Origin of the sequence: Micromonospora sp. CPCC 206061, from assembly GCF_036906915.1 — a bacterium.
In the GTDB taxonomy this organism is placed as follows: domain Bacteria; phylum Actinomycetota; class Actinomycetes; order Mycobacteriales; family Micromonosporaceae; genus Phytohabitans.
The window spans coordinates 171,182-222,012 of the sequence record NZ_JBAKHX010000003.1; the positions used below are offsets into that span (position 1 = coordinate 171,182).

Consider the following 50,831-nt stretch of genomic DNA (forward strand, 5'->3'; position numbering starts at 1 on the left):
GCTGCTACTTCCACCGCCCCGGCGCCAGCCGACGCTCGGCTTCCGGCGGCCCGTGGTCGCGGTCCTCGACACCGGCTGTGGCCAGCATCCATGGCTGAGCGAGGGTGTGGTCCGTGACCTCACGATCACCGACGCCTCGGGCACGACCACCGTCGGCTTCCCCACGCCCGACCCCGAGACCGACGGCGACCTGACCGGCGGGCTCGACGGCATCCGCGACGAGTTGTCCGGGCACGGCACGTTCATCTGCGGGTTGGTGCGGCAGACGTGCCCTGACGCCGACATCCTCTCGGTGCGGGTGGTGCGCTCAGACGGGTTCATCTGGGAGTCGCAGCTCGTCGAGACGCTGGGGCAGGTATACGAGCTGGCCCGCAGGCACGCGGCCGGCGAGCCGGGCGGCTACCCGATCGACGTGGTCTCGCTGTCGCTCGGCTACTACCACGAGTCCCCGCAGGATGCCGAGTTCGACTCTGTGCTGTACGAGCTGCTACAGCGGCTCGGCCGGCTGGGTGTGGCCGTGGTGGCCTCCGCCGGCAACAACGGCACCGACCAGCACATGTTCCCGGCGGCGTTCACACCCAACGACAAGGGTCCGATCTTCGCCTGCGACGACGACTGCGTCCAGGTGATCAGCGTCGGTGCGCTCAACCCGGACAGCACGGTTGCCATGTTCAGCAACGGCGGGCCGTGGGTGCGGGTCTGGGAGCGCGGTGCGGCCGTGGTCAGCACCATGCCGGTCAACTTCGACCATGCCCTGCAGGCGCAGGCGGCCACGCTCGACCCGAGCGGCCTGCGGCGCGCCACGCTCGACCCGGACAACTTCACCGGCGGCTTCGCGATCGGCAGCGGCACGTCGTACGCCACGCCGGTGGTGGCCGGAAAGATCGCGCAGCGACTGATCGATCAGGCCGCCGCTGGTGGGATCACCATGGACGCGACCGGCGACCTTGCTGTCCAGCGTGGACGGTCCGTAGTCGACGAGACGCTGCGCGTGCACGACGAGTGGCTGGCCGACCAACTACGGCACTGAAAATCCTGGCAGGCACCGTGCCATGATTTGGGCGTGTCAGCCGACGCCAGCCATCGCGCGCCCTCAGCCGCCGAGCTGCACCGGCAGGCCCTCCGCGAGACCGAACGCGGGCGGCACGCCGCTGCTCGGCGGCTGTTGCGGTCCGCGCTGCGACGGCGGCCCGACCCGGTGGTCCGCGCGCACATCCTGATCACCCTGGCCTATCAGGAGGCGGAGCAGCGCAGCCTGGCCGCTGGGCTCGCGATGCTCGACGAAGTCGACGCGGTGCCGGAGCTGCCGCCACACGTCGGCGGCCTCGCCGCCGGGCAGCGCGGCCTGATCTGCATGCGCGCTGGCAAGCCAGCGGAGGCGCTGGCCGCGTACGACGCGGCGCTCCGGTTGCTCGACGAGTCGGTACCGCAGGAGCTGTGCCGACCACTGCTCAATCGGGGCATCCTGCACATGCAGATGGGCACGCTCCGGCTGGCACGTGCCGACTTCGCCCGATGCGCCGAGATCGCCCGCCGGCATGGCCTCACCATCATCGGAGCGAAGGCGTCGCACAACCTCGGTTACCTGTTGTTGCTGTCCGGCGCGCTGCCCCAAGCACTGCGCGAGATGGACGCGGTCGCCTCCGCGCTCAGCAGCCAGTCCCCGACATACGCGGCCGTCTACCACGTCGACCGCGCCCAGGTACTGCTCGCGGCCGGGCTGTGGCGCGAGGCGGACGACGACCTGGGCCGGGCGGCGGAGCTCTTCCAAGCTGGGCGTATCCGGCAGGACCAGGCCGAGGCGGAGTTGGCGCGCGCGCAGGTCGCGCTACTCGAAGAGCGGTTCGCTGACGCGCGCCACCTCGCTGGGCGGGCGCAGCGGCGGTTCGCCAACCGGGGCGCCGACGCGTGGGCGCTGCTTGCCCAGCAGGTCGCGCTCGCCGCGGCGGTCGGTGAAGGGCGCGGGGTGCCGGCAGCCGCCGCCGAAGCGGCCAGGGTCGCCGCCGCGCTCGCCGCCGCCGGGCTCGGGGATGACGCGCGGCGAGCCACTCTCACCGGTGTTGCGGCGCTACTGTCCACAGGGGACTTCGCCGCCGCGCGCGAGGCGGTCGGCGACGCGATCCAGTTGCGCCGCAGCGACCCCATCGCCACCCGGTTGCAGGCCCGATCGGTGCGGGCCATGCTGGCCGAGGCCGGCGGGCGGCCTCGGTTGGTCGAGGCGGAGCTGCGCGCCGCCCTTGGCGACCTGCACCGGTACCAGGCGTCGTTCGGCAGCCTTGACCTGCAGACAGCGGTCAGCGGGCACGGCCGCCGGCTCGCCGCGCTCGGACTGGCGCGGGCGCTCGCCAGTGGACGGCCCGCGACGGTCTTCGGCTGGGCGGAACGGGCCCGCGCCCTGTCGACGCGCCTGCCGCCGGTGGTGCCGCCGGCCGACCCGGAGGCGGCCCAACTCCTGGAGGAACTGCGGCACGCGCGGGTCGAGCTGCGCATGCAGGTGCTCGCCGGCCAGCCGGCCCGCTCCCTGTACGCCCGGTGTGCCCGGCTGGAGCGGCTGATCCGGCAGCGCTCCTGGTACGTGTCTGGCCCCGGGCAGACGATCGCGCCGGCACCGCTCGGCCGGCTTCAGGACCGGCTGGCGGCCGCCGACGCCACGTACGTCGCGCACCTGCTCTCCGGCGGCCGGCTCTACGCACTCGTCGCCGGCCCACGGCGCCGCACCGTCCTCGACCTGGGTCAGGCGGAGCGCGCCATCGAGCTGCACCGCCGCCTGCGCGCCGACCTCGACGCGCTCGCCACCATCAACCTGCCCGAAGTCGTGCGCGCCACGGTGCGCGCGGCCAGCCGCACGTCGCTGCGAGGGCTCGACGAGCTGCTGTGGCAACCGGTACGCCGGTATCTGGCCGATGGTCCACTGCTTCTCGCGCCGGCGGCCGGGCTGGTCGCAGTACCGTGGACGCTCCTGCCGACCCTGCGCGGGCGCCCGGTAGCGGTCGTCGGCTCGGCCACCGCCTGGCTCGCGGCCCGCGACCGGGCCACACTGCCCGAACACCCCGTGGTGGGCCTTGCCGTCGGGCCGCGCGTCGCGCGCGGCGCGGAAGAGGCCAGGCTCGTCGGCGCGGTGTGGTCGGACGCCCCCGCTCCGCCCGGGTCCACCACGTCAGAGGTACGGGACACCGCCCTCGCCTCGGACGTGCTGCACGTGGCCGCGCACGGCGTTCACGAGCCGGACAACCCGCTCTTCTCCCACCTCGAGCTTGCCGACGGCCCGCTCTTCGGTCACGAGCTGCACCAACTCCCGAGCCTGCCGGCGCACGTGGTGCTGTCGGCGTGCGAGCTGGGGCTTGCTCGGGCCCGCCCCGGCGAGGAGACGCTCGGCATGACCGCTGCTCTGCTGCACGGCGGTGCCGGCAGTGTGGTCGCTGGGGTGGCCCGGATCGCTGATTCGGTCGCCTACCAGGTGGGGCCGGCCCACCACGTGGCGTTGCGTGACGGCAGCTCACCGGCGGCCGCGCTGGCCGTCGCGATCGAGACCGCGGCGAAGACCGAGGAGGACCCGGCGCCGCTGGTCTGCTTCGGTGCTGGCTGGTGAAGTTCGCTCATGACAGGTAAGAGAACGCAGGCGCTTATCCGATACATCTCGCGTCGGACATCAGGTAGCGTTGCGCGCATGGCACACGCCCTGATCAACGGAGCCCTCGCCGCCGGTGCGGCCGCGTGGGGTCTTTCCGTGGTGACCAGGCTGCGGCCGGGGCTGCTGGCCCTGGTCTGATCTTCGCCACCCTCTACCCGCGCGCGTCCGCCCGGGGCCATTCCGCTTGTTCGCGTTGGCCCTTGCCTGGGAGAGGACGCCCACTGTGGCGCGGAACACCTATCGAATTCGCAATGAGCGCGCGCGTGCCCGCCGCGCATACTCGCAGACCTTCCTGACCGACCGCGGTGCGCTCGGCCAGGTCGTGCGCGCCGCCCGCCCGGCGGAAACCGACCTGGTGCTGGAGATCGGCGCCGGCGCGGGCCACCTGACCCGGGAACTCGCCCGGGTGGCCAACCGTGTCGTCGCGTACGAGGTCGACCCCGATCTGGCCGCCGGTCTCGACCCACCGTCCAATGTGGTGCTCCAGCAGCGTGACTTCCTGGCCGCCCGGCCGCCCCGGGAGCCGTTCGCGGTGGTGGGCAGCATCCCGTACGCGCTGACCGCCAGGGTCGTCGAGTGGTGCCTGCGTGCTCCGACGCTGACCTCGGCCACCCTGGTCACGCAGCTGGAGTACGCCCGCAAGCGCACCGGCGACTACGGCCGCTGGAGCCGGCTCACGATCGAAACCTGGCCCACGCACCGGTGGGTGCTGGCCGGGCGGATCGGGCGGCACAAGTTCCGGCCGGTGCCGCGGGTCGACTCGGGCATCCTGCGGCTGGAGCGGCGGCCGGTGCCGCTGGTCGAGCCTCGCCTCCTGGGGTCGTACCGCCGCCTCGTCGAGCTGGGCTTCAGCGGCGTCGGCGGCTCGTTGCACGCGAGCCTGCGCCAACGCCATCCGGCCCGTCGCGTGGACGCCGCTTTCCGCGCGTGCCGCTTGGACCCGGGCCTGGTCGTGGCCTACGCCTGGCCCGAACAGTGGCTGACCTTGTTCCGCGCCCTAGCCCCTTGACGCCCGGTCGCGCCCGCCCGTCCGGTCGCGCCTCTCCACGTCCGCACGACGCGTCGCCCCGCACTCCGCGGCGTCGCGGCGTGGCGCCCCCGCGGCCGCGCGGCGTGGCGCCACGCTCTCCCCGCCGATCAAGGGCAAACGCACGTGGTTCGATCTCTTTTCCGCGTGCATTTGCCCTTGATCGATGGAGACCTCCTTGATCGACGCCGCCGGCGCCGCGCAGGCTGCGCGGAGGCCCGGCGTGCGGAGTGCGGTGCGTGCGGAGTGCGGTGCGTGCGGAGTGCGGTGCGTGCGGAGTGCGGTGCGTGCGGAGTGCGGTGCGTGCGGAGTGCGGTGCGTGCGGAGTGCGGTGCGTGCGGAGTGCGGTGCGTGCGGAGGCCGGGCGTGCGGAGGCCGGGCGTGCGGAGGCCGGGCGTGCGGAGGCCGGGCGTGGAGAGGCGCGACCGGACGGGCGGGCGCTATCGGGAGGACTTGCGGACGCCCGGAAGGGCGCCGGTCAGCGCCATAGCGCGGAAGTTCAGGCGGGACAGGCCGAAGCGGGTCAGTATCCCGCGCGGCCGGCCGTCCAGCGTGTCGCGGGAGCGGAGCCGGACCGGGCTGCCGTCGCGGGGGAGGCGGCTGAGCGCGCGCACGGCCGCCTCCCGGGTGAGCGGGTCGGCGACCGCGCGCTTGAGGGCGGCACGCCGCTCGGCGTACCGGATGACCATCTCCTCGCGGCGGGCCTGGCGTGCGGTGAGGCTCCGCCGCGCCATCAGCGCTCCTCGCGGAATTCGACGTGCCGGCGTGCCCGCGGGTCGTACTTGCGTAGGGCCAGCCGGTCTGGGTCGTTGCGCCGGTTTTTGCGGGTGACGTACGTGAACCCGGTCCCCGCCGTGCTGCGGAGCTTGACGACCGGGCGGGCTTCGTTGCTGCGGGCCATGCGCTTAGTATAACGAAAACCGTTTTCAACAACTAGGAGGCGCCATGCCCGCCGTCACGGTGCTGTCCGGGTTCTCGCCCGCCGCCACCCACGCCGTCGCCCGCACCCTGCTGGCGGACGACCCGCGACGGATTCTGATCCGGCACGACCTGACCGGCGTGCGCGACGGCGTCGTGCACCGGATCGTCCGCACGGCGCGCGAGGTGCTCGAAGATGAGCAGGTCACGCTGGTGCACGGCTGCGTCTCCTGCACTCTTCGCGAAGACGTGCTGCCGACGCTGGTGCGCATGGCCCGCGCGCACCCCGACCGCGACCAGGTGCTCCTGCTGCCGGAAGCGGTCGAGCCGGAGGCTGTGGCGGCCGCCGCCCGGTGGTGCCTGGTCGACGGGGCACTGGTCACCGATCACGTGCGCTTCGACTCGCACACCACCGTGGTCGACGCGGGGCGGTTGCTCGACGACATCACCAGTACCGACTCGCTGAGCGACCGGGCCCTGCATGCCGCCGATGATGATCACCGCGCGGTCGCCGACGTCGTCGCGCGCCAGATCGAGTACGCGGACACCGTCGTGATGTGGGGCGAGGCGCCGGATGGGGCGTTCGACGGCGCGCGCCTCGCCGTGCTGCTGCAACGGCTCGCGCCGTGGGCGACCCACGTGCCCGCGGCGGGGTTCCGGCCCGAGGCGCGGCACCGCCCCGATACGCCCGGCGTGCTGGCGCGCGGGCTGGAGGGGTACCCCGTGGGCGTGCACGAACCGGTGGCCGACTGCGGCGTGGTGTCCGTGCTGTTTCGGGCGCGGCGACCGTTTCACGCTGAGCGCCTCAATGACGCGCTCGGCGCGATCGTCAGCCCGACGCTGCGCGGTCGCGGTCACCTCTGGCTGGCGAACCGGCCCGACACCGCCATCGCCTGGGACTCGGCTGCCGGTGGGCTATCGATGGGTTCGCTCGGGCGCTGGCTGGCCGCGCAACCCGAGGAGCGCTGGGAAGAGGCGAGTGAGGGCCGGCGGCTGGCCGCGGCGGTGGAGTGGGATCCGTATTACGGGGACCGGGGCAACCAGCTCGCGTTCGTCGGGCTGGGCCTGGACGCGGCCGAGCTGCACCGGCGCCTCGCCGCGTGCCTGGTCACCGACGACGAGCTGGCCGCCGGGGAGGACACGTGGATGACCTGGGCCGACCCCTTCGCCGGGTGCCTGCGGGTGGGGGAGAATCCGGTTCGTGACTGACGATCCGTACACCGTGGTCTGGTCGGAACATGCCGCGCACCTGCACGTCGTCGCACGGGAGGAGGCGGGCTGGTACGCCGAGGTGGCCCAGGCGCTCATCCGCCCGCGCGACATGCTGGCGGTCGACATCGGCTGCGGCGGCGCGGGCATGACCAGGGCGATGGCAGCCGTGCTCGGCGCGACCGGCCGCGCGGTCGGGGTCGACGGCGACCGGGCGATCCTCGACGCCGCCAGGTCGGCGGTGCCCGACGCGCAGTTCCTACATGCCGATCTCGACGGCGACCTTGCCGACCTGCGGGCCGAGCTGGGTTCCCCGGCCGACCTCGTGTGGGCGTCCGCGTCCGTGCACCACGCGGGCGATCAGCAGGCCGCGGTCGACGCGCTGGCGACGCTGCTCGGGCCCGGCGGCCGGCTCGCGCTGGCCGAGGGCGGGCTGCCGCCCAGGCATCTGCCGTGGGACGTCGGGGTCGGCGAGCCCGGCCTGGAGATCCGGTTGGACGCCGCGCAGGACCGCTGGTTCGCCCGGATGCGGGCGGCTCTGCCCGGCTCCCGCCCGATGCCGTACGGCTGGACGGAGGCGCTGCGGCGCTCCGGGCTGACACACGTGACCACGCGCACCACCCTGGTGGAGCGGGTCGTTCCCTTGTCCAAAGAGGACGTCGAGCGGCTGCTGGACCGGCTCACCCACCGCGTGGACCGGCTCCGCCCGGCCGACCTGCTCGCGCCGGAGGACCTGGCGGCGTGGGACCGCCTGCTCGACCCAGCCGACGAGGCGTGGCTGGGCAACCGCACCGACCTGTCCTGGCTGGACGCCCGCAGCGTCCACATAGGAACGCACCCTTAGGGTCGGGCCAGGGCCAGCCAGTCGCCTGCCGTCACGTCGGTGTCGGGTGGGACCAGCAGGCGGTCGAGGGTGCCCGGCGACGAAGCGGTCAGGTCCCACACCGCCCCGCTCGACAGCCGCACCCGGGCCAGCGGCACGCCGGCCAGGTATGCCTGGCCGGGCGACACCAGCCACCGCAGCAGACGCCCCCCGCCGGCGGGAATGTTCCACGACAGCGGCACCGTCGGCTCGGGTGACGTGCGTGCGGACACCCGGCGCTGACCGCTGACCGGCACCCAGCGTGCGGCGCCGCGCACCGTCGCAAGCTCCGGGTCGACGACACGGCGTAACGGCAGCCCCAGCCCGCGCTGGAGCAGGTCGGCCACCGCGGGCATGCGGGATCCGCCGCCCACCAGCAGCGCCGCGGTGACGTCGTGCACCGGTACCCCCAAGCGGGCGAGCAGGTCGGTGCAGCAGGTCGCCGTGCGGCTGAGCAAGGGTGCGGCCAGCGTCGACAGATCCTCCTGCGACATCCGGTACGCGGGCGTGTTCGGCATCAGGAAGTCTTCGACCACGGCCGCGTCGCTGAGCTGGTGCTTGACGCGCTGGGCGAAGTCGGTAACGGCCATATCCAGCCGCAGGGTCGCCGGTGTCGACGAGCCGGCCGCGGAGGTGAGCGGCGCCAGCCACTGCTGGCCGTCGGTGCTGATGCGCCGGGCGAGCAGCGCGTCGATGTCGTGACCACCGCAGTCGTCGAGCGCGGCGTGGCCGAGCACCTCGTGCCAGCGAACACCGATGCGCACCAGCGCCGTGTCGAAGGTGCCGCCACCGAGGTCGTACACGAGCACCAGGTCGCCGGGGCGAAACGGTGCCCCGGCGATCGGTGCGAACGCGGCGGCTACTGGCTCGGGGAGTAGCTCGATCGTCTGGAACCCGGCGGCCTCAGCGGCGGCCACCATCCGGGTGCGCCGCACGTCGCTGTGTTGGCTGGCACTCTGCGACAAGTCGCCGCACGCGCGGGTCCCGGGGCCTGAGAGGCGGCTCCTTTCTTCGTCGCCGCGCTCCTCGGTCCAGTCGCCGCCGGCCCCGAGACCGCCATAACTGGCCGGGACGGTGAGGACCGCCCGGTGGATTGGTGCCCCGTGGAGGCGTTCCGCCTCGGCGCGCAGCGTGGACAGGACCGCGACGACCTGTTCTACCGGCCGGAACCGCCGAGGGCCCAGCAGCACAGACGTGTCGTCCGCCAACCCGCGCTTGAACCCGGCGGCGAACGCCTCCGGGTCGGAGCGCTTGCGCCGTTCGGCGAGGGTGCCGACGAGCATCTGCTGCCCGTCCCAGAAGACCGCGGACGGCCATGTGGCCGCGCCGGTCATCGGCTCGGGCACCAGCACCGTAGTGTCGCCCGTGACCACGGCGGCCGCCGACGAGGTGGTGCCGACGTCGACGACCAGGACGGGCGGCGCCGTGCCGTCAGAGGTCCCAGACATCGACCACGCTCCGATCATCGGACTCCCACACCGCCAGCAACTGGCGGGCGTCCGCGCTGAACCCGGCCCGCACCCGCTGCCCTGGCGAGCCCTGCACGCGGAGGACCTCATGGTCGCTGGCCACGTCGTGGACGACCAGCACGGCGGTGCCGTCGGCCGTTTCGCCGGCGACGAGGCGCAGCTGACCGTCGGGGCAGGTGGCCGAGGTGGCGAAGGCGTCGGAGCCGCTCCGCGCGGCGTACCCCGGATTGCGGCGCGTCCACGCGTCGTCGGTGACCTTGTCGAGCCGGTCACCCGTGCGCAGGTCCCACGTGGTGATGGTCGACCGCCGGTATCGACCGACGACCTTACCCTCGGCCTCGGTGGCGAGCCGCCACTGAGCCTCGTCGACGAGCACGTTCTCAGGCGTGCTCGGGTCGCGGAACCGGGTGGCGAGCGTGCCGCTTTCGAGCTCCCACACCGAGACCCAGCCGTCCGCGTCCCACGCCACCAGACACAGCCGCCCTTCCGGCCCGACGAACACCTGCCCACCGCGCGGCGCCGCGTCACCCGGCGGCGGGGTCAGCTCGCCGACCACCGCGCCGTCGTCGACGCCGCGGACCCGCACGTACCGCCCGGCGGCGTCGCACTCGACGAGTCGCTGCCGGTCGGGCGCGAGCAGCCACGAGCCAACGACGTCGAGCCGCTGCCGGTGCCCCGGCGGCTGCTCGGCCAGCGCCTTCGGTGACTTGGCGGCGGCTGCCACCAGTACCGGACCGACATGGTCGCCGACGGCGGCGCGATGCGCGAGCAGCGTGCCCGCCTGCGGCGCTATGAGATCGAAAACCCGCTCGTCCGGCGTGCGCACCTGCGCCACCACCTCGCCCGCCTGATAGGAGTGGCCCTCCGCGACGAGCCAGCGCGACAGCCGCCCGACTGCCCCAGGGATCTCCCACGACACCGGCTCGATCCGCCAGCGTGGCCGGTCGGCCGGCACCGTACGGGTGGCCGCACCCACCGACCAGCGTGCGGCACCGCGCGCCACCGCCAGCTCGGGCTCGGCCGAGGTGCGGATCTGCTGGCCGAGCCCGATGCGCAGGGCAGGCTCGACCATAGGAAGGCGCGCGCCGCCGCCCGCCAGCACGATCGCGGACAGGTCTTCGGGCGTGGCGCCGGCCTCCTGCACGACGGTCAGGCAGCTGGCCACCAGCCAGCGCAGGGCCGGCTCGGCGAACGCGGCCAGCCAGTCACGGGTCAGCCGGTATGGCGGGGTGAGCGGGGTCAGGTGGTCGGCGACCTCTTCCGCGTCGGCGAGTTGGTGCTTGAGCCGGCGGGTGAAGTCGATGGCCTCGTAGTACGCCCGGAGGCCCGCGTCGTCCGGCGCGGCGAGGAGCGGCTCGATCCACGCCCGGCCCTCGGAGCGCAGGTCGTTGATGAGGAGGGCGTCGAGGTCGTGGCCGGCGGCCGACGCCTGGTGGGTGAGCTGCGTGGTGTGGTTGCCCCGCACCTGCACGACCGCCGTGGTCCAGGTCGCGCCCAGGTCGCAGACCAGCACCAGGCCGCCGGCCGGCAGACCGCTGCCGGTCTCTGGGTCGAGGGCGGCGCACACAGCGTCACTGACCAGCTCGACGTCTGGGAATCCGGCCGCCATGCCCGCCGCCACCAGCACGTCGCGCCGCGGGTCGCCGGGCAGGTAGTCGGCCGGCGTGGTCAGCGTCAGACGGTGGATCGGCGCACCGTACTGCTGCTGCCCCTCGGTGTGCACGGCCGTGAGGTAGGCGGCGAGCGCCTGCACGCCGGTGACCTCGTGGTTTTCCAGCCACATCGACGCCTGAGCGTCGACTGCCCGGCGGGGACCGTCTATGTAGCGCCGGGGAATGGCCCGTTTGCGCCGCTCCGCCGCCGTGCCGACGAGGTATCCGGTGTCGTCGAGGCACACCGACGACGGCCACACGTAGGTGGCGCCGCCGGGCTCGCGGATAAGGCCGGACCGATCCCCGTCGACGAGCGCGACTCGGGTGCCCGACGTGCCGACGTCGACCACCAGGATCGGCTCGGCCATGGGCATACCTCGCGCATCGCTCGAAGGAGGTTTCCGCTTAGTCTCGACGAGTCTGGCACCTCCGTCCACCCTCCGGTGACCCACCGCATTGGTCATCTGCCACTTCTGAATCCACCCGAAACAATGTGGTAACAATCAATGCGCCAATCCGATCGGGGCGCCGCTCCGAACTACCTATGTGCACGCGACGCTAAGGGGCGGGAGGCTGTCTGGCATGAGTGACGGCGGAAACGACGCGGCCCGCCGGGCCGACCATCTTTCGGCCGTGCCGACGCCGCCCCCTGACCCGGCTGCCGAGGCCGACACCCTCCTGCGTGCGGTGGCGCGTGGCGACGAGGCGGCGTTCACCCGGCTCTACGAGCTGGTCGCGCCCCGGGTGTACGGGCTCGTGCGCCGGGTACTACGTGACCCCGCACAGGCCGAAGAGGTGGCACAGGAGGTGCTGGTGGAGGTGTGGCGCACCGCGACCCGGTACGACCCCGCACGCGGATCGGCCACGTCGTGGATCTTCACGATCACACACCGCCGGGCGGTCGACCGGGTGCGGTCCGAGCAGGCCGGAGCCGAACGCATCCGCAAGCTCGCCGCCACCTCCGCCGAGACGCCGTACGACGAGGTGGTCGACCAGGCCACCGTGCACCTGGAGCAGCAGCAGGTGCGGCGGTGCCTGCAGGGCCTCACCGGCCTGCAACGCGAGGCGATCACCCTCGCCTACTACGAGGGCTATACGTACCGCGAGGTCGCGCAGCTTCTCGACACCGCGTTACCGACGATCAAAACACGAATGCGCGACGGACTGATCCGCCTGCGCGACTGCCTGGGTGTGGGGGCGGTCGCATGACTGTGCTAACTGGCGCTCGCCTTCGCTCGCGCGGGTTGGTGCGCTCCCTGCGCTTTGCCGCGGCTGCGGGAGGCGGCGCATGACTGAGCTGGTTGGCGCTCGCCTGCGCTCGCGCGGGTCATGCGCCCCGAAGCCTCCCTGTAGCCGCCAGCCGCTTCGGTCGCTGCGCTCTCTACGCTTTGTGGCGGCTGCGGGAGGCGGCGCATGACCGACGTTCACGCATTGGCTGGGGCGTACGTGCTGCACGCCTTGACCGACATTGAACGCGCCTCGTTCGCGCGGCACCTGTCCGAGTGCGAGGCGTGCGCCACCGAGGTGGCCGAGCTTCAGGAGACGGCGGCGCGGCTCGCCGACGGCACATGGTCGGTGCCGCCGCCGCAACTGCGCGACAAGGTACTGGCGGAGGTGCGCCGCACGCGCCAGGTGCCGCCCGGACAGCCGGACCGCGAGGCCACGCCGGCGCTGCGCCGCTGGCGGCGGCGCACGGCGGCGGCGGTCGCCGCTGGCATCATCGCCGCGGCCGCTGGCACGGCTTCGTTCGTGGCTCAGGAGCAGCGGGTACGCGATCAGCGCGCCACCGCGGCGGCGGCGCGCGCCGAAGCGGCGCGTATCGAGGCGGTGCTCGGCGCACCGGACGCCCGGCTGCGCACCGGCACGCTGAGCAGCGGCGGCCGGGTGACCATGGTGCTTTCCGACAGCCGCGACGAGGGCGTCGTCGTGCTCGCCGGCGTGGCGCCACCGGGGCCCGGCAAGACCTACCAGCTCTGGGCGATCGACGCGGGCGGCCCGGAGTCGATGGGCGTGGTGGATTCCGGTGCCGCGGACGCCACGCAGATCGTCAGTGGCGTCCGCGGCATGCAGACCCTCGGCGTGACGCTGGAGCCCGCGCCCGGATCGAAGACCCCCACGCTGCCACCTTTGGCGACCGTGGCGGTCGCCTGACGCGCTACGAGGTGGGCTCGGCGGCGTAGATCGCCTCGGCGAACTCGTGCAGCGAGTGTTCGTCGAGGCGCACCGCCAGGTCCGCTTCGCTGATCATGCCGATCAGCCGTCGGTTCTCCATGACCGGCAGCCGGCGGATCTTGTTCTGCTGCATGAGCCGCAGCACCTCGCTCTGGTCGGCGTTGGCCTCCACCCAGATCGGCGTGCCCTGCGCCATTTCCCGCGCGGTCATCGACCGCGGGTCGCCTCCCTGGGCGATACAGCGGACCACGATGTCGCGATCCGTGATGATGCCCTGCAGGCGGTCGTTTGCCCCGCAGATCGGCAGCGCGCCCACCTTCAGGTCCCGCATCATGCGAGCGGCGGTCTCGAGCGTCTCGTTCTCGTTGACGCACTCCGCGCCCGAGTGCATGATCTCGCGAGCAGTGCTCATGGTGACCTCCTCATGCTGCACCTTGTGCTCACCGTATCCGCCCTGTTCAGAGCCGTCCCGGCAACGCGAAGATCTGTCGAAAGGCAGGTATGTCGGGTGCCGTTCGTGCACTGCGGCGGGCCACCCGCGTCCGTACGGTCGACGGCGCGCGCCCCGCGCCGATGCGCACGTCGATCAAGGGCAAACGCACGTGGTTTAGAGATCGAACCACGTGCGTTTGCCCTTGATCAATCGGAAAGGCCTTGATCGGCGCCTCACGCGCCGCGCGGCGGCGCGGGCGGAAGACGCTGCCGGGTGGTGAGGGCTTGGTCGGGTCAGAGGCCCAAGGGGATGATCTGCTTGGACAGTAGGTGGCCGTCGCGGAAGCAGAGTTGGTAGACGTCGAGTTGGGCGTTCAGGATCTCGCCGTGGGAGCGGTAGTACTGGCACGTCGCGCCGGCCGGTTCGTCGCGCGTGGGCGGGTCGAGCATCTCGCGGCGAGGGAGCACCCGTTCCACGGCGGCCAGGTCCTGGCCGGTGGTCAGCGCGGCGTAGTCGCGAGGTGAGAGCACCGCGCTGGTGGTCGCGTACACGTAGTACCCGACCGCCACCGCCCCGAGCACCGCACCGATCCCCGCCGGCACCGCTACGGCCGTGACCAGGCCTCGCCGGGCCCGGAGTTGGGCGAGCCGGCGCCGGTCGGCGGAGGCGGTCTCGACCGGTGCGGGTGTGACGGTGCCGCCCGCGTACGGCATGCGGGCCGTCACCCGGAAGCCGCCGTCCGACGTGGGGCCCGTGTCGAAGGCGCCGCCCGTCAGGCGTACCCGCTCGCGCAGTCCGGCGAGCCCCTGCCCGCCACCTGCTGCCGGCCCGGGAGCAGCGTCGTCGGGCGCTCGGGCCGACCCCGTGCCGCGGAAGGTGCCCGGAAGCGAGCCGGCGGTGCGGAAGGTGCTTGGGAGTGGGCCGGCGGGTGGGGGTGCGTTGCGGACGGTGACCGTGACGTCGGTGTCGGTGTGGTGGATGTCGACGGTCACGGCGGCGCCGGGCGCGTACTTGTTGGCGTTGGTCAGGGCCTCCTGTACCAGCCGGTGGACGGCGCGGTCGACCATCGGCGGGATCGGGCTGGAGGGGGGAGTCGTCGCGAGGTCGACTGCCATGCCGGAGTCCTTGGCGCGGCGTACCAGTTCGGTGACGTCTTCGTCGACGGGGCGCGTTGGTGCGGGCGAAGTGTCGTCGCGGAGTACGCCGATGATCTCGCGGAGGCGTTCGGTGGCGGCGCCGGCGCTGGCTCGCAGGGACGCGGCGGCCGCTTGGTGGCGTTCGTCCAGGTCGGGTGCGATTTCGAGGGCTCCGGCGCGCAGCGCGATGAGGCTCAGCTCGTGGCCGAGCGAGTCGTGCATGTCTTCGGCGATCCTGGTGCGCTCGCGCAGGCGCACCTGGTCGGCGAGGATGCGCTGCTCGCGTTCGAGCTGCTCGGCGTGCTCCCAGCCGGCGGCGACGAGGTCGAGCTGCTGCCGGCGGTACCGGCCGATGAGCCACGGGAAGAGACCGGCGTACACGAGCACGCCGGCCAGCGACGCCCAGGTGAGGAAGCCGCCGCGGAGTAGGACGTACGGCGAGACCAGCACGACGATGGCCGCGAACCCGATGGCGGCGGGCCGGATGCTGGCCATCCGCCGGCCGACGAGGTAGCTGATCACGGGTAGGGCGAACGAGAAGTTGCCGTCGATGGCGGTGAGCGAGACCGTGATGAACAGCGACGCGAGCGGGTACCGGCGGCTCACGGCGACGGCGGCACCGAGCCCGGCCAGCCCGATCAGGAGCAGCCAGAACGGGTACGCGTTGTGGCCCGGCCAGGCGTATGCGACGGGGATGGCGAAGAGGGCCCAGAGCCCGATGTCCGTCACCAGCCGCCGCATATCAAGACCGTAACCTGCCGAAAGTGGGTGCTGGCTAACATCCTTTGGCCGGTGCGGGCGCCCTGTGGTGTCGCCTAACGTCGCCAGCATGTTGACAGTCAGCACGGGGGGCCTCAGCACGGCTGAGGTGGCCGAGAGGGTCGCGACGGGTCGGGTGAACGACGTACCGGCGCGGGCCAGCCGGAGCGTTGGCGAGATCATCCGGGCCAACTTGTTCACCCGGATCAACGCGATCATCGGCGTACTGCTGATCATGATCCTGGCGGTCGGGCCGGTCCAGGACGCCCTCTTCGGCGGCGTGATCATCGCCAACACCCTGATCGGTGTGATCCAGGAGCTGCGGGCCAAGCGCACGCTCGACCGGCTCGCGATCGTGGGCGCGGCGCGGCCGGTCGTGCGGCGAGACGGATACGCCGTGGAGGTCGACGCGTCCGAGATCGTCCTCGACGACCTCATCGAGCTGGGCCAGGGCGACAAGATCGTGGTGGACGGCGTAGTGACCGAGGCCGACCAGCTGGAGGTCGACGAGTCGCTGCTCACCGGCGAGGCAGACCCGGTGGTCAAGCAGCCTGGCGACCGGGTGCTGTCGGGGAGCTTCGTGGTGGCCGGAGGCGGCACGTTCACCGCCACGAAGGTGGGCCGGGAGGCGTACGCGGCGAGGCTGGCGGAGGAAGCGAGCCGGTTCACGCTGGTCAACTCGCAGCTGCGGAACGGGATCGACTCGATCCTGCGGTTCGTGACCTGGCTCATCATCCCGGCCGGCGCCGCGCTCGTGGTCAGCCAGCTCATGGTCAACCGGGACGACGTGCCCGAGGCGGTACGCCGGATGGTCGCCGGCCTGGTGCCGATGGTGCCGGAAGGGCTGGTGCTGCTGACGTCGGTGGCGTTCGCGGTCGGCGTGGTGCGGCTGGGCCGGCGCCGCACGCTGGTGCAGGAGCTGCCCGCCATCGAAGGGCTGGCCCGGGTCGACGTGGTGTGCCTGGACAAGACCGGCACGCTGACGGAGGCGACGATGGAGGTTGCCGAGGTGCGCCGGCTGGAGGTCGACGCGCCCGTCGAGGCGGTGCTGGGTGCGCTGGGCACCGCCGAGGAGCGCCCCAATCCCAGCCTGAAAGCAATTATCGAGGCGTTTCCGTACCAGCCGGGCTGGACGGTCCACAGTAGAACGCCGTTCTCCTCGGCGCGGAAGTGGAGCGGTGCCACGCTCTCCGGCCCGTCGGGCGGCGCCGCGACGTGGCGGCTCGGCGCGCCGGAGGTGGTGCTGCCGGCCGGCGATCCCGCGCTCGCGGAGGCGGACGACTACGGTGCTCGCGGGCTGCGGGTGCTTGCCCTGGCGCGGGAGGGCGTGCCGGTCGCGCTGGTGGTCATCGCCCAGCGGCTGCGCGCAGACGCCCGCGACACGCTGCGGTACTTCGCCGAGCAGGGCGTCGCGGTCAAAGTGATCTCCGGCGACAACGCGCTGTCGGTCGGCGCGGTGGCGCGCTCGCTGGACATGCCCGGTGCCGACCACCCGGTGGACGCGCGCACGCTGCCCGAGGATCCGGATGCCTACGCGGACGCGGTGGAGCGCACGGCCGTCTTCGGGCGGGTGGGCCCGCAGCAGAAGCGGGATCTGGTGACCGCGTTGCAGGCGCGAGGACATACGGTCGCGATGACCGGTGACGGCGTCAACGACGTGCTCGCGCTCAAGGACGCCGACATCGGCGTGGCGATGGGCGCGGGCAGCCCCGCCACCCGTGCGGTGGCGCAGATCGTGTTGCTGGACAACAGCTTCGCCGCGCTGCCCGCCGTCGTCGGCGAGGGCCGCCGGGTCATCGGCAACATCGAACGCGTCGCGAACCTGTTTCTCACCAAGACGGTGTACTCGGTGCTGCTCGCCATCGTCGTCGTGCTCACCCAGGTGCCGTACCCGTTCCTGCCCCGCCACCTCACGCTCGTCGGGTCGCTGACGATCGGGATACCGGCGTTCTTCCTCGCGCTGGCACCGAACGCCGAGCGGGCCCGGGCGGGCTTCGTGGGGCGGGTGCTGCGGTTCGCTGTACCAGCTGGAGGGCTGGCGGCGGCCGCGACGTTCGGCACCTACCTGTACGCCCGCCGCCTCTACGACGACCTGGCGGCCGAGACGTCGGTCGCGACCCTCGCGCTCTTCCTTGTCGCGCTCTTCGCGCTCGCCGTCATCGCCCGCCCGTACACGTGGTGGCGCGCCGCGCTGGTGGCCACGATGGGTGGCGCGTTCGCGATCGTGCTGGCGGTGCCGTTTCTGCAGGACTTCTTCCAGCTCAAGCTGGTCGGCTGGCGCGGGCCGGGCGTGGCGGTGGCGATCGCGGTGGCCGCGGGCGCGCTGCTGGTCATCGCAGAGCGTCTACTAGACCGGCTTCGTACGCGATGATGGCGGCCTGCACGCGGTTGCGCACATCGAGCCGGGTGAGGATCGTGCTCACGTAGCTCTTCACGGTGCCCTCGACCAGATACAGCCGGCGGGCGATCTCGGCGTTGGACAGGCCGGCGCCGACCAGGGCCAGCACCTCGCGTTCGCGTTCAGTGAGCGCGTCGATCCGGTCGCGGGCGGCGGCGCCGCGCGACATCCGGCCGTCACGCAGCTCGCTGATGACGCGGTGGGCCACCTGCGGCGAGAGGTACGCCGCACCGGCGGCCACCGCGTGCACGCCGGCGATCAGCTCCCGAGGGTCGCCGGACTTGAGCAGGAACCCACTGGCACCCTCGCCCAGCGCCCGCGCGATGTAGTCGTCTTCGCCGAATGTGGTCAGCATCACGATGGCGGTGTCGGGAGTGGCGCGCCGGATCTCGGCCGCGGCGGCCAGCCCGTCGAGTTGCGGCATCCGGATGTCGAGAAGGGCCACGTCGGGCCGGTGGCTGCGAGCCTGCTCGATCGCCTCGCGGCCGTTGGCGGCCTCGGCCACGACCTCGATGCCCGGATCGGCGGCCAGGATCGCCTTGACACCGGCTCGGATCATGGCCTCATCGTCGGCTAGCAGGAGGCGGATCATGACGCCGACGGTACCTCGTAGCTGCCTTGCGTCGCAGTGCAAAGCTGGGCGCCATGAACCCGGAGAATCCCCCGGCTCCGTTCCAGGGTGGACCGTCCAGTGGTCCGCCCGCCAGTGCGCCACCGGTGAGTGGTGGCGCACCCTCGCCCGCACCCGTCAAGCGCGGCAGCCTGGCCACCGTGCTGGGCTCGCTGGCGGTACTGCTGTGCGTGGTGCTCGGCGTGGTGGCGGTGATGCAGGCGCGGCAGATCGCCAGCCTGCGCGACGACGTGGAAGACGCGCGCGCCGACACGCGCTCGGCCCAGGCCAGCGGTGACCAGCGGCTCGACAGCCTGGAGAGCCAGGTCGCCCAGCTCGGCGAGCAGGCGGGGCAGCAGTTCAACCCGCAGGTCATCGCGGCCGCCGTGCTGCCGAGCGTGTTCAAGGTAAGCGCCGACAACCTGACGGGCACCGCCTTCGCGGTGGGCAGCCCGTCGGGCGGCACCACGAAGTTCCTGACCGCTTACCACGTGGTCGACCAGGTCTGGAAGCGCGGCTCGACCAGCGTCACGCTTGAGCGCGACGGCCAGACGTACCCCGGCACGGTCACCGACGTCGACCAGGCCACCGACATCGCGTTGATCAGCGCGCCGTTCGACTTCACCGGGCTCGCGCCGGCGTCGAAGCCGGCGGAGGCGGGCCAGCAGGTCGTCGTGGTGGGTGCGCCGCTCGGCCTGTCCGACAGTGTCACCGCGGGTGTGGTGAGCGCCGTGCGTCCCGCCGGATCGGGCGTGGGTGCGGGTCCGCACATCCAGTTCGACGCGTCGATCAACCCAGGAAACTCCGGTGGCCCGGTGGTCAACACCGCGAAGGAGGTCGTGGGGATCGCGACCGCTAAGGCCAACAATGCCGAGGGGATCGGCCTCGCCACCCCTATCGAGACCGCGTGTACGACCTTCAACCTCTGCTAACAGCCACAGGAGGAAGCGATGACCCACCCTGGGTACCCGCCGCCGGACGATCCGCAGCACATGCCGCCGCCGCAGCAGCCGTATCCAGCCGCCGGCTACCCGCCGCCCATGCCGCCGCCGCAGGCGCCCACGTCGGGCTGGCCGGCGACGGCAAGTACGCCGCCGTACGCGGTGTCGGGCGCGCCCGCGGTCACTGGTGTCCCTTATGGACAGCCGCCCGCGCAGCGGTCGAGCGCGACGACGGTGCTCATCATCACGGCGGTCGCGCTCTTCCTGCTCGGCGGTGTGATGACCGGCCTGTTCCTGGTGAAGAACAACGAGCTCGGCGACACCAAGCAGGAGCTGACCAGCCAGGTGTCGGAGCGCGACAAGACCATCACGTCGAACCAGGAGAAGCTCACCAAGCTGGAGGCGGACCTCAAGGCGGTCAACGAGGAGCTGACCAAGAACAAGGCCAGCCTCGCGGACGTGACGAAGGACCGCGACGCACTGGTGCCGTGCATGCGTCGCTTCAACGAGGCGCTGGACGCGGCGGGCCGCAACAACGAGGCCGCGCTGGACACCGCCCTGCGCCAGGCAACGACCGCGTGCGAGAAGGCCAAGGCCACAGTGGACTCGTGATCCGGTCGACGCCCGGTGATCACGGCAGGCCATGATCACCGGGCGGGACGCCGGTGCCGGTTAGGAAGCCACCTCGGAGCGGTCGCCGCCCCACAGCACGTGGAACGAGCCCTCGCGGTCGACGCGGCGGTAGGTGTGCGCGCCGAAGAAGTCGCGCTGGCCCTGCACCAGAGCCGCCGGGAGGCGCTCGGCGCGCAGGCCGTCGTAGTACGCGAGCGCCGACGAGAAGCCGGGCGCCGGGATGCCGAGCTGGGTGGCGGTCACCACCACGCGCCGCCAGGCGTCCTGCGCGCCCCGGACGGCGTCGAGGAAGTACTCGTCGACGAGCAGCGAAGGCAGGTCGGGTGCCGCGTCGTACGCCTGCTTGATGCGGTCGAGGAACTTGGCGCGGATGATGCAGCCGCCCCGCCAGATCGTCGACATGGCGCCCGGGTCGATGCTCCACCCGTACTCGGCGCTGCCGGCCTGGATCTGGTTGAAGCCCTGCGCGTAGGCGACGATCTTCGACGCGTACAGGGCCTGCTCGACGTCGGCCACCAGCGAGTACGCCGGCTCGGCCAGCGCACCCGATGGGCCCGGCAGGTCGCGGGCGGCCGTGCGGAGCGCCGCGTCACCGGAGAGGGACCGCGCGAACACCGCCTCGGCGATGCCGCTGACCGGTACACCCAGGTCGAGGGCGATCTGCACGGTCCAGCGGCCGGTGCCCTTCTGCTCGGCCTGGTCGGTCACCACGTCGACGAACGGCTTGCCGGTGGCGGCGTCGGTGTGCGCAAGCACGTCGGCGGTGATCTCGATGAGGTACGACCCGAGCCGACCCTCGTTCCACCCCCGGAACACCTCGGCGATCTCGCCCGGCGCCATGCCGGCGCCCCGGCGCAGCAGGTCGTACGCCTCGGCGATGAGCTGCATGTCCGCGTACTCGATGCCGTTGTGCACCATCTTGACGAAGTGTCCCGCGCCGTCCGGCCCGACGTGCGTGCAGCACGCCACCCCGTCGACCTTGGCGGAGATGTCTTCCAGCAGCGGCCCGAGCGCCTCGTACGACTCGGGGGAGCCGCCCGGCATGATGCTCGGCCCGTGCAGGGCGCCCTCTTCGCCGCCGGAGATGCCGGCGCCGACGAAGTGGATGCCCCGCTCGCGGAGCGCGGCCTCGCGGCGGCGGGTGTCGACGAAGTGGGCGTTGCCGCCGTCGACGATCATGTCGCCGGGCTCGAGCAGCGGGGCGAACTCGTCGATGACCGCGTCGGTCGGGCCGCCGGCCTTCACCATGATGACGAGCCGGCGGGGGCGTTCGAGGCTGGCCACGAACTGCTCGGCGGTCTCCGCGGGAAGGAAGGTGCCCTCATGGCCGAACTCCTCGACCAGCTCCTTCGTCCGCGAGTAGGACCGGTTGTGCACGGCCACCGGGTGCCCGTGCCGCGCCAGGTTGCGGGCCAGGTTGCGGCCCATGACCGCGAGCCCGGTGACCCCGATGCGCGCCAACTCCGTCATGGTCTTCCTCCTCATGGCCGGGCGATCGCCACGGCGTTGTACTCGGTGTCGGGTGTCGCCTCGGTGCCGAACCGGGCGTTGGGCAGATAGAGCAGGTCGCCGACGGCCGCGACGGTGGTCGGCACGTCGAACCGCTCGTCGCTGAGCTGGTCAACCAGGTCGGCCTGGCTGCCGGTGCCGTTGATCTCCAGCACCGCCACCGTGTTAAGTCGATTCTGCACTACGAAGAGAGTCTGCCCGACGACGAGCAGGCCGTCTCCGTTCTGGAGGAGACCGTCGCCGGTCACGTCGACCACCTCGGTGGCGAGCGTGAGGCTGGCCAGTACCGCGCCGTGGTGGCGTCGATCACACGGGCGTCGCCGGCTATCGCTATCCGGTTTATCCGCATATTGATTTGGTACGCGTTAGGTGGCCCCAAGAGTTCAGCGACGCTCCCGGCGGGTCATCCCGCCGCCCTGCCACACGCCACCGAAGCCAGGGCGCCCCGACGGCACTGGCCGCACCTTCAGCTTGCGGCGGGTGCGGATCAGCATCGTGAGACCGAGGAAGACCATCATCCCGCCGATCGCGAGGCCAACCGGGAGCAGCCCGGAGCCGCTGCTGGTGCGATCGATGTCGATGGGCTGGCCGACGCCGCCACCGGCGACAGGCGCCGCGGCCTCTTCGCTCGCTTCTTCGGTGGGCTCCTCGACGACGTCTTCGGACTCGGACGGGCTCGGCTCCGGCGATGGGGATGGGCTGGCTTCGCCGTCACCCTCTCCCTGGACGTTGCGGGTCACGGTGGCGGTCTCCAGCAGCTGACCGCGCGCGTCGAACGCGCCGACCTGCATCGACAACCGGCCGCTGGACACATCGTCCGCGAACCGCAGCGCGTACCGCGCGGTCACCGTGCGGTTGCGGCACAGCGTGCCGGGATCGAGCTGTACGTCCGTGAGCCGCGCCTCGTCGCCGTCGGTCTGCACGTCGAGCGGGAACGAGCCGGTTTCTTCGACTCGGTCGATGCCCACCTGGTTGAGGCGCATCCCGTCTACGCGCAGCACCATCGACCAACGCACCTTCAGGCACTCGTCGGTGCGCTTGGAAGCCACCACCGTCATCCGCGCCTGGGCGCCGGCCTCGAACCGGTTGGACACCTCGGTGATCTGGACCGTGACGCCCTCAGCAGCGGCCGCCGAGCCCGCGGTTACCGCCACGAACCCTGCCACGCACGCCAACGCGGTGCCGAACCGGCCCGCGAAACGCCACACAGTCATCACCGCCTCGCCTTTAGCTCCACTGCCACGCTAGGTCGGATGCCGGGCATAGGGAAAGGAGCCCAATTGGCGCCAGTCGCGGATGAAGGACACCACTAACACGAACAGTGGTGAACCCTTCACGAAGCGCCCGGCTGAGGCGCTCGACCAGCCCTCGGAGGTGTCGCGCAGCTCTGGTGGGTCGAGCACCTCGAATTCGAAGCCCTGAGCGCCACGTAACAGCTCGTCGACGACGCACGCACCTTCTTTGGTGGGCTCACCGAATAGACCAAAGTTGGAAGCGCCGCCGGGTGTCGCGGGCCTACCTTGAGCCCATGCTGGGGGAGCTGCGTAACGAAACCGTGGTGTCATATCCGGCCTGGGCCTGGGGGTTGGTCTGGGCGGGGTTTCCGCTGATCGGAGCGGGCATCGGTTGGTTGCTCAAGTCGGTCGCTGGCTGGGTCGCCGAGCTGCCGTGGGCACCGATGAAGGGTCTTTTCAAGGCCGTCGACTCGGTCGATGAGCCGCTAGCCACGATCGGCGCGCTGGCCGTCGGAGCCCTGGCCGGGCTGGTGTTGGCGTTTTTCGCGGCGGCGGAGAGCCTCACCGTCACCGTTTCCAGCGGGCAGGCCGTCCTGGCGCGAGCCGGGCAGTCGCGGGCCGTGCCCCGCGGGTCGGTCCAGGTCGTCTTCCTGGACGGCAAGCATCTGGTACTGCTCGGCCAGGCGGGCGAGGAGCTGGCCCGGGAGCCGTCCGATCTGGACGCCGACCGGGTGCGCGAGGCGTTCCGGCAGTACGGGTACCCGTGGCGCGACGGCGGCGACCCGTACCGCGACGAGTACCGCCGCTGGGTGCCCGAGACGCCCGAGCTGCCCAGCGGCGCCGACGCCCTGCTCAAGGCCCGCGCCAAGGCGATACACAAAGGCGACAGCAGCGACGCGGCCGACCTGCGGGCAGAGCTGGCCAAGCTCGGCGTGGTCGTACGCGACGAGAAGAAGCGCCAGTACGTGCGGGTGGTGCGTTAGGAGTGTCCATCGTGGAATGAGCTGGATACGCCCTCGTATGTCAGGTGCAGCGCCATGCCCAGGTCGGCGTGGCTGAGGTTGTGACAGTGGTTCATCCAGAGGCCCGGGTTGGTGGCGCGGAAGCCCACCTCCCACACCTCTCCGGGCCGCACGTCGAACGTGTCCAGCAGCAACGGGCTTCCCGCCGGGGCCCTGCCGTCCTTCGTGAGCACCAGCACCCGGTGGCCGTGCAGGTGCCACGGGTGGGTCTCGAAGCCTCGGTTCACCACGGTCACGCGCACCAGGTCGTCCGCGCGCACGATCTGCGTAGGCGTGGCCGGGTACGCGCGGCCGTTGATCGTGTGCGCGTACTTCGGTCCGCCACTCAGCCGGACGCCCCGGTCCAGCACCATCGTGAAGTGGCGGTCGAAGCGGCTGTCCGGCCCGAACTCTCCCGAGGCCGGGCTGCCGTACCGGGTCAGCTCCAGCTCCGGCCAGTTAGCGGTGTTCTCGACCGCGGGTGCGCTGCCATCCGGTGACAGGCGCAGCCCGGTCATGAGGTCGTCGCCGGCGAGCAGCGCCACCGGCCCGTCCGGCATCGTGAACGCCAGGTCGTACCGACCACCGGCGGGCAGCCGCAACCCGGTTCGACTCAGCTCGCCCGGCCGGTTGAGGTCGTTCCCGTCGACCGCGACCAGCCGGTACGGCGTACCCGCGAGCGTGAACCGCCGCGGTGTGCTGTCGGTGTTGATCAGCCGCAGCCGCACGCTGGTGCCGGGCCTCGTTTCCCGGACGTCTGCGCGGTCGTGGGTGCCAAAGGCCACCTCGCCTGCGAACGTATGCACCGGGATCGCCAGGTCCAGCCCCGTGCTCGCGGCACCGCGCGGCGCCACCACCAGCGTCCCGTACAGGCCCAGCCGCACGCCCCGGTCGGAGACCTGGTGGGTGTGGTACCAGTACGTGCCGACCTGGTTCGCGAGGAACCGGTAGACGTGCTCCTGGCCGGGCAGCACGGCGTCCTGCGTCACGCCGGGCGCCCCGTCCTCGGCGTTCGGCACGTCGTACCCGTGCCAGTGCAGCGTGACGCCCCGGTCGATGTCCTGGTTGCGCAGGGTCACCTCGATGAGGTCGCCCTCGGTCGCGGTGAGCGCCGGCCCGGGCACCTGCCCGTTGTACGTCCACGCCGCCACCGTCCTGCCCGAGGCGAGCGTGACCGTGGCCTGCCGTGCGGTGAGCTCGTACCGCCGCACCGTCCCGCCCCCCGCCGGCTCGGTCGGGCCGCGCAGTGCGCTGACGGGTCTGGCCCGGCTCGCCGCGAGCCGGCTGGGCACCCCGCCGCTGTCGACGGTGTCGCCGGGCACGAAGGCCAGCCCGGCGCCCACCACCGCCGCGAGCGCCACCAGGGCGGTGCCCGCCCGCGCTACCCCGCCGGTCCCGGCCAGCCCCGCCGCACGCCAGGTGATCAGCGTCGCCGCGCCGACTAGGGTCACGGTCAGCAGTGCGGCGCTCCACGTCGCCGGGTACCCGATGAGCAGCGGGAACACCAGGCCGGCCGCGGCGGCGTACCCGGCTGTCAACAAACCCGCGACCGCCCGGCCGGCGGCGGGCCGCGCGCCCCCGAATACGCGCGGCCCGGCGAGGACGGCGGCGGTGACGCCGCCGGCGAGCAGCAGCGGCAGCGTGAGGGTGACCTTCTCCTGCGCGAACCACCAGCCCTCCGCCGCGAGCGCCACGGTGGTGGCGACCCGCCCGAGCGAGACAGTGACCGCCAGCGCGCAGAGAGCCCGCGCCAGGAGCAGGCGACCGGTCCCGAGCATCACGGCCGCGCCGATCCACGCGGCCGTGGCAAGAAACGCCACCACCAGGTCGACCGCAGCCAGCTGAGACGCATTCATGCCGGGGCCACCTCAGCGGTCGGCCGCTTGGACAACTCGCGGGCGCGGCGCGCGGCCATGCCGGCGACGGCCATCGTGACCAGGCCGTTGACCGCGTGCAGGGCGAGGATCGCCAGGCCCGCCGGGGTCGTGTCGCCGTCCGCGCCACCGGAGACCGCGTTGCCCAGCACGATGATCAGCACCTGTACGACGACGAGGCCGAGCGGCGCCACGGTGAGCCCGATCAGCTTGCCGGGCGCCCTGAGCAGCGCGGCGGTCGCGGTAGCGAGCAGGACCAGCACCGGAATGACCACCATGCCGTTGATGCTGTGGAGGCTGTACGAGTCGTCCTCCTGCGGCCGGTCGAACGCCCCGACCGCCGCGAAGTAGAACTGCACCAGGATCGCGACGCCCACGAGCCGGGTCAGCACGACATAGGCCATGCGCATGGAAGGGCTCCTCTCTCGATGAAAGGCAGCCTGCCGCGCGCGGCGCCTCCGGTCGTCGGGCCGGAAACGGCGACGAGGTACGGCATCGGGCTCAGTCCGGCGCTCAGCGGGTACGCGCACGGGCGTATCCCGCTACGCCGGTGGACGGATCTCGGGCGGCTGGCCAGCGGATACGATCGCGCCATGCCCCTGATGAGCCGACGCCTGCCGGTATGGGCACAGGACACGCTGCTGGCGGCGTTCGTGACTTACGCGCAGATCAGCGGCACACAGCGGTTCGGGGCCGATGAGCTCGCCGCGCTCGATACGGTCGGCATGTACGGGCACGCGATCCTGCTGTTCACTAGCGGCGTCGCCCTTGCGATGCGGCGCCGCTACCCGGTGGCCGTCTTCAAGTACGTGGCCGTCGCGAGCCTGATCTACTACGTGGCCGGGTATCCGGACGGGCCTGGCTGGCTGGCGCTGTTCGTCGCGGTCTACACGGTCAACGCGTACGGCCGCGAGCAGTACGCGCGGTGGGTGGCCTGGTCGGGGCTGCTCGTCATCATGGTCGGCTGGGTGATCGCCGCTTACCTGCACCCGCCTACCGAGGTGGGCTGGCTGTTCTTCCGGATCGGCACGGCATTTCTCGCGGCGATGATGGGTGTCTCGCTGCGGATGCGGCGCAAGCTCATCGCCGAGGCGCACGAGCGGGCGGAGCGCGCTGAGCGCACCCGCGAAGAGGAGGCCCGGCGCCGGGTGGACGCCGAGCGGCTGCGCATCGCCCGCGAGGTGCACGACACCGTCGCACACGCCATCGCCGTGATCAACGTGCAGGCCGGCGTCACCGCGCACGTGCTCGACAAGCATCCCGAACAGGCGCGCGCGACGCTCGTGACGATCGAGCAGACCAGCGCGAGGGCGCTGCGCGAGCTTCGGGTCACGCTCGGGGTACTGCGCGGAGCCGACGAAGACGGTCGGGCGCCCGCGCCAGGGCTGGATCGTGTCGACGAGCTGGTCGGGATCGCCCGCGAGGCGGGGCTCGACGTCACGGTGGAGAGCCGGGAAGCCCTGCGAGAACTGCCGGGCGCCGTCGACACCGCCGCGTACCGCATCCTCCAGGAGTCGATCACCAACGTGATCCGGCACGCTGGGCCGACCCGGGTCACCGTCGCGCTCGCGCACGGCGCCGACGACCTGACGATCCGGGTCAGCGACGAGGGCAGCGGCCCTGCCAGCGGAAATGGCAGCGGCCGGGGAATCCAGGGCATGCAGGAACGCTGCGAGCTGCTCGGCGGCGAGCTCACCGCGGGTCCGCGCCCCGCCGGCGGGTTCGAGGTCTTCGCGAGGCTCCCGGTGGTGCCCGCGTGAACACGGCTGTACGTGTCCTTCTGGCGGATGATCAGGTGCTGGTGCGCACCGGGTTCAAGCTGCTGCTCGACTCGGAAGACGGCATCGAGGTGGTGGGGGAGGCCGCCAACGGTTCCGAGGCGGTCAACCTCGCCCGCGCGCACCGCCCCGACGTGGTGCTGATGGACATCCGTATGCCGGTGCTCGACGGCATCAAAGCCACCAGGGAGATCGCCGGCACCCGCGGGCTGGAGGGGGTGCGGGTGCTGATCCTGACCACGTACGACACCGACGAGTACGTGTTCGAGGCCCTCGAAGCGGGTGCGAGCGGCTTCCTGCTCAAGGACAGTGGCCCGGCCGAGCTGCTGCACGCCATCCGGGTCGTGGCGGCCGGTGAGGCCCTGCTCGCGCCGCGGATCACCCGGCGGCTGATCGCCCAGTTCACGGCGGCACGCGCCGTGCAGCATGTGGCCGACGACCGCCTCGCGGTGCTCACCCAGCGGGAGCGCGAGGTGCTCGCCCTGGTCGGGCGCGGACTGAGCAATGATGAGATCGCCGGGGCGCTGACGCTGAGCCCGGCCACCGCGCGCACGCACGTGAGTCGTGCGATGGTCAAACTGGGAGCCCGCGACCGTGCGCAGCTCGTGGTCGCCGCGTACGAGTCCGGGCTGGTGACGCTGGGGGGCTGACATGACCGATCCGGACGAGGTGGCCCGGGAGCTGGCCGCGAAGTCGCTGGCCGCGGGCGACCCGACCGGCTGGTTCGAGCCGCTGTACGGCACTGGCGAGGTCCCTTGGGATCGAAGCGCGCCGCACAGCCTGCTGGTGCGCTGGGGCGAGAAGCAGGCGCCCGCCGGGCACGGGCTCCGCGCGCTGGTCGTCGGCTGCGGCTTCGGCCGGGACGCCGAGTACGTGGCCGGCTTCGGGTACGACACGGTGGCGTTCGACATCGCGCCGAGCGCCGTGAAGGCCGCCCAGGAGCGGTACCCCGGGTCCCCTGTCCGGTACGTGGTGGCCGATCTGTTGCGGCCGCCCGCCGACTGGCGCCACGCGTACGACCTGGTCGTCGAGAGCATGACCGTGCAGTCGCTGCCGCCAGACCTGCACCCGGCGGCGATCGCGAGCGTGCGCGAGTTCGTGGCACCCGGCGGCCGGCTGCTCGTGGTAGCGGCGGCCGAATCCGGCACGCCACCGGCGCCGCCGTGGCCGCTCACCCCAGCCGAGATCGACTCGTTCGCGGCCGGCGGGCTCGCTCCCGTGCGGGTGGAAAAGTTGGACGACAGGTGGTCCGCAGAATTTTTTCGGTGAGTTGTCGATCCGGCCGTCTCCCGGTCGACGCGTTGGTAGGACGTAACCCGAACACCCTAAGGAGACACCGCGATGCGTTTCATGGTTCTGATCAAGGCCAACGCGCAGTCCGAGGCCGGCGAAATGCCGAGCGAGGAGCTGCTGACCGCGATGACGAAGTACAACGAAGAGCTGGTCAACGCCGGGGTCATGCTCGCCGGTGAGGGGCTGCACCCCAGCTCGAAGGGGGCCCGGGTCCGCTTCGGCGCGGGCCAGCCGACGGTGATCGACGGGCCGTTCACCGAGACGAAGGAGCTGATCGCGGGGTACTGGCTGATCCAGGTGAAGTCGCTCGACGAGGCGATCGAGTGGGTCAAGCGGGTGCCGAACCCGGACAACGAGGCGTCGGAGATCGAGATCCGGCAGGTCTTCGAGATCGACGACTTCGGCCCCGAGCTGACCCCTGAGCTGCGCGCCAAGGAGGCCGACCTCCGCGCCCGCACCGAGAGCTGACCTCCTCCTCCCGGCGGTCGTCGATCAACGGTCTTTCCGTCGATCAAGGGCGAACGCACGTGGTTTGATCTCCGATCCACGTGCGTTTGCCCTTGATCGATGCGAATGTCCTTGATCCGCGACCGCCGGGAGGACGCCGGCTTAGGATTTTCTTCGCGATCCGGCGGCGGCTCATGTCCGGACCGGGACGGCCGCGCCGACGTCTCGGGTGAAGGCGCCGCACGGGCGCCGCCGAGAGGAGCCACCATGAAGTACATGATCATGCTGTACGCGTCCCAGCGCGACTACGACGCCATGGCGGGCAAGGGCAGCCCCGACTCGCCGGCGTGGCAGCCGGAAGACGTGGCGGCCATGCACGAGTACATGGGGAAGTGGAACCAGGCGCTGATCGAGTCGGGCGAGTTCGTCGACGCGCACGGGCTGTCCGCGCCCGTACACACCCGGCGCATCACCGGGGTAAAGGACGGCGTGCCGGTGGTGACCGACGGGCCGTACGCCGAGACCCAGGAGGTGCTGGCCGGCTACAACGTGGTCGAGTGCCCCAGCTTCGACCGCGCCACCGAGCTGGCCGCCCAGATCACGCTGTGCCCCGCGCCGGCCGGCATCGACATGAGCTCCTGGTATGTCGACGTGCGGCCGATCGACGACGGCCCAGGCGACATCGAGAGCTAAAGACATGGCCGGTCCAACTGGCGCTCGCCTTCGCTCGCGCGGGTCATGCGCCTGGAAGCCTCCCTGTAGCCGCCAGTCGCTTCGGTCGCTGCGCTCCCTGCGCTTGGTGGCGGCTGCGGGAGGCGGCGCATGACCGGTGACCGCGTCGAGGGACTGCTGCGCGAGTTGGCGCCGCGGGCTCTCGGCGCGGTGGTGCGCCGGTACGGCCACTTCGACCTCGCTGAGGACGCGGTGCAGGAGGCGATGCTCGCCGCCGCGACCCAATGGGCCGCGGATGGCGTACCCGCCAATCCGCGCGCCTGGCTGATCACCGTATCCGCTCGGCGCCTCACCGACCTGCTCCGCGCCGAGCAGGCCAGGCGCCGCCGCGAGGAGGAGGTCTGGTACCGGGAACTGCCGCTCGCCGACTACCACACCGCGGACGCCGACGACACGCTCGTGCTGCTGTTCATGTGCTGCCACCCGGCGCTGTCGCCAGCGTCGCAGATCGCGCTGACGCTGCGGGCGGTCGGCGGCCTGACCACCGGTGAGATCGCCCGCGCGTTCATGGTGCCGGAGGGCACGATGACGCGCCGGATCACCCGGGCGAAGCAGTCGATCAAGGAGAGTGGCATCCCGTTCGGCCTGCCGCCAGCGGCCGAGCGCGGCGACCGGCTCGCCGCCGTGCTGCACGCGCTCTACCTGATCTTCAATGAGGGCTACGCGAGCACGAGCGGCCCGCGCCTGCACCGGGTGGAGCTGTCGGCGGAGGCGATCCGGCTGACCCGGATCGTGCACTGGCTGCTGCCCGACGATGCCGAGGTCACGGGGTTGCTCGCGCTCATGCTGCTCACCGACGCCCGGCGTCTGGCCCGCACCGGTCCCGCTGGCGAGCTGATCCCGATGGCCGAGCAGGACCGCGGCCGCTGGAACGCCGAGCAGATCGCCGAGGGAGTGGCCCTGGTCAGCGAGGCTCTAGCGAAGGGGCCCGCCGGCCAGTACCAGGTCCAGGCGGCCATCGCGGCGCTGCACGACGAGGCACCGACCGCCGAGACGACCGACTGGCCGCAGATCGTGGCCCTGTACGAGGTGCTGCTGGACCTTTCCGACAACCCCATGGTGGCGCTGAACCACGCGGTCGCGGTGGCCATGACGCGCGGCCCGGAGGCCGGCCTTACGCTGCTCGACAAGCTCGCGGCCGACGACCGACTCGCGTCCGACCACCGTATGTACGCCGTGCGTGCGCACCTGCTGGAGATGGCCGGCGACGAGGAGGCCGCCCGCGAGGCCTACCTGACGGCGTCCCGCCGCACGACCAGCCTGCCCCGCCAGCGCTACCTGAACGCCCGAGCCGCCCGCCTCACGCCGTCCGAGTCAGCTCCATGACCCAGCGCGGCAGAGGTTGACTCCTGATGTCTGTGGAGGGATGTCGAGAATCGGGAGCGGGCTCCGACCCATCTGTGAATGCGCCCGCCGGGGGCGTCGCGAAACAGGGAGTGAGCAGCGTGAAGTACCTGTTGATCATGAACATCAACCCCAGCGTCCTGGCGGCACTGTCCGAGGACGAGCGGAACGCGATCGGCAGCGGCCACGAGGAGTTCATGCGCACGATCCGGGAGTCGGGCGAGATGATCAGCACGAACGCTCTGGCCGATCCGGCGAACAGCGTCGTGGTCCGGTCCAAGGGCGGCGAGCAGGTGGTGACCGATGGGCCTTTCGCCGAGTCGAAGGAGTACTTCGGCGGGTACTACCTGGTCGACTGCGAGACCAAGGAGCGCGCAGTCGAGCTGGCCGGCATGATCCCCGACTCGAAGATCGAGGGCCTCGGCATCGAGGTACGCCCGGTGATGTTCTCCGCCGGCAGCGAGATGTAGCGGCCGATCAAGGAGGATCGCATCGATCAAGGGCAAACGCACGTGGATCGGAGATCCAACCACGTGCGTTTGCCCTTGATCGGGGGGAAGGGGGCGTGGCCGGCGCGTTGCTATGGCACGGTCACTACGAGCTTGCCGGCGCCGTGGCCGGTCTCGATCTCGCGGTGGGCGTCCGCGGCGCGTTCCAAGGGGTAGGTGGCGCGCACGTGGATGCGCAGGTCGCCGCTGGCGTACAGGCCAGCCAGCTCGGCTAGGCGGGCCTGGGAGCGGCCCCACGGGGTGACGCGGATGCCCAACTCCTCCGCCTTATCATGCTCGACGAGCGTGAGGATTCGCTTCCGGTCGGCCACCAGGGCGAGCGAGACGGTCAGCGCGTCACCACCGGCCCCGTCCAGCGCCGCCGTCACCCCGTCGGGCGCGAGCGCGCGGACGCGCTCCAGCAGGCCGTCCCCGTATGTGACCGGGATGGCGCCGAGCGACCGCAGGTACTCGTGGTTCTCCTCGCGGGCGGTGCCGATGACCGTCGCGCCCCACAGGACGGCCAGCTGCACCGCCACCGTGCCGACCGCTCCCGCGGCACCATGCACCAGCAGCGTGTCGCCCGCGCCCACACCCAGCTCCTGGAGGGCGATGTGAGCTGTCTGCGCGCCGGCGGTGAACCCGCCCGCAACCTCCCAGGGCATCGCGGCCGGCTTGGCGGTCACCTGGTCGGCCGGCACGACGATGTACTCCGCGTACGCGTCGAGCTGGCCGAAGCCGAGCACCTCGTCACCGATCGCGACGCCGGTGACGCCCGCGCCGACCTGGTCCACCACGCCGGCGAACTCGTTGCCCGGCACCTTCGGCAGCTCCGGTCCCTTGCCCGGCGGCACCCAGCCGGCCCGCACCGCGGCGTCGTACGGCTGGACGCCCGCCGCCTTCACCCGCACCCTCACCTGACCCGTACCGGCCTCCGGGGTGTCGAACTCCGCGAGCTGTAGTACCTCCGGACCACCCGGTTGAAAAAACGCAGCTACCTTCATGGCGTCCAGCGTGGAACCTCAACCAAGGTTGAGGTCAAGTGATCTCTGGCTAAACCTTGCGCCACCGCGCCTGCACGAAGCAGAACGCCCCGAACGCCGCCACGCCCAGCGCGACCACGATCAGCAGCAGCGTCCCGTACGACTGCTGCCCCAGGGTCTGCAGCGCGGCGTCCAGGCCACGCGCCTTGTTCGGGTCGTAGGTCGCGGCCGCCACCACGAAGAGCAGGCCGGCGATGCCGTACGCGACGCCCTTTGCGGTGTAGCCCGTGACGCCGAGCCGGCGCGCGAGCGTCCTCGCCGTGTGGCTCATCCGCTCCGTGCGCAGGTGCTTCTCGAAACGCTTGACCACCCCGTACCAGACCAGGCCCGCGCCGAGTGCCGCCAGCGCGATGCCGATCAGCGCCACCAGCCACCGCCCGCCGCTCGACGACATCAGGTCGGAGGTGAACGCTTGCTGCTTGTCCGCGCTGGACGAATCGGCGTTCGTGAACACCTTGTACCCGGCCCAGGCGAAGTACCCGTACACCAAGGTGCGGCCGGCGGAGGCGAGGCGCTCCAAGGTGCGTTCGTTGCCCCGGTCCTCCCGGTGCCCGATCGCCGCCTCCAGCAGTTGCCAGATGGCCATGGCCAGCAGGCCGATCGCGACGGCGGCCACGAGGAACCGGCCGAGCGGCTGCTCGGCCAGGGTTCGCAGCGCGCCGGTCTGGTCGCCCTCGTCGGCTGGGCGTCCCACGGCGATCTGCACGATCATCCAAGCGAAGAGCAGGTGCACCACCCCGTACCCGATGAAACCGGCACGAGCGAGCACCTCCAGGGACCTACTGCCCTCCACGCGGGAGGCCGTGAGTCGCACATCAGCCATGCGCAGGAACATGACCGCCGGGCGTCGTTCTCAAACGTTGGCCAGGACGATCCGGGCCTCCGCGCAGCCGTATCGCCCCACGCCTCCGGCCACGGCCGTGATCCCTGCGGCCGCCGATCAGGGAGACCTGCATGGATCAAGGGCAAACGCACGCGGTTTGGAGATCGGACCGCGTGCGTTTGCCCTTGATCGAGAGGAGGGGAGGGGAGTCCGTCGAAGGTTCTTGTCCGAAGGTGATCGGGCAGCGTTTCGCACTGGATCGGCGGCCGGCGCCCACGCCGCGATAGAGTCGCGTTCGACGGTCGGCAAGACGCTTCTCGCGGCTTAGTTTGCGGATACGAAAATGCCATCTGCAAATTGCACGTAATGAAAAAACAATGGCACATCAGAATGGCTTGACGGGCTGGCGCGGGTTGCCTCAACGTAGAAATCCCGGAGGCAACCCGTGGAGCTCAAACCGTTCTCTGGCGCCTACCTGGTCCATCCGGCGGCGATTTGGCGTGCGCTGCTGGGCGACACGGATCGGGTGCATTACGCCGAAGATCTCAACCTGTGGCTGATCAGCCGGCACGCCGACGTCCGAAATGCCCTGGGCGACAATGACGCCTTCCAGAACGCGTTGACTCTCGCACCGGTTTACGAGATGTGTCCGGAAGCGTTGGCTATCGTCATGAAAATCGACGCGCCGCCCACTACGGCGGCCGCCGATCCACCCACCCATCCGCGCACTCGCCGCGCGTTGCGGGCCACGTTCCCGAACACGGCGGCGCGGGTCGACGAACAGTTCGGCCCGATCGTGCGGCGGCGGGTCGACGAGCTGGTGTCGCGGATCGCTGGCAGGCGAGGCGCGGTGGTCGACCTCATCCCGGAGTTCTCGGCGGAGCTGCCGCTGCTCGTGGTGCTCGACATTCTCGGTGTCCCCGAGCACGACATCGCGCAGATCAAGCGCTGGTCCGACGGGCAGATCGCGCTGGTCTGGGGCCAGCCGAGCCCTGACGAGCAGGTGCGGCTCGCGCAGGGCCTGCTGGACTTCTGGCGGTACTGCCAGGATCTGGTGGCCAAGGTCAACCACAGTGAACTTCTCGGCACCGACTACATCAGCCGGGCGCTGCGGTACCGCGACGGCGACGACAGCGTGCTGACCGAGTCCGAGGTGGCGAGCCTGGCGTTCAACCTGCTGGTCGCCGGCCACGAGACCACGTCCGGGCTGCTCGCACACTGCCTCGACTACGCGCTCTCGATCCCGAGCCGGTGGGATGGCCTGGTCGCCGACCCGTCGACCGTGCCCGGGTACGTCGAGGAGACCCTCCGATTTGGACCGGCTATCGACGGCTGGCTGCGCATGACGAGCCGCGACGTCACGATCGGTGGCGTGATGATCCCGGCGGGCTCGCGCTGCCTGCTGATGATCGGCGCGGCCAACCGCGACCCAGCCGTGTTCGCCGAGCCGGACCGGTTCGACCCGCACCGCGCCGACGTGCGCGACCACGTGTCGTTCGGGTACGGCCCGCACTTCTGCATCGGTGCCGCGCTGGCCCGGCTGGAGGCGCAGACCGCGCTGACCCGGCTCGCCGCGGCGGTGCCCGGGCTCCGGCTGGCACCCGGTCACGCTCGCTCCTACAGGCCCAATGTCGCTTTCCGCGCGCATCGGGCACTGCCCGTCATCGTCGACCCCGTCGGCGCGCGCGCCACCGGGGAAGAGGAGGTTCTCGCCGCATAGCGCTGGGTACGGCTGCCGCCACCCGCAGTCGCGATCATCGCACTTTTTGTGCGACAAGATCGGACGGCTCACCCACACAGTCAGCTTGATCAATGTTGACGACACGTGGGAGCCGGCCTTGGTGTCTGCCAGTCAAGCCCATGCGGATCATCAGTATCCAACCCGCCTGAGAGGCTGGAAAATCGCCTCTCGGCTGCGCATCATCGTGATCGCTCCACTGGTCGCGGTGGTGGGCTTCGCCGGGTTCGCGCTCGCCGCGAGCGTCCGGCAGGCAGACCGTGCCAGCGACCTTGGCGTCCTCTCCGACCTGGCGACCGACGCTGGCGCGCTCGCGTACCAGCTCCAGCGCGAACGCGTCTCCGCGGCCGACCTGCTCACCAACGGCACGCCGCGCCAGGAGAGCGCCTTCGCGGAGCAGACCGCCGCGAGCGACGAAGCCGTCGCCCAGTACCGGCGGCAGCGTGCCCTGGTCCCCTCGGTGTCGCCTGGCACGGCCACCGTCCTGGACCGGATCGACACGTCGCTGTCGGGCCTCGCACCGCTGCGCGCGCAGGTCCGCACGGCCGCCAACGCCTCGGTCTCCGCGATGACGTTCAGCTATCGCATCGTCATCGCCGACCTGCTGGCGTACCGCGAGGCCACGTCGCAGGGCGTGGCGTCGACCGAGATCGCCGACGACATCCGTGCCGCCGCCGCGCTCGCCAAGGCCGGTGAGGCGATCGGCCAGCAGCAGGTCGCCGTCATGCGGGCGCTCGCCGCCGGGCAGCTCACACCCGCGCTCCAGCAGGACATCACCGCGTCGCGCACCAGCTTCACCGAGTCGAGCCTCACGTTCCTGGGCCTCGCCCGGCCACAGTGGAGGGTCTGGTGGGAGCAGGCGGGCAGCGGTGAGGAGATCCTTGCGCTGCAACGCCTCCAGGACGAGGTGTCGCGGGCCCGGGCCGGTGACGAGCTGACGCTGGACGCCGGCCAGTGGATCACCGCGACCCAGGCGCACGCGCGCCGCCTGTACGAGGTGCAACAGCGGGTCGACGCGGCGGTGCGGGTCGACATCGAGGCCGCCCGCGTCGACCAGCGGCAGCGCGCGGTCCTCGAAGGCGTCGCGATGCTGGTCGCGCTCCTGCTGACGCTCGTGGTGACGTGGGCGGTCGCCCGCCAGATCACCCGCCGCCTGCGGCGGCTGCGGGACGCGGCGAACACCGTGGCGTTCAACGAACTGCCCCATCTGGTGGCCGAGCTGCGCAGCGCGGACCGCGCGGCCGTACACCCGGAGGCGCTGGCGATGCAGGTCGCCCCGCTGGAGCGTTTCAGCAAGGACGAGATCGGTGAGGTGGGCCAGGCGTTCAGCGCGGTGCACCGGGCCGCCGTACGCACCGCGGCCGAGCAGGCCGTCATGCGTGCCAACACCGCCGACATCTTCATCCACCTCAGCCGCCGCGAGCAGCGGCTGGTCGACGCGGTACTGGCACAGGTCGACACCGTCGAGAAGGACGAGACCGACCCGGAGCGGTTGCAGCAACTGTACACATTGGACCACCTGGCGACCCGGATGGCGCGGATCAACGCCAGCCTCCTGGTGCTGGGCGGGGTCGGCGTCGGCCGGGTACGCCGCGATGACGTGCCGCTGCCAATGGTGTTGCAGGCGGCGATGTCGCAGATCGAGAACTACACCCGCATCCGGCTCGGCGTCGTCGACGGCGACGTGGCCGTGATGCCGGACGCGGTCGACGAGGTCGTGCACCTGCTCGCCGAGCTCATGGACAACGCCACCAGCTACGCCCCGCCCGACAGCGACACCTGGGTCACGGCGCGCGGGCTCGGCGACCGGGTCATCGTGCAGATCAGCGACGAGGGCGTCGGCCTGCCACCGGCACGGCTCGCGCAGCTCAACGAGCTGGTGGCCCACCCGCCGGCCATCGACGTTGCCGCTATCCGGGCGATGGGCCTGGTCGTGGTCGGGCAGCTCGCCAACCGCCTCGGCGCCTCGGTCGAGCTGCGTCCCGCCCCGAAGCTCGGCACGATCGCCGAGGTCTCACTGCCCGGCGCGATCATCCGTCCGGTATCGCCGGAGGCGCAGCTGCCCGCCGCTGGGCCGCCGCCCGTCGACCTGCCCCGGACGGCGGCGTACCGCAGCCGCGGCGCCGAGCGGGCGCTGCCGGTCGCGCCGATATTCCAGTCGGGCTCCACGCTGCCGATACCGGTGTCGCCGCCGGTGACGCTCTCCGCTCCGGTACCCGCGGCGCCGGCCCCGGCCCCAGGCGGGGGCGGTGGGTATGGAGGCCCGCCGCCCTCCCGCCGCCCTCCGCCCCGCCGAGAAAACGACCAGACCGAGGAGTTGCTCATCTTCGAACAGGTGAACAGCTGGTTCCGCGCCGGGAGTACGACGGAGACGAACGGCAACGGCAACGACAACGGCCACTCTCAGCCTTACCCGGCTGAACCGGCGCCCGAGCCCGCCCCGGAGCCGAAACCCGAGGCCGCCGCGCCCACCACGTATCGCTCCAGCAGTTGGGAAACGCCCGGCGACGAAGGCTGGCGCGCCGCCAGCGAGGCGCTGACGCCGCAGGTCGAGGCGAAGACGCCGTCGGGCCTGCCGATCCGGCAGCCGCAGCGCCACCTCGTACCCGGTGGCATCACCGTGCCCGCAGACCGGGACGACCGCTCCGAGCAGCGCGACCCCGCACAGGTCGCCGCGGCGATGTCGGCGTACGCCCGTGGCGTGGCCGCGCGCCGCCCGGTGGCCATGAGCAGCAACCCCGCAACGGATGCGAAGACTGGAGAACGAAAGTGATCACCAATTACGGAGATCTCGGCTGGATGCTGGACAGCTTCGCCGAGCGGGCACCCGACGTCAGCCACGCGATCGCCATCTCCGCCGACGGCCTCATGGTCGCCGCCACCCGCGACCTGCCGGCGGACCGCGCCGACCAGCTCGCGGCGACCGGCAGCGGCCTGGTCAGCCTGCTGCGCGGCGCGGCGGCGTTCTTCGACGCGGGCACGGTGATCTCGAATGTGACCCAACTCGAGGGCGGCTTCATGTTCTCGATGTCCTTCAACGACGGCGCCTCACTGCTCGTACTGGCGACCCCGACGTGCGACGTCGGAAAGGTCTCGTACGAGATGACGGAGCTGGCGAATCGGATCGGCGAGGCGCTGACCCCAGCGTCTCGAGGAGCACTCAGGTAGAGGGAGAACGATGTATCGCAGCAAGGTTCTGGCCGGCTTGCTAGCGCTCGGTGTGACGGTTGCCGCCGCGGGGTGTGGCGGTGAACCGGAAGGATCGCCCGGGACGATCAAGGTCGGCCTGCTGGCGTCGCTTTCCGGCACGTACCAAGCGATCGGCACCGACATGCGCGACGGCTTCCAGCTCTATCTGCGAACCCACGGCGGAAAGCTGGGCGGCCACCCGATCGAGCTGGTCGTGGCCGACGAGGGCGACGGGCCACCGACCGCGGTGCCCGCCGCGACCAAACTCGTCAAGCAGGACCGGGTGTCCGTGCTGACCGGCATCGTCGGCGGCGGTTCGGCCGCTGGCGTGTACCCGGTGCTGACCGAGGCGAAGATCCCGTTCATCGGTGCGAACGCCCGGCCGGCGTTCAAGGACGTGTCCCGGGTCTGGCACACCTCGTACCTGTCGCAGGAGACAGGCGCCTCGGTGGCGCAGTACGTGCGTGACCACGTCGACGGCTCGGTGTACGCGATCGGGCCGGACTACCAGGGCGGGCACGACCAGCTGAAGGGCTTCACCGAGGCGTTCACCAAGGCCGGCGGCACGCTGGCGAACGCGGACGGCAAGACCCGGTTCACGCCGTTCCCGACGACGACCAACTTCACGCCGTACTTCGCGCAGATAAAGGCGTCCGGCGCCAAGGCGGTCTACACCTTCTACGCCGGCACCGCCGCGATCGACTTCGTGAAGCAGTACTCCCAGTCCGAGATCAAGGACCTTCCGCTGTACGCGGCGGGCTTCCTGACCGAGGGCGGCGTGCTCAACGCGCAGGGCCCGGCGGCACGGGGCATCTTCTCGGTGCTCAACTACTCGCCCGACCTCGACAACGCGGAAAACCGCTCGTTCGTGGCGGCCTGGAAGGAGAACCACGACGCTCCACCCACCACGTACGCGATGGCGTCGTACGACGCGGCGGCCGTGCTGGACAAGGCGATCGGCGCGGCCGGTGACAACCCGACGCCCGAGTCGATCAACAGGGCGATCGGCCAGCTCGGGCAGATCGACAGCCCGCGCGGCGCCTGGCAGTTCTCCAAGTCCACGCACTCGCCGGTGCAGAAGTGGTACCTGCGCCAGGTCCGGCAGGACGGGCGGGCACTGTCCAACATGGTCGTGACGGACCTCGCAACGGTAGGCAAATGAATCGGGTTGATGCCTACCTGATTCCGGCGCTCGACGGTGTCGCGTATGGACTGTTGCTGTTCGTCGTGGCGGCGGGGCTGGTGCTCTCCTTCGGGGTGGCCGGCATCCTCAACCTCGCGCACGGCACGCTGTACGCGATCGGTGCCTACGTCGCGGCGACCCTGAGCGACGGGAGCTGGCTGGCGTTGCTGCTGGCTCTCGTCGCGGGGGTCGCCGCGACGACCGCCGGTGGTGCCGCGCTGTCCGGCATGCTCGCGCCGGTACCCCGCGGTGACCACCTGACGCAGGCGCTGCTCACGTTCGGGGTGGCGCTCGCGGGCGGGAGCGTGCTGGTCATGGCGTTCGGGGCGGAGAACCTTCCGGTGCGGGTACCGGCCACTGTGGACCGCCCGGTCGACCTGGCCGGGCACGCCTACGCCGGGTACCGCCTGGTGTTCATCGCGGTGGCGGCGGCGCTCGCGCTGGCGCTGCACGCGGTGGTGACCCGCACCCGGGCCGGCATGCTCGTGCGGGCCGCGCTCGACGACCCCGACATGGTGGCCTGTCTCGGCGTGAGCCCAGCGCGGGTACGCCTCGGCGTGCTGGCCGCGTCCGGCGCGCTCGCGGGCACCGCCGGCGTGCTCGGCGCCCCGATCATTGGTCCGGGGCCGGGCACCGCCGCCACCGTGCTGCTGCTCTCGCTCGTGGTCGTCGTGCTCGGCGGGCACAGCGGGCGCAGCTCGGTCGCCGGCACTCTCCTGGCCGCGCTCGCGGTCGGTGAGATCCAGACGCTGGGCGTCGCCCTGGCGCCGACCGCCGCGCCGTTCCTGCTCTTCGCGGCGATGGCGGCCGTTCTCGCGGCTCGCTCCCACGGGCTGATCCGGCGATGGAGCCCGGCATGAGATGGCTGATCGCGCCAGCGCTGCTGGCGGCCGTCGCGGCGCCGTGGCTCGCCGACCCCTACACCACGGCGACGCTGGCCCGCATCCTCGTGCTCGGCCTCGTGGCGGTGAGCGTGGCGCTGCTGACCGGCGTCGCCGGCCTGCCCACGCTCGGGCAGACCGCGCCGTTCGCGGCCGGCGCGTACGCGGCGGCGACGCTCGCGCTGCACTCCTCGTCGGTGGGCGTCACGCAACTGTTGATGGGTGCGTCGGTCGGCGCGGCCTTCGCGGCGCTCACGGTGCCGCTCGTCGTGTACGCCCGTGGCGTGGTCGTACTCATGATCACGCTGGCGATCGGCGAACTCGTGGTGACCGCCGCCAGCCGGTGGCGGTCGGTGACCGGCGGCACCGACGGGCTCGCGGGCATGCCGTCGCCCCGCCCACTGTGGGGACTGCCGGTCCTCGACACCGACCGGGCGCGGTACCTGTACGCGCTGGCCGTGGTCGGGATCGTGCTGTGTGCGGTGGTTCTGCTGCTGCGCGGGCCCTCCGGCATGTACCTGCGCGGCTGCCGCGACGATGAGGCCCGGATGCGGGCCAGCGGGCACCCGGTGGGCGCGTACCTGGCCATCGCGTACGTCGCGGCCGGGGCGATCGCGGGGGTGGCGGGCTCGCTGCTGGTCACCACGCAGCAGTACCTGTCACCGGCCGACTTCGGTTTCGATGTCGCGGCGCTGCTGCTGCTCGGTGTGGTGATCGGCGGGGCCGGCTCGGTAGTCGGCGCCATCGCCGGCACCGCTGTCGTGCTGGCGGCCCGCGACTGGCTCTCCGGCCTGCTGCCCGGGCGCGGGCCGCTCCTGCTCGGCGCGCTCTTCATAACGGCCGCATATGTGCTGCCACGGTTCCGTTTCAGGCTGCGGCGCGTGGTCGCATGAGAGCTCTGCTCGACGTCGAGGCCCTGTCTCGCGGGTACGGGTCGCTGGTCGCGTTGGACCGGATCGACCTGCGGATCGGTGAGGGGGAGCGGCACGCGCTCATCGGACCGAACGGTGCGGGCAAGACGACGCTGCTCGACCTCGTGGCCGGCGCGACGCGCCCGGACGGCGGGCGGATCCGGGTCGCCGGGCGCGACATCACCCGGCTCGGGCCGGCGCGACGAGCCCGGCTCGGGGTCGGCCGCATCCACCAACGGCCTGCCATCTGGCCTTCCCTATCCACATTGGACAACATTGCGGTGGCCGGTGCGCGGCGCCGCGGCGGGTTCCGCCGCACGCTGCCGGCGGCCCGTGAGCTCCTGACCTCCCTCGCGCTCCCCGACGTGGCCGCCGCCCAGCTTTCACACGGCCAGCGCAGGCAACTGGAGATCGCCATGGCGCTGGCCGGCCGGCCTCGGCTGCTGCTGCTGGACGAGCCGGCGGCGGGCCTGTCCGCGGTCGAGTTCGCGCAGCTCAGTGCGGTGCTCGATGACCTGTCGCGCACCGTGACCGTGCTGCTCGTCGAGCACCGGCTCGATCTGGTCTACGCCTTCGCCGACCGGGTCACCGTGTTACGCGACGGCCGGCGCGTCCTCACCGGTACCCCCGACGAGATCCGCACCTCTTCGGTGGTCCGGAGCGCGTACGCCGAGGCGGTGAGCTGAGTGCTGCGGATAAGCCGCCTCAGCGCCGGATATGGCGGCGGGACCGTCCTGCACGACGTCGACCTGTGCGTCGGCGCGGGGCGGGTCCAGGCGATCATCGGGCGCAACGGCGCCGGCAAGACCACGCTCGTGCACGCGATCGCCGGCCTGCTGCGCCCGTACTCGGGCACCGTCGAGGTGTCGGGCGTCGATCTCGCCGGCAGGCCAGCGCACCGGATCGCCCGCGCCGGCGTCGGTCTGGTCCCTCAGGGCCGGCGCGTTTTCGCGAGCCTGACGGTGACGGAGCACCTGTCGCTAGTCACCGGTCTCTTCAGAAGTCCTATATGGACAGTAGAGAGGGTGCTGGATCTCATGCCCCGGCTGGCGCAGCGACTGCGGCACCGTGGCAACCAGCTCTCCGGCGGCGAGCAGCAGATGCTCGCCATCGCCCGAGCCCTGCTCACCCAGCCGCGCCTGTTGCTGCTCGACGAACCATGCGAAGGGCTGGCCGGCGAGGTGGCGGACCGGGTACGGGAGGTCGTCGCCGGCCTGGCCGCCGACGGCATGACCGTGCTGCTCGTCGAACAGCAGCTCCACCACGCGGTACAGCTCGCCGACCGGATCGCCGTCCTGGACTACGGCCGCCTGGTCGCTGACGAGCCCGCGGACGGCGTACGCGCCGACCCCGCACCCATCGAAGCCCTGCTCAGCATCGCCCAGCGGAGGTAACACCATGCCCGGATACGCGTTCAGCAACCGTTCGCCTGAAGCCGACAACCAACTGCGCGCGCTGGAGTCCTTCCTGGACCCGATCACGGCGCGCCGGCTCGTGCTTCGCCCGGGTGCCCGGTGCTGGGAGGCCGGCGCGGGTGGCGGATCGGTGGCCTACTTCATGGCGCGCGCGGTTGGCCCCGTCGGGCACGTCGTCGCCACCGACATCGACCCGCTGCACCTCGTGCCCGACGACAACCTGTCGATACTGCGGCACGACGCCCGCGAAACCCCGCCGCCCGGTGGACCGTTCGACGTCATCCACGCCCGGCTCCTGCTGCTGCACCTGCCCGAGCGGCGGCGGGTCCTTGCGCAGATGGCGAGCGCGCTGGCGCCCGGCGGCTGGCTGGTGGTGGAGGAGTTCGACTGCACGGCGGCGCCCCGAGTGCTGATCGCGCCGAGCGACGACTCGGCGAAGCTCTTCCAGGAGGTGATGGACGCGCTGTTCGGCGTGCTCCGCGACCGGGGCGCCGACCTGGCGTGGGCGCAGGACGTGCACGGCGAGATGGCGCAGGCCGGTCTGACCGACATCGACACCACGGTGCACGTCGAGAGCTGGACGGGTGGCTCTCTGGCCATGTCGCTGTACGACAACAACTCCCGCCAGCTAGAGCCAAGACTGCTGGCAGCCGGAATCTCCCCGGACCAGCTCCGCACCTTCCGCGCACTGGCCCGTGACGAGGCGTTCGCGGCGATGTCCTACTCGTTCGTCTCCACCCGCGCCCGCCGCGCCTGAGAAAAACTTGCCGAGTTGTGGCACGTATGGCGCCACAACTCGGCAAGTTCCCGGCTAGATCAGGGGCAGTAGAGCCCGGCTGGGCGCCAGGGAGACTGTCACGCCGCCCGCGGCCGGGTCTGGCGCCAGGTATTCGTTGTGGTTCGCTACGACGACCACGCCGATTCTCGAACCCGTCGGGAAGATGTAGTCCTTGGGCTCCAGCGTGATAGTCGCTGTGTACTGGGTGCCAGGCACCAGCGGGGACGCGGTCGTCAGGGATGTGCGGTTCTTCGTGTCCAGGGCGCCTCGGGTCACGACCCTCGTCGGCGCGCCGTTGGTGTAGTGGACCAGCATCGCCGTCAAGGGGGTGCTCGACGACGTGGACGTGAAGGTGACCTGCACTCGGCCGGTGCCGGAGAGCCGCTTCGGCGCGGTCAGCACGGGTGCCAGGTAGACGAGGCGGCCGGGCTTTGCGGTCTCGGGCGCGGTGGTCATCGGGTACTCGAGCTGGAAGCGGTCGTCGGTGAACGACTGGGTGCCGCCCGAGGCGGGCGAGGTGAGCAGGGTGCCCGCGGCGCCGGTGGCCGGGCCGCCGAAGTACAGGCTGGTCTCGGTGCCGCCCGGCCACGTGGCGTACGTGTTGGTCGTGCCGTCGGGGCGCTTGATGGTGGCCTGCGGCTCGTTCATGATCCCGTTGTCGATGTCGTAGAGCCAGTGGTCCATCCACCGGCCGACGGTGTCGCGCGCGACGAGGTCGGAGCTGAACGGGTCGCTGTGCCCGCCGTCGTGCAGCCACAGCTTGCGCGGCACGCCGTTCGCGATCAGCTGGTCCCAGTAGCGGCCGAAGTGGGTGGTCTTGGTGTTGCGGTCCTGCTGCCCGTGCACCATGAAGACGGAAGCCTCGACCTGGCTGGCCTGGTCACGATAGTCACGGGCCTGCCAGAACGCGTTGAAGTCGGCGGTGGCGTCGTCGGCCTGGTCGCCGAGTTGCTGATACCGGCTGGCGCACTGGCTGAGCGCGGTGGGGTGCGAGACGTACTGCGCCAGCGACTGCGGGTACCGGCTGCTGAAGCCGCCGTACGCGATGCCGTGGGCGCGGGCGTAGTCGTACCAGCTGGAGATGCCGGCGATCGGCACGATGGTTTCGAGTCCCTCGACGCCGGTCTCGGCGACCGCGATGGGCAGGGTGCCGGCGTACGAGACGCCGATCATGCCTGCCGAGCCGGTGCTCCACGTCGCCACCGCTGGGGTGCCGTCGGCGTACGTGGCGGTGGCGCGGCCGCCCAGCCAGTCGACGGCCGCCTTGGCGCTGATCGTGTCTTCGGGACCGCCGGTGGTCGCGCAGCCTTCGGACTCGGCGGTGCCCTGCATCTCGACCTCGACGACGGCGTACCCGCGCGGCACGAAGTAGTCGTCGAACCAGGTGTTGAAGTGCGGGGCCGGCACGATGAGATCGGACTGCTGGCGGGCCAGCGAGCTGACCCCGAAGTACGGGCTGGCGTGGATCACCGACGCTACCTGGAGGCCGCTGGCGGTGCCTTCGGGGCGGATGAGACGGGCGGCGATGCGGTCGTTGCTCCCGTCGCCGTTGCTGTCCATCGGCGCGGTGATGTAGACGGTCTCCTGGATGGCGGCGGCGAGCGAGAAGACCGGCTGGGTGGCGCCGTTCTTCACGACAAGCCCTGCGGGCCCTGCCGGTGCCGCCGAGGCGGACGCCGGGACGAGTACAGCGGCTGCCGCGACCGCGAGCGCGGTCACGGCTGATCGGATACGCACCTGATTGTCCCCCGTAGGTTAGGTGTGCCATCGATGAGGGTGCACCCGCCCAGGACCCTGCCACAGCCTGTGCGATCGAGGAACTAGAGTGTGACGAAGCTCAATATATGCGGGTAACCGGATATCGTTTCCTCGGCTTCTGCTTGTGCGTGGGAGCCCTCCCATGCAAGACTCGCTTAACGCATTCGGGGGAGCCGATGCGAGCGGTTGACCAGGGCACGCGGATCGGCGAGAGCCGTACGCACGGATGACCGCAATGATCTTTTGCTCGCCGCTCCGGGCTAGGCGAGCCGCCCCCCTCCGGCGTTCTGCGGCGCCACCATCCTCTGAGCCCGCGGTCCGCCACGCCAGAGCGCCTCACTCTGGCGACGCGCGACGAAGTAGGAGAATACGAATGAGACTCGTCTTGAGTCGCAACAGAAAGCGGAGCCTCGCGATCGCGTCGGTTGCCGCTGTTGGCCTGGGCGGCCTCTCCGTGATCCAGGCCCTGCCCGCGAGCGCCGCCACTGGGTGCAGCGTCACCTATACGATCGCCAGCCAGTGGAACAACGGCTTCCAGGGCAGCATCGCCGTACGCAACGTCGGCGACGCTTGGACCTCGTGGTCGCTGACCTTCTCGTTCGCGAACGGGCAGCGCGTGAGCCAGGGCTGGAACGGCCGGTTCGCCCAGAGCGGCACCCAGGTGACCGTCAGCAACGAGAGCTGGAACGGGAGCGTGGCGAACGGCGGCTCTGTGAACCCTGGGTTCACGGGCACGCACACCGGCACCAACGCCGTGCCGACCGCCTTCTCCGTCAACGGTGTGGCGTGCACCGGCACGGTGACCCCGACGACGCCGGGTACCAACCCGACGACCCCGGGCACCAACCCGACCACGCCGGGCACCAACCCGACGACCAGCCCGCCGCCCAACCCGGGCCAGAAGGTCGACAACCCGTACTCGGGCGGCCAGGGCTACCGGAACACGGAGTGGCAGGCCAAGGCCAACAGCGTCTCCGGCGGTAGCCGCATCGCCAACAACCCGACCGCGGTGTGGATCGACCGGATCGCGGCCATCAACGGCACGCCGAACAGCAGCTCGAACGGCGCGTTCGGGGTACGTGAGCACCTCGACGACGCGCTGCGGCAGGGTGCGAGCTACATCCAGTTCGTGATCTACAACCTGCCCGGTCGTGACTGCGCGGCGCTCGCCTCCAACGGTGAGCTCGGCGCGACCGAGATCGGTCGCTACCGGACCGAGTACATCGACCCGATCGCGGCGATCCAGGCTGACCCGAAGTACGCCAGCCTGCGGATCATCAACATCATCGAGATCGACTCGCTGCCGAACCTGATCACGAACGTGGCGGGGCGGGGCGGCGAGACCGCGCAGTGCAACACGATGAAGGCCAACGGCAACTACCAGGCCGGCATCGCGTACGCCCTGCAGAAGCTCGGCGCGATCGGCAACGTCTACAACTATGTCGACGCCGCCCACCACGGCTGGATCGGCTGGGACGACAACTTCCGCCCGAGCGCGCAGCTCATCGCCGACACCGTCCGGCAGTCCGGCAGCGTCAACAACGTGCACGGCTTCATCACCAACACGGCCAACTACTCGGCCCTGCAGGAGCCGTACATCACGGTGAACGACCAGACCCGGCAGTCCAAGTGGATCGACTGGAACCGCTACAACGACGAGCTGTCGTTCGCCCAGGCGTTCCGCACCGAGCTGACGACCCAGGGCATGCCGTCGAACATCGGCATGCTGATCGACACCTCCCGCAACGGTTGGGGCGGCTCGGCTCGGCCGACCGGCCCGCGCACCACGGGCACCATCGACGAGCAGGTCAATGGCTCCCGGATCGACCGCCGCATCCACAAGGGCAACTGGTGCAACCAGAGCGGCGCCGGCCTCGGCGAGCGTCCGCGCGTTGCCCCGGCCTCCGGCATCGACGCCTACGTGTGGGTCAAGCCCCCGGGTGAGTCCGACGGCTCCAGCCGCCTGATCGACAACCCCGAGGGCAAGGGCTTCGACCGGATGTGCGACCCGACGTACACCGGCAACTACCGCAACGGCAACAACCTGTCTGGCGCCCTCGACAATGCCCCGATCTCGGGTGCATGGTTCCCGGCGCAGGTCACGCAGCTCATGCAGAACGCGTACCCGCCCCTGTAAGGGCTCGCTGATTCAAGGCTTCAGCTGAGATGGGGCCCGGCGTGTCGCGCCGGGCCCCATCGTCATTGTCATTTGCCCCACGGCAACCAGGAGTTCGGCGTAGCCTCGCAGGTGTCGGCCGATCTCGCGCTGGGTGTACTGTCGCCGTTCCTCGGCGGCTGGTACTTCGGCGGGCTGCTCCAGGGCATCGTCCGGGCGGCGGCTGACGAGGGCGCGACCGTGGTCGCGCTGCAAACCCTCGACGCGGGCACCGACCAGCTCGAGATGCGCCAGCCACCCGACCTCCGGCACCCGGCCGCGTGGGGCCACGCCGCCGGCTTCATCGTGATCATCAACGCGGCGACCCCCAGCTATCTGGCCAAGATCCGGGCCACCGGCAAACCGGTGGTCACGATCAGCCACGAGGTACCCCAGGTCGGCTCCCCGGTGGTACTGCCCGACAACACCACCGGGGTCCGCGACGCGGTCGCCCATCTCGTCGGCCACGGCCACGAGCGGATCGCTTTCGCTGGCTACCTCGGCGCGAAGGACGTCCGGCAGCGGTATGAGACCTATGTGGAGGCGCTGCGCGCACACGGGCTGGTGCCCGACCCGGGCCTGATCTTCCACGCCGAGGACAACCAGGAGGGTGGTGGCGAAGGCGCCGCGCGGGCCTTGATCGCCACCGGGCTGCCGTCGACGGCAACGGTCCTCGGGACCGACGCCAACGCCGTCGGCTTCCTGCGGGTCCTGACCAACGCCGGCTATCGGGTACCTGATGATCAGGCGATCGTTGGCTTCGACGACCTGCGTGCCGCCGCGTACACGTTGCCCCGCCTCACCACGGTCAACCATCCGGTCGAGACGATCGGGCGAACCGCCGTCGCCACGCTCGCCGCCCAGCTCCGCGGCGAGTCGGCACCCGACCGAATCCTGGTCCCGACCACGCTCATCGTGCGGGAGTCGTGCGGGTGCCCGCGCGGCAGCCGCCCGGTGCCGCCGATCGACGAGCTGGAAGCCGCGGGTCGCGGGTACTACCGGGAGCGCACCCACCTCCAGGTGACCCTCAGTCGGCAGTACGAGGTCAGCATGAACCTGCTACGCGGACATGAGGAGGACCCGCGGCATCTGCACTGGCTCGCGCGGACCTCGGCGCGCGCTGGCTGCCTCGGCCTGTGGGGCGACCGCGACGCACCAGACCCGGAGCTGGAGCTGGTCGGCTCCTTCTACCGCGACCCGCTGGCAGCCGAGCCGCCGCGTTCCGTGCCGATCAGCCGCTTCCCGCCCGCCGAAGTGCTGGCGGCCGCCCGCGAGGCGCCGGACGCGATGACCTTCGTGGTGCCGGTGAAGGTCGAAGACAGCGACTGGGGGCTGCTGGCCGTGGTCGACTCGGTGGAGACCCGGGTCGGCACGGGGCGCGAGCCGATCAACCACTGGGCGGCGCTGCTGACCGTGGCACTGGACTTCCAGACCGTACTGGCGGCGCTGCGCCAGCAGGAGGAGCAGCTCCGGGTCGCGGCGTTGTACGACCACCTGACCGGCTTGCCGAACCGCACCCTGTTTCTCGACCGCCTCCGGGATGCCATGCGGCAGCGCGGGCGCGACTTCGCGGTGCTCTTCGTCGACCTCGACGGTTTCAAGGTGGTCAACGACAGCCTCGGGCACACCGCCGGCGACCGCATGCTGATCCAGGTGGCGCGCCGGATCGCGGACACCCTGCGGGAGGGCGACACTGCGGCGCGGTTCGGCGGCGACGAGTTCCTCATCCTGATGGACGGGGTGTCCGAGCCGTACACGCCAGTGCAGGTCGCCGAGCGTCTGCACGCCGCGCTGGCGCCGCCGTTCCGCCTCCAGGGGCAAGACGTCGTGGTGACCGCCAGCATCGGCATCGTGCTGGGCGGCGACCGGTACGTCGAGGCGGAAGACCTCGTGCGCGACGCCGACATCGCCATGTACTGGTCGAAGTCGCAGCGCAAGGGCTCCCACGCGCTCTTCGACGTGGCGATGCGCGCCAAGGCGGTGACCCGGCTCCAGATCGAGACCGAGCTGCGCCAGGCGATCTACCAGGGCGAGCTGGAGGTGTACTACCAGCCGATCGTGCAGCTGGGCAGCGGCCGCACCCGCGCCTTCGAAGCCCTGATCCGGTGGCGACACCCGGTGCGCGGGCTGATACTGCCGGACGCGTTCCTGGGCGTTGCCGAGGAGAGCGGCCTGGTGATCCCGATCGGCCGGTGGACGATCGGGGAGGCGTGCCGGCGGCTCGCCGCATGGCAGCGCACGCCGGGCCGCGACGACCTGCGGGTCAGCCTCAACGTGTCGAACCGGCAGTTCTGGCATGGCGGCCTGGTTGACGATGTCGAGCGGGCACTGCGGCACGCCGGCCTGCACCCCCGCAACCTTGCGTTTGAGATCACCGAAGGCGTGATCATGAACAACGTGGCGCTGGCCAAGAAGATGCTGGAGGATCTGCACGACCTCGGGTGCGAGCTGCACATCGACGACTTCGGCACCGGATACTCGTCGCTGGAGGCCCTGCACCGGCTGCCCATCGACGCCCTCAAGATCGACCGGTCGTTCGTGGGCCGGCTCGGCGTCGACGCGAAGAGCAGTGCGCTGGTGCAGACCATCGTGCTCATGGGCGGCAACCTGGGGATGCAGCTCATCGCCGAGAGCGTCGAGACCGAGGCGCAACGGGTGCACCTGTTGCGCCTGGGCTGCGCGTACGGCCAGGGGCACCTGTTTTCCGAGCCGGTGCCGGCGGACGAGGCGGAAGCGTTGATCTCATAGCTTGCATCGATCTATGTGATTGGCTATGTTGATCCGGAAGTCGGCTCCCGGGCGACCGTCTTCGCGACAGTTCGCCCCTTCTTGACCTCGGGAGCTAGACATGCGCATCAGGCGCTCTCGCGCCCTCCTCGCCGCGACCACGGTAGTGCTGGTCGGCGTCGGGGGCGGCCTCACCGCTGTCACGGCGCAGGCCGCCGCGGCGGGTTGTTCGGTGACCTACTCGGTGGGCTCGCAGTGGCCCAGCGGCTTCACCGGCAACGTAAACCTGACCAACCTCGGCGACCCGCTCAGCAGCTGGACGCTCACCTGGTCGTTCACCGCCGGGCAGCAGATCAGCCAAGGCTGGAACGGCACCTTCACGCAGAGCGGCGCCCAGGTGCGCGTCACCAACGCCAGCTGGAACGGGGCGCTCGGCACGAACGCGACCGCCGGTATGGGCTTCAACGCCTCGTGGGCCGGCACCAACCCGGCGCCCACAAGCTTCGCGCTCAACGGCGTGACCTGTAACGGCACGGCCACCCCCGCCCCGACGACCGCGGCGCCGACGACGCCACCACCGACCAGCGCGCCACCCACGACCCCCCCGCCGTCCAACCGCACGTTTACGAATCCGTTGAAGGTGCGTGGTCCGGATCCGTGGTTGCAGTATTACGATGGT

General features: G+C 71.3%; 45 protein-coding genes (1 of these 45 cut by a window edge). 30 read left to right on the forward strand and 15 right to left on the reverse strand.

What is annotated here, in order from left to right; all coding sequences use genetic code 11:
* The 3 genes from V6V89_RS04075 to erm all read left to right on the forward strand — a co-directional run.
* Nucleotides 1–1,030, forward strand: partial view of a S8 family peptidase gene (locus tag V6V89_RS04075; protein ID WP_334617554.1) — the 3' portion only. Its footprint begins 503 nt before the window's first position; the window shows 1,030 of its 1,533 coding nt (coding positions 504–1,533); the start codon falls outside the window, past its left edge; it ends in the stop codon at nucleotides 1,028–1,030.
* 33 nt (nucleotides 1,031–1,063) lie between these two features.
* Nucleotides 1,064–3,589: a CHAT domain-containing protein gene (locus V6V89_RS04080; RefSeq protein WP_334617555.1), complete on the forward strand. Its 2,526-nt coding sequence runs from the start codon at nucleotides 1,064–1,066 to the stop codon at nucleotides 3,587–3,589.
* A 265-nt stretch (nucleotides 3,590–3,854) separates the two neighbouring features.
* A complete protein-coding gene (erm, locus tag V6V89_RS04085) occupies nucleotides 3,855–4,640 on the forward strand; it encodes an ErmE/ErmH/ErmO/ErmR family 23S rRNA (adenine(2058)-N(6))-methyltransferase (RefSeq protein WP_334617556.1) in 786 nt (261 codons plus the stop codon).
* 458 nt (nucleotides 4,641–5,098) lie between these two features.
* On the opposite strand, the gene rpsN is transcribed toward erm, so the two are convergent.
* Together rpsN and rpmG are read right to left on the reverse strand one after the other, a co-directional pair.
* Nucleotides 5,099–5,392, reverse strand: coding sequence for a 30S ribosomal protein S14 (gene rpsN, locus V6V89_RS04090; RefSeq protein WP_334617557.1), 294 nt, complete (start codon nucleotides 5,390–5,392; stop codon nucleotides 5,099–5,101).
* A complete protein-coding gene (gene rpmG, locus V6V89_RS04095; RefSeq protein ID WP_334617558.1) occupies nucleotides 5,392–5,559 on the reverse strand; it encodes a 50S ribosomal protein L33 in 168 nt (55 codons plus the stop codon). The genes rpsN and rpmG overlap by 1 nt, the downstream gene beginning before the upstream one ends.
* Nucleotides 5,560–5,603: 44 nt before the next feature.
* Here rpmG and V6V89_RS04100 point away from each other — a divergent pair, with 44 nt between their 5' ends.
* Together V6V89_RS04100 and V6V89_RS04105 are read left to right on the forward strand one after the other, a co-directional pair.
* Nucleotides 5,604–6,785: a CobW family GTP-binding protein gene (locus V6V89_RS04100; protein ID WP_334617559.1), complete on the forward strand. Its 1,182-nt coding sequence runs from the start codon at nucleotides 5,604–5,606 to the stop codon at nucleotides 6,783–6,785.
* Nucleotides 6,778–7,629: a class I SAM-dependent methyltransferase gene (locus V6V89_RS04105; protein ID WP_334617560.1), complete on the forward strand. Its 852-nt coding sequence runs from the start codon at nucleotides 6,778–6,780 to the stop codon at nucleotides 7,627–7,629. Before V6V89_RS04100 ends, V6V89_RS04105 begins: the two co-directional genes overlap by 8 nt.
* Here the strand turns inward: V6V89_RS04105 and V6V89_RS04110 are convergent.
* On the reverse strand, nucleotides 7,626–9,095 hold the full coding sequence (locus V6V89_RS04110) for an Hsp70 family protein (RefSeq protein WP_334617561.1): 1,470 nt from the start codon (nucleotides 9,093–9,095) through the stop codon (nucleotides 7,626–7,628). The two genes, V6V89_RS04105 and V6V89_RS04110, sit on opposite strands and share 4 nt — an antisense overlap.
* A complete protein-coding gene (locus V6V89_RS04115) occupies nucleotides 9,079–11,136 on the reverse strand; it encodes an Hsp70 family protein (protein WP_334617562.1) in 2,058 nt (685 codons plus the stop codon). The genes V6V89_RS04110 and V6V89_RS04115 overlap by 17 nt, the downstream gene beginning before the upstream one ends.
* A 214-nt stretch (nucleotides 11,137–11,350) precedes the next feature.
* Between V6V89_RS04115 and V6V89_RS04120 the strand changes: the two genes are divergently transcribed.
* Both V6V89_RS04120 and V6V89_RS04125 read left to right on the forward strand, forming a co-directional pair.
* Entirely contained in the window at nucleotides 11,351–11,977 is a 627-nt protein-coding gene (locus tag V6V89_RS04120; protein ID WP_334617563.1) for a sigma-70 family RNA polymerase sigma factor, read from the forward strand.
* A 204-nt stretch (nucleotides 11,978–12,181) separates the two neighbouring features.
* On the forward strand, nucleotides 12,182–12,919 hold the full coding sequence (locus V6V89_RS04125; protein ID WP_334617564.1) for an anti-sigma factor: 738 nt from the start codon (nucleotides 12,182–12,184) through the stop codon (nucleotides 12,917–12,919).
* A gap of 4 nt (nucleotides 12,920–12,923) precedes the next feature.
* Here V6V89_RS04125 and V6V89_RS04130 read toward each other — a convergent pair whose 3' ends face one another.
* The gene (locus V6V89_RS04130; protein ID WP_334617565.1) at nucleotides 12,924–13,352 is read right to left on the reverse strand and encodes a CBS domain-containing protein; all 429 of its coding nucleotides are present in this window, start codon (nucleotides 13,350–13,352) and stop codon (nucleotides 12,924–12,926) included.
* 314 nt (nucleotides 13,353–13,666) lie between these two features.
* Nucleotides 13,667–15,250, reverse strand: a complete 1,584-nt coding sequence (locus V6V89_RS04135; protein ID WP_334617566.1) for a sensor histidine kinase — start codon at nucleotides 15,248–15,250, stop codon at nucleotides 13,667–13,669.
* Nucleotides 15,251–15,338: 88 nt separating this feature from the next.
* Between V6V89_RS04135 and V6V89_RS04140 the strand changes: the two genes are divergently transcribed.
* Nucleotides 15,339–17,639, forward strand: a complete 2,301-nt coding sequence (locus V6V89_RS04140; protein ID WP_334617567.1) for an HAD-IC family P-type ATPase — start codon at nucleotides 15,339–15,341, stop codon at nucleotides 17,637–17,639.
* On the opposite strand, the gene V6V89_RS04145 is transcribed toward V6V89_RS04140, so the two are convergent.
* On the reverse strand, nucleotides 17,599–18,258 hold the full coding sequence (locus tag V6V89_RS04145; protein WP_334617568.1) for a response regulator transcription factor: 660 nt from the start codon (nucleotides 18,256–18,258) through the stop codon (nucleotides 17,599–17,601). The two genes, V6V89_RS04140 and V6V89_RS04145, sit on opposite strands and share 41 nt — an antisense overlap.
* A gap of 53 nt (nucleotides 18,259–18,311) precedes the next feature.
* Between V6V89_RS04145 and V6V89_RS04150 the strand changes: the two genes are divergently transcribed.
* Nucleotides 18,312–19,208, forward strand: a complete 897-nt coding sequence (locus tag V6V89_RS04150) for a S1C family serine protease (protein ID WP_334617569.1) — start codon at nucleotides 18,312–18,314, stop codon at nucleotides 19,206–19,208.
* 18 nt (nucleotides 19,209–19,226) lie between these two features.
* Nucleotides 19,227–19,829, forward strand: coding sequence for a hypothetical protein (locus tag V6V89_RS04155; RefSeq protein WP_334617570.1), 603 nt, complete (start codon nucleotides 19,227–19,229; stop codon nucleotides 19,827–19,829).
* A 60-nt stretch (nucleotides 19,830–19,889) separates the two neighbouring features.
* Here V6V89_RS04155 and gndA read toward each other — a convergent pair whose 3' ends face one another.
* The 3 genes from gndA to V6V89_RS04170 all read right to left on the reverse strand — a co-directional run bounded on the left by gndA (nucleotide 19,890) and on the right by V6V89_RS04170 (nucleotide 22,573).
* Nucleotides 19,890–21,320 carry an NADP-dependent phosphogluconate dehydrogenase gene (gene gndA / locus V6V89_RS04160; RefSeq protein WP_334617571.1) on the reverse strand — a complete coding sequence of 477 codons (1,431 nt, stop codon included), beginning with the start codon at nucleotides 21,318–21,320 and terminating at the stop codon, nucleotides 19,890–19,892.
* Between the two features lie 11 nt (nucleotides 21,321–21,331).
* Complete coding sequence (locus tag V6V89_RS04165; RefSeq protein ID WP_334617572.1) at nucleotides 21,332–21,607, reverse strand: hypothetical protein; 276 nt, start codon at nucleotides 21,605–21,607, stop codon at nucleotides 21,332–21,334.
* Nucleotides 21,608–21,742: 135 nt separating this feature from the next.
* Complete coding sequence (locus tag V6V89_RS04170) at nucleotides 21,743–22,573, reverse strand: hypothetical protein (RefSeq protein ID WP_334617573.1); 831 nt, start codon at nucleotides 22,571–22,573, stop codon at nucleotides 21,743–21,745.
* Between the two features lie 314 nt (nucleotides 22,574–22,887).
* Here V6V89_RS04170 and V6V89_RS04175 point away from each other — a divergent pair, with 314 nt between their 5' ends.
* Nucleotides 22,888–23,577, forward strand: coding sequence for a YqeB family protein (locus tag V6V89_RS04175; protein ID WP_334617574.1), 690 nt, complete (start codon nucleotides 22,888–22,890; stop codon nucleotides 23,575–23,577).
* Here the strand turns inward: V6V89_RS04175 and V6V89_RS04180 are convergent.
* Nucleotides 23,574–25,451: a multicopper oxidase family protein gene (locus V6V89_RS04180; RefSeq protein WP_334617575.1), complete on the reverse strand. Its 1,878-nt coding sequence runs from the start codon at nucleotides 25,449–25,451 to the stop codon at nucleotides 23,574–23,576. The two genes, V6V89_RS04175 and V6V89_RS04180, sit on opposite strands and share 4 nt — an antisense overlap.
* The gene (locus V6V89_RS04185) at nucleotides 25,448–25,879 is read right to left on the reverse strand and encodes a DUF6220 domain-containing protein (RefSeq protein ID WP_334617576.1); all 432 of its coding nucleotides are present in this window, start codon (nucleotides 25,877–25,879) and stop codon (nucleotides 25,448–25,450) included. The genes V6V89_RS04180 and V6V89_RS04185 overlap by 4 nt, the downstream gene beginning before the upstream one ends.
* A gap of 18 nt (nucleotides 25,880–25,897) precedes the next feature.
* Between V6V89_RS04185 and V6V89_RS04190 the strand changes: the two genes are divergently transcribed.
* The 7 genes from V6V89_RS04190 (at nucleotide 25,898) to V6V89_RS04220 (ending at nucleotide 31,533) form a co-directional block, all read left to right on the forward strand.
* Complete coding sequence (locus tag V6V89_RS04190; protein ID WP_334617577.1) at nucleotides 25,898–27,229, forward strand: sensor histidine kinase; 1,332 nt, start codon at nucleotides 25,898–25,900, stop codon at nucleotides 27,227–27,229.
* Entirely contained in the window at nucleotides 27,226–27,897 is a 672-nt protein-coding gene (locus tag V6V89_RS04195) for a response regulator transcription factor (protein WP_334617578.1), read from the forward strand. Before V6V89_RS04190 ends, V6V89_RS04195 begins: the two co-directional genes overlap by 4 nt.
* Before the next feature lies 1 nt (nucleotide 27,898).
* Nucleotides 27,899–28,516, forward strand: coding sequence for a class I SAM-dependent methyltransferase (locus V6V89_RS04200; RefSeq protein ID WP_334617579.1), 618 nt, complete (start codon nucleotides 27,899–27,901; stop codon nucleotides 28,514–28,516).
* Nucleotides 28,517–28,588: 72 nt separating this feature from the next.
* Nucleotides 28,589–29,008: a YciI family protein gene (locus V6V89_RS04205; RefSeq protein WP_334617580.1), complete on the forward strand. Its 420-nt coding sequence runs from the start codon at nucleotides 28,589–28,591 to the stop codon at nucleotides 29,006–29,008.
* 246 nt (nucleotides 29,009–29,254) lie between these two features.
* Nucleotides 29,255–29,680 carry a YciI family protein gene (locus tag V6V89_RS04210; protein WP_334617581.1) on the forward strand — a complete coding sequence of 142 codons (426 nt, stop codon included), beginning with the start codon at nucleotides 29,255–29,257 and terminating at the stop codon, nucleotides 29,678–29,680.
* A 129-nt stretch (nucleotides 29,681–29,809) separates the two neighbouring features.
* Nucleotides 29,810–31,045 carry an RNA polymerase sigma factor gene (locus tag V6V89_RS04215; RefSeq protein ID WP_334617582.1) on the forward strand — a complete coding sequence of 412 codons (1,236 nt, stop codon included), beginning with the start codon at nucleotides 29,810–29,812 and terminating at the stop codon, nucleotides 31,043–31,045.
* A 119-nt stretch (nucleotides 31,046–31,164) separates the two neighbouring features.
* Entirely contained in the window at nucleotides 31,165–31,533 is a 369-nt protein-coding gene (locus V6V89_RS04220; protein WP_334617583.1) for a YciI family protein, read from the forward strand.
* 110 nt (nucleotides 31,534–31,643) lie between these two features.
* Here V6V89_RS04220 and V6V89_RS04225 read toward each other — a convergent pair whose 3' ends face one another.
* Nucleotides 31,644–32,555: an NADP-dependent oxidoreductase gene (locus V6V89_RS04225; RefSeq protein ID WP_334617584.1), complete on the reverse strand. Its 912-nt coding sequence runs from the start codon at nucleotides 32,553–32,555 to the stop codon at nucleotides 31,644–31,646.
* A 49-nt stretch (nucleotides 32,556–32,604) separates the two neighbouring features.
* Nucleotides 32,605–33,417, reverse strand: coding sequence for a DUF1206 domain-containing protein (locus tag V6V89_RS04230; RefSeq protein ID WP_334617585.1), 813 nt, complete (start codon nucleotides 33,415–33,417; stop codon nucleotides 32,605–32,607).
* A gap of 445 nt (nucleotides 33,418–33,862) precedes the next feature.
* Between V6V89_RS04230 and V6V89_RS04235 the strand changes: the two genes are divergently transcribed.
* The 9 genes from V6V89_RS04235 to V6V89_RS04275 all read left to right on the forward strand — a co-directional run bounded on the left by V6V89_RS04235 (nucleotide 33,863) and on the right by V6V89_RS04275 (nucleotide 43,491).
* The gene (locus tag V6V89_RS04235; RefSeq protein ID WP_334617586.1) at nucleotides 33,863–35,137 is read left to right on the forward strand and encodes a cytochrome P450; all 1,275 of its coding nucleotides are present in this window, start codon (nucleotides 33,863–33,865) and stop codon (nucleotides 35,135–35,137) included.
* A gap of 205 nt (nucleotides 35,138–35,342) precedes the next feature.
* Complete coding sequence (locus tag V6V89_RS04240; RefSeq protein WP_334617587.1) at nucleotides 35,343–37,928, forward strand: sensor histidine kinase; 2,586 nt, start codon at nucleotides 35,343–35,345, stop codon at nucleotides 37,926–37,928.
* The gene (locus V6V89_RS04245) at nucleotides 37,928–38,323 is read left to right on the forward strand and encodes a roadblock/LC7 domain-containing protein (protein WP_334617611.1); all 396 of its coding nucleotides are present in this window, start codon (nucleotides 37,928–37,930) and stop codon (nucleotides 38,321–38,323) included. Before V6V89_RS04240 ends, V6V89_RS04245 begins: the two co-directional genes overlap by 1 nt.
* Before the next feature lie 10 nt (nucleotides 38,324–38,333).
* Nucleotides 38,334–39,506, forward strand: coding sequence for an ABC transporter substrate-binding protein (locus tag V6V89_RS04250; protein ID WP_334617588.1), 1,173 nt, complete (start codon nucleotides 38,334–38,336; stop codon nucleotides 39,504–39,506).
* On the forward strand, nucleotides 39,503–40,387 hold the full coding sequence (locus tag V6V89_RS04255) for a branched-chain amino acid ABC transporter permease (RefSeq protein WP_334617589.1): 885 nt from the start codon (nucleotides 39,503–39,505) through the stop codon (nucleotides 40,385–40,387). The genes V6V89_RS04250 and V6V89_RS04255 overlap by 4 nt, the downstream gene beginning before the upstream one ends.
* Nucleotides 40,384–41,301, forward strand: a complete 918-nt coding sequence (locus V6V89_RS04260; protein WP_334617590.1) for a branched-chain amino acid ABC transporter permease — start codon at nucleotides 40,384–40,386, stop codon at nucleotides 41,299–41,301. Before V6V89_RS04255 ends, V6V89_RS04260 begins: the two co-directional genes overlap by 4 nt.
* Nucleotides 41,298–42,005, forward strand: a complete 708-nt coding sequence (locus tag V6V89_RS04265) for an ABC transporter ATP-binding protein (RefSeq protein ID WP_334617591.1) — start codon at nucleotides 41,298–41,300, stop codon at nucleotides 42,003–42,005. Before V6V89_RS04260 ends, V6V89_RS04265 begins: the two co-directional genes overlap by 4 nt.
* The gene (locus V6V89_RS04270) at nucleotides 42,006–42,713 is read left to right on the forward strand and encodes an ABC transporter ATP-binding protein (protein ID WP_334617592.1); all 708 of its coding nucleotides are present in this window, start codon (nucleotides 42,006–42,008) and stop codon (nucleotides 42,711–42,713) included.
* 4 nt (nucleotides 42,714–42,717) lie between these two features.
* A complete protein-coding gene (locus V6V89_RS04275; RefSeq protein WP_334617593.1) occupies nucleotides 42,718–43,491 on the forward strand; it encodes a methyltransferase domain-containing protein in 774 nt (257 codons plus the stop codon).
* Between the two features lie 54 nt (nucleotides 43,492–43,545).
* On the opposite strand, the gene V6V89_RS04280 is transcribed toward V6V89_RS04275, so the two are convergent.
* Nucleotides 43,546–45,249: a CocE/NonD family hydrolase gene (locus tag V6V89_RS04280; RefSeq protein ID WP_334617594.1), complete on the reverse strand. Its 1,704-nt coding sequence runs from the start codon at nucleotides 45,247–45,249 to the stop codon at nucleotides 43,546–43,548.
* Nucleotides 45,250–45,655: 406 nt separating this feature from the next.
* On the opposite strand from V6V89_RS04280, the gene V6V89_RS04285 reads away from it, so the two are divergent.
* The 3 genes from V6V89_RS04285 to V6V89_RS04295 form a co-directional block, all read left to right on the forward strand.
* Nucleotides 45,656–47,407 carry a glycoside hydrolase family 6 protein gene (locus tag V6V89_RS04285; protein ID WP_442935059.1) on the forward strand — a complete coding sequence of 584 codons (1,752 nt, stop codon included), beginning with the start codon at nucleotides 45,656–45,658 and terminating at the stop codon, nucleotides 47,405–47,407.
* A gap of 111 nt (nucleotides 47,408–47,518) precedes the next feature.
* Nucleotides 47,519–50,173 carry an EAL domain-containing protein gene (locus V6V89_RS04290; protein ID WP_334617596.1) on the forward strand — a complete coding sequence of 885 codons (2,655 nt, stop codon included), beginning with the start codon at nucleotides 47,519–47,521 and terminating at the stop codon, nucleotides 50,171–50,173.
* Nucleotides 50,174–50,273: 100 nt separating this feature from the next.
* A partial coding sequence (locus V6V89_RS04295; RefSeq protein WP_334617597.1) for a cellulose-binding domain-containing protein occupies nucleotides 50,274–50,831 on the forward strand: 558 nt, incomplete at its 3' end.

Excerpts from the sequence above, each read along its gene's own strand:
- V6V89_RS04225 (WP_334617584.1), bottom strand. The coding sequence starts at position 32,555 with ATGAAGGTAGCTGCGTTTTTTCAACCGGGTGGTCCGGAGGTACTACAG.
- V6V89_RS04215 (WP_334617582.1), top strand. The coding sequence starts at position 29,810 with ATGACCGGTGACCGCGTCGAGGGACTGCTGCGCGAGTTGGCGCCGCGG.
- V6V89_RS04210 (WP_334617581.1), top strand. The coding sequence starts at position 29,255 with ATGAAGTACATGATCATGCTGTACGCGTCCCAGCGCGACTACGACGCC.
- V6V89_RS04100 (WP_334617559.1), top strand. The coding sequence starts at position 5,604 with ATGCCCGCCGTCACGGTGCTGTCCGGGTTCTCGCCCGCCGCCACCCAC.
- V6V89_RS04200 (WP_334617579.1), top strand. The coding sequence starts at position 27,899 with ATGACCGATCCGGACGAGGTGGCCCGGGAGCTGGCCGCGAAGTCGCTG.
- V6V89_RS04140 (WP_334617567.1), top strand. The coding sequence starts at position 15,339 with ATGTTGACAGTCAGCACGGGGGGCCTCAGCACGGCTGAGGTGGCCGAG.
- V6V89_RS04170 (WP_334617573.1), bottom strand. The coding sequence starts at position 22,573 with ATGACTGTGTGGCGTTTCGCGGGCCGGTTCGGCACCGCGTTGGCGTGC.
- V6V89_RS04190 (WP_334617577.1), top strand. The coding sequence starts at position 25,898 with ATGAAAGGCAGCCTGCCGCGCGCGGCGCCTCCGGTCGTCGGGCCGGAA.
- V6V89_RS04145 (WP_334617568.1), bottom strand. The coding sequence starts at position 18,258 with ATGATCCGCCTCCTGCTAGCCGACGATGAGGCCATGATCCGAGCCGGT.
- V6V89_RS04255 (WP_334617589.1), top strand. The coding sequence starts at position 39,503 with ATGAATCGGGTTGATGCCTACCTGATTCCGGCGCTCGACGGTGTCGCG.
- V6V89_RS04155 (WP_334617570.1), top strand. The coding sequence starts at position 19,227 with ATGACCCACCCTGGGTACCCGCCGCCGGACGATCCGCAGCACATGCCG.
- V6V89_RS04180 (WP_334617575.1), bottom strand. The coding sequence starts at position 25,451 with ATGAATGCGTCTCAGCTGGCTGCGGTCGACCTGGTGGTGGCGTTTCTT.
- V6V89_RS04275 (WP_334617593.1), top strand. The coding sequence starts at position 42,718 with ATGCCCGGATACGCGTTCAGCAACCGTTCGCCTGAAGCCGACAACCAA.
- gndA (WP_334617571.1), bottom strand. The coding sequence starts at position 21,320 with ATGACGGAGTTGGCGCGCATCGGGGTCACCGGGCTCGCGGTCATGGGC.
- V6V89_RS04265 (WP_334617591.1), top strand. The coding sequence starts at position 41,298 with ATGAGAGCTCTGCTCGACGTCGAGGCCCTGTCTCGCGGGTACGGGTCG.
- V6V89_RS04230 (WP_334617585.1), bottom strand. The coding sequence starts at position 33,417 with ATGGCTGATGTGCGACTCACGGCCTCCCGCGTGGAGGGCAGTAGGTCC.
- V6V89_RS04150 (WP_334617569.1), top strand. The coding sequence starts at position 18,312 with ATGAACCCGGAGAATCCCCCGGCTCCGTTCCAGGGTGGACCGTCCAGT.
- V6V89_RS04260 (WP_334617590.1), top strand. The coding sequence starts at position 40,384 with ATGAGATGGCTGATCGCGCCAGCGCTGCTGGCGGCCGTCGCGGCGCCG.
- V6V89_RS04115 (WP_334617562.1), bottom strand. The coding sequence starts at position 11,136 with ATGGCCGAGCCGATCCTGGTGGTCGACGTCGGCACGTCGGGCACCCGA.
- V6V89_RS04205 (WP_334617580.1), top strand. The coding sequence starts at position 28,589 with ATGCGTTTCATGGTTCTGATCAAGGCCAACGCGCAGTCCGAGGCCGGC.
- rpsN (WP_334617557.1), bottom strand. The coding sequence starts at position 5,392 with ATGGCGCGGCGGAGCCTCACCGCACGCCAGGCCCGCCGCGAGGAGATG.
- V6V89_RS04130 (WP_334617565.1), bottom strand. The coding sequence starts at position 13,352 with ATGAGCACTGCTCGCGAGATCATGCACTCGGGCGCGGAGTGCGTCAAC.
- V6V89_RS04135 (WP_334617566.1), bottom strand. The coding sequence starts at position 15,250 with ATGCGGCGGCTGGTGACGGACATCGGGCTCTGGGCCCTCTTCGCCATC.
- V6V89_RS04110 (WP_334617561.1), bottom strand. The coding sequence starts at position 9,095 with ATGTCTGGGACCTCTGACGGCACGGCGCCGCCCGTCCTGGTCGTCGAC.
- V6V89_RS04250 (WP_334617588.1), top strand. The coding sequence starts at position 38,334 with ATGTATCGCAGCAAGGTTCTGGCCGGCTTGCTAGCGCTCGGTGTGACG.
- V6V89_RS04125 (WP_334617564.1), top strand. The coding sequence starts at position 12,182 with ATGACCGACGTTCACGCATTGGCTGGGGCGTACGTGCTGCACGCCTTG.
- V6V89_RS04185 (WP_334617576.1), bottom strand. The coding sequence starts at position 25,879 with ATGCGCATGGCCTATGTCGTGCTGACCCGGCTCGTGGGCGTCGCGATC.
- V6V89_RS04120 (WP_334617563.1), top strand. The coding sequence starts at position 11,351 with ATGAGTGACGGCGGAAACGACGCGGCCCGCCGGGCCGACCATCTTTCG.
- rpmG (WP_334617558.1), bottom strand. The coding sequence starts at position 5,559 with ATGGCCCGCAGCAACGAAGCCCGCCCGGTCGTCAAGCTCCGCAGCACG.
- V6V89_RS04175 (WP_334617574.1), top strand. The coding sequence starts at position 22,888 with ATGCTGGGGGAGCTGCGTAACGAAACCGTGGTGTCATATCCGGCCTGG.